A 53,605-nucleotide genomic window follows, 5' to 3' on the forward strand; every position below is an offset into this window, starting at 1 on the left:
CGGAGGAGTTATTTGCCGGTGAAAAAGCGAACGTGCGCGTGACTAAAAAACGTCAACCGCGCCCGGCGAAATATCGCTTTACCGATGTAAATGGCGAAAGTAAAACCTGGACCGGCCAGGGGCGTACGCCGAAACCGATCGCCAAAGCGCTGGCGGAAGGAAAATCCCTCGACGATTTCCTGATCTAATCACAACGGCGGTGAGACAATGCTCACCGCTTATTTCACTCAGGCGCGTGAGCGCGACGATTCCACGGCATTTTATCAAGCAGGCGCGCCATGCCGCAAAAGCCGGTTAATCCGGCAAAGACTAATCCCGCGCCGACAAAGCCGCTCAGCAGAAAAAAGCCGCTGCTCAGGGTATAGCCCAGCACCACGCCTGCCAGCGTCAGCCCGCCTGCGGCGATCTGCACCTGACGCATCAAAGGCAACGGCTGCGATTTATCTTCCACTGTCGGTAATCCGGCGTTTTTCCAGCCCTCGATTCCCCCCTCAAGCAGCCAGGCTTCTGCCGGCGCGGCGACAGCTTCCAGCCTTGCCGCGTTGTTTTGCGTGCGCTTGCCCGACTGGCAGTGAAAGATAATCTGCTCGCTTCGCAGCTGCGCCGGTAAACCGTGTTGCTCCAGCGTGGGCAACGGGGCGAGCGCCGCCTGCGGTATGTGTTCACGCAGATATTCGTCGGCGTCGCGAACGTCAATCAGTTTTGCGCCTGCGGCGATACGCGCCTGCGCTTCACGCGCGGTAAGTGTCCCGATAGCCATGTTCACTCCTTATGGACAATAAAGGTTTTTTAGTGTGGCAATGAGTGCATTCACCGCCGTGTTCTTAATGGAATAGAGAATACGCTGGGCGTCGCGCTGACTGTCGATAAGCCCTTCATCGCGCATTCGCGCCAGATGCTGAGAGGTGGCTGACGCGCTAAGCCCTGTGATGCGCGCCAGCTCGCCCGCGCTGGTGCCAGGTGAACCGCAGAGCATGCACAGGATCAGCAAACGTTTAGGGTTACTCATTGCTTTAAGCAGGGCCGCCGCCTGTTCAGCGCTGGCCTGAAGCTGTTCAAGATCGTTCATGGTTAATTTAGTTTTTGCTAAGTTAAGTAGATTCTAAAGTAATGGTAAAAAGAGCGCCAGTGTAAAGAGCGTAAAAGAGGGTAAAAGCGAAAGGCGAAACTGGCGGGTTGGCGTAAAATTACTATGCTTAGAGATAAAATCTCTTTTTAAACAAAGATTAATTTGCATGTATGGAGTGTGTATGGGTTTCTGGAGAATTGTATTTACCATTATTTTACCGCCGCTTGGCGTTCTGTTAGGTAAGGGGTTTGGCTGGGCCTTTATTCTGAATATTGTGCTGACCCTGCTGGGCTATATCCCGGGTCTGATCCACGCCTTCTGGGTGCAAACCCGTAGCTAAGGTCTTTCTTAACCTGTTACCCGCCCGGGGCATTCTGCCAGCCGGGCTTCGTTTCTTAATGGCTTTCGGAATTTTAAGCGAAACTTTCTGCTACACTTCGGGTGTGTTTATTGCAAACAATCGAGGTGAATATGGGACTTTTCAACTTTGTAAAAGACGCTGGCGAGAAACTTTGGGATGCCGTAACCGGTAATCACGATAAAGACGATTTAGCGAAAAAAGTACAGGATCACCTGAACAAAACCGGTATTCCGGATGCCGATAAAGTGAATGTGCAAATTGCCGACGGTAAAGCGACGGTAACCGGCGACGGCCTGAGTCAGGAAGCGAAAGAAAAAATCCTGATTGCGGTCGGGAATATTTCCGGTATTGGTAGCGTAGAAGATCAGGTGAAAACCGCCGCGCCCGCTGCGGAAAGTCAGTTCTATACGGTGAAATCCGGCGACACTTTAAGCGCTATTTCTAAACAGGTATATGGTAACGCTAATCTGTATAATAAAATCTTCGAAGCGAATAAGCCGATGCTGAGCAGCCCGGATAAAATTTATCCCGGACAGGTTCTGCGTATTCCGGAAGAATAAAAGCAGTCACGGCTTTTCCATTCGCAGCTTGCCGGACATGGCTTGCTGAATAACGGGAATAGGCGTCAGCATATGCTGGCGCATTAATTCACTGGCGCGCCCGGCATCGCGCGCCAGAATCGCCTCTGTCAACGCCTGATGTTGCTCGTGTTTATCCTCAAGCATCTCTACCGACAGTACCGTGGTGCGCAGCCAGATAAAGCGATACCGTGCTGCCAGATCGAACAGCCGCTCGCGCATTTGCAACAGATAGCGCGAACCGCATCCGGCAACAATGGCGGTATGAAACGCCTGATGACGTAAATCCCACTCGTCAAGCAGTTGTTCGCTGGCGTGGCTGGCTTCCAGTTTGCTCAGCATATGCGCCCGCGCCAGGATCTCTGCTTCCCATTCATCATCGCCACGCGCAATGGCCAGCCCGACCAGCATCGCCTCCATATTGGCGCGGGCGTCGAAGATATCGAGCAGTTCCTGCTCGGACATCGACGCGACCCGATAGCCTTTTTGATTTACCACTGTAACCAGTCGCTCAGCCACCAGTTGAGACAGCGCCTCTCTGAGCGGGCCGACGCCCAGCGCATAACGTGACGTGAGTAAGCTCATGCGCAGCTTTTCATCCGGCTGGTACACACCGCGAATAATGTCATTCTTGAGCCAGCGGTATCCATCAATGGCCGTCGGATGCGAAATGGCGGTCATGGTCTTACTCCTGAACAGAACGCCCGGTCTGCGCAGGGATCAGCGCTACCGGGTAGGGTGCATGGGTGACTTATGCCACAATACCAGCTTTTTCCAGCGCGACATAATCGGTACGGTACAAACGATACCGATACCTAACAGACAGGTGGAAATCACCTCCAGCTGCTGCGTGGGCCGAAACAGCATCACCACCAGCACAAAGCAGATAAAACCGATCACCAGCCAGGTGAGCCACGGATACAGCCACATTTTAAGGGTGAGTTCGCCGCCTTCCGCCAGCAGGATTTTACGCATCCGCAGTTGCGACACGGCGATCACCAGATAAACCAGCAGGGCGATGGCGCCGGAACTGTCGATCAGAAATTTAAACACTTTCGCGGGCGCGTAATAATTCACAACCACCGTCAGAAACGCTGCGCCGGTCGACAGCAGCACCGCCACGTAAGGCGTTTTGCTGCGGTTGGTTTTCCCCATTATCGCCGGTGCATCGCCACGGCGGCTCAGGGAATAGAGCATACGGGAAGCGGTATACAGCGCGGAGTTCAGACAGCTGGTCACCGACAGCAGGATCACTGCGTCCATAATCAGTTTGGCGTGCGGAATATTCAGTAACTCCAGCACCGAGCGATACGATCCCGTCTCCTTCAGCCCTGGCGTATTCCACGGGATCAGCGCCACGACCACAAAGATAGAGCAGAGATAAAAGAGTGAGATCCGCCAGATCACCGAGTTAGTGGCGCGAACGATGTGCTTATCCGGCGTGTCCGATTCGGCGGCGGCAATGGTCACGATTTCCGCCCCCATAAAGGAAAACATGGTGATCAGCATTGCGCTCAGCACCGCGCCAAAACCGTTGGGCATAAAGCCGCCGTGATCCCACAGGCGCGAAATGCCGCCAACCTCGGCCCAGGGATAAAAGCCGCTTATCGCCGCCGCGCCCAGCGCAATAAAGGCCAGAATGGCAATCACTTTGCACAGCGCCAGCCAGAACTCAAACTCACCGTAGTTTTTGACGCTCAGCAAATTACTGCCGGTTAATGCCAGCGTGATGACCAGCGAGAACAGCCAGATGGGGATCCCCGGTATCCACGAATGAAGAATGATCGCCGCAATATTGGCTTCAAGCGGAATGACCAGCACCCAGAACCACCAGTACAGCCAGCCGATGGTGTAGCCTGCCCAACGCCCGATGGCCTTGTCGGCATAGGTGGAAAAGGACCCCGTGTCCGGCGTGGCGACGGCCATTTCCGCCAGCATTCGCATTATCATCACCACCAGCAGTCCGGCAAACAGATAGGCCAGTAGCACCGCAGGACCGGCCTGGGCGATGGCGACGCTGGAGCCGACAAACAGACTGGCGCCAATAACCCCGGCGATAGACAGCATGGTGACGTGGCGTGATTTCAGCCCGCCCCCTAAATCATGTGATTGCGACAGTTGCCCCATACTTTTACCCCGTTATTGTTATGTTGCCCGCTTGCCGGATGGCGTGTTGCTGATACAGACTGGGCATCCGGCTTTCAACGATGCCCGTTCCGGACAAAAAAGATCATGACAGACCGATGCACATATATTTGATTTCTAAGTAATCTTCGATGCCATATTTCGATCCTTCACGGCCAAGACCGGAAGCTTTGATCCCGCCAAACGGCGCGACTTCGTTGGAGATAATGCCGGTGTTAATTCCCACAATGCCGTACTCCAGCGCTTCACCGACGCGAAAAACGCGGCTTAAATCGCGAGCGTAGAAGTAAGCGGCAAGGCCAAATTCGGTGTCATTCGCCTGGCGGATGACGTCGGCTTCGTCGCGAAAGCGGAACAGCGGCGCCAGCGGACCGAACGTCTCTTCTTTAGCGACCTTCGCGCTGGCCGGTACGTCTACCAGAATCGTGGGCTGGAAGAAATTGCCTCCCAGCGCGTGCGCCTCGCCGCCGGTGAGCACCCGCGCCCCTTTCGCCAGCGCGTCGGCAATGTGCTCCTGGACTTTACCGACCGCTTTGTCGTCGATCAGCGGCCCGGTGGTCACCTCCGGATCCAGGCCGTCACCGAGGCGCAAGGTTTGCACCGCCTGATGCAATTTTTCTGCAAAGCGTTCATATACCCCCTCCTGCACGTACAGACGGTTGGCGCAGACACAGGTTTGTCCGGCGTTGCGAAACTTCGACGCCAGCGCGCCTTCGACGGCTTTATCGAGATCGGCATCGTCAAAAACGATAAACGGCGCATTGCCGCCCAACTCCAGCGACACTTTCTTAATGTCTCTGGCGCACTGCTGCATGAGCTGTCGACCAATTTCCGTCGAGCCGGTAAACGACAGTTTGCGCACCAGTGGATTGCCGGTGAGTTCGTTGCCTACCGCGCTTGCCGACCCGGTCACCACGCTGAACACGCCCGCTGGAATCCCCGCCCGGTTCGCCAGTTCGGCCAGCGCCAGCGCGGAAAAGGGAGTCTGGCTGGCGGGCTTCAGCACCATTGTGCAGCCTGCCGCCAGCGCCGGACCGGCTTTTCGGGTGATCATTGCCGAAGGAAAATTCCACGGGGTGATGGCGGCCGTCACGCCAATCGGCTGCTTGATGACAATCAGACGTTTGTCGGCCTGATGTCCCGGAATCGTGTCGCCGTAGATCCGCTTGCCCTCTTCGGCAAACCATTCAATAAACGATGCCGCATAGCTGATTTCCCCTTTGGCCTCCGCCGGCGGTTTTCCCTGTTCCAGGGTCATCAGACGGGCGAGATCGTCCTGGTGCTCCAGCATCAAATTGAACCAGCGACGCAAAAATGTCGCCCGCTCTTTGGCGGTGAGCGCGCGCCAGGCGGGCAGGGCACGGTTTGCGGCGTCAATGGCTTCGCGGGTTTCCGCTGCGCCCATCTTTGGCACGCTACCCAGCGTCTGGCCGTTTGCGGGATTGACAACGCTAATCACTTCGCCGCTGCTGGCGTCGCGCCAGCGACCGTCGATAAACGCCTGCTGGCGGAACAAACCAGAATCATTAAGTTGCATAGGGGCTTCCTGTCGTAAAAAGGGTTAACGGGTAAAGGCGGCGTGTAAGGTGTCCACGCTGCGCGCCGCACGCAGTGTGCGCCCGGGGTTGCTTTGGCTGGCCAGCAGGGTTTGCACTTTGCTGACGATGTGCGCGCCGATAGGCATGGCCGACGTCGCTGCCGGCGAAGGCGCGTTGCAGGTGTGAACAGAACGCGGTGTGGTCACAAACAGAAAATCGTCGATCAGCTTGCCGTCCGGCGATACCGCCTGCGCCCTGACGCCCGCAGGCCACGGGTGCAGATCGGCGAGGGTCAGACTCGGACAATATTTCTGCACCAGCCGCAAATAGCCGCTTTTGCATAGCGAATTTTTCATTTCGCCAAGCCCAGAACGAAGGTTTTTTTGCAGCACGCGGCGAACGCCGGCGGAGCCGAAGATCTCCAGCGTATCGGCCAGCGAAAAGTCGCGCTTGCGATAGCCTTCACGCTTAAAGGCCAGCACCGCGTTTGGCCCAACGGTGACGCTGCCGTCGATCATGCGGGTAAGATGAACGCCCAGAAACGGCATCGCCGGATCGGGGATCGGGTAGATGAGATGATTAACGATCTGATTATGCTCTGGCGCCAGGCGAAAATATTCGCCACGGAACGGGCAAATGATAAAACCCGGATCGACGCCCAGCATTTTCACCAGCCGATCAGCCATCAGCCCCGCGCAGCTTATCAGCGTGGCGGCGTGATACTCTTTACCCTGCCGCGTTCGCACCACCACCCCTGCCGCATGCTCATTCAGGGCGCTGACCTCCGCGTGATAGATCACCTCGCCGCCTCTGGCCTGGAAAATTTTCGCCATTGCCGCCGCGACGTCGCGATAGCTGACGATCCCGCTCGACGGCACGAAAATGCCGCCCAGACCGGTGATGTTGGGTTCACGCTCGCGAAGCGCATCGGCGTTCAGCCATTCGCGTTCCAGACCGTTGGCGGCGGTGCGATCCCACAGCGCGCGCATCCGTTCCATTTCCCGTTCCGAGGTCGCGACCAGCATTTTTCCGCAAGTGTTGTAACGGATGCCATTTTGATCGCAAAAGGCTTTGGTGGCGCGGTTTCCGGCAAAGCAAAACTGCGCCTTCAGACTGCCAGGCGTGTAATAAACGCCAGCATGGATCACGCCGCTGTTATGGCCCGTTTGGTGGCTGGCCGGGCCGGACTCTTTTTCCAGCAGCGCAATGCGGGCGTCGGGGTAGACGTCAATCAACTGCATGGCGGTCGACATGCCGATAATGCCGCCGCCGATAATCACAAAATCATACATCCGCTCTTCCTTCCCACTTAGTGATGCGTCTGGTAACGGTGGGCGGAATACGCGAAATAGCCGCGCTGGCGCATTAACTCACGGCGCAGATCCGGGTGCGGGGTAAAACGGTCGCGCCCGTGTAGCCAGAACAGGTTATTGATCAGCAGGAACTTGCCTACCGGAACCGGGACGGAAAGAATATTTTTGCTGGTTTCCAGCGCATCAGAAAGGTCGCTCAGCCAGACGCCTTCCTCAAAATCTTTCGGCTGGACGAACTGGTCAATGTAGCGCATCACCGGGCGACCCTGCGGGTCCACGTCAAACACCGGATGGAACACGTCCTGGCTGACGTTTTTGCTCGGCGGCGCGGCAAAGCGCATTGGGCGACGCGCCAGCGGATGGCGGAAGTATTCTTCCAGATGCTCCCAGTCGTCGAGATGCAGCAGCAGCGAGTTGCCGCCGGTCATATTCTGCTCGTCGATTTTCATCATCAGCACAAAATCGGTGATCTCCTCAACGTAAGTCCCGTCGTTGTGCAGCTCCATCACCCGGTGCGGCTGGCGCAGATAGCTGTCAGAGTTGTCCACGTTTTTGACCACAAAGCGCGCATAGTACTGGCCGCTCATCGCATCGAAATTCGAGCGCCCGATGAGATGCGCCACTGCCGTCGCCAGCTTGACCATGTCGTCGGCCTGACTAACGTTATCGATCCCTTCAGCATTGATCAGTAACGCCCCTTCGGCGCGATCCAGCAATGTTTTCAGCAGCAGCGGTTGCAACTGATTGCCGCACAGATCGTCGAGGATCTTCGCGACCTTAAAGCGCAGGAAGGATTTATACTCCAGCGCCTGCACCGGCCACTGCGCTACCTGCGTGAGGAACGCGTTTGTGGTTGGGGCGGAAAAAGTCAGCTCCAGCAGTCGCGAAGACTGGGCTGAAGGCGTCAGGGTGAACCCGCTATAGCGTTGATCGGTGTCTTCAGGAGTCGGTTTTACGGCGGTCAGTGCGTTCATCGGAAACATTCCTCTCTGTGAGTCGTCGGGGAGTCAGGGTGATGCTCATTTCGTAGCCATAAATTAAAAATATCTACATTTTTAATAAACGCGCACAAAATAATCTCTAATGTGTATTTTTTGTGATCTAAAGCTACAAATATTTAACATTGCGGGTTTCTGATTGACGCCGACGACAGGACAGAGTGTGGAAGAAAAGATTGAGGAATCCGTGAGTTAGCCTAAACTAACGCCGTTTATCGCGCGTCAGGTACGCAGCACAACGGGATTAACGTCATGATTAAACACGGCTTTCGTCGGCTGAAATGGGTAAGCGCCGGACTGATCGCGCTGATTAAGCACGTCTCCCTGACGTTGCTGGCGGTACTGATTCTCTTTCTCGGCGTGCGGGTTTATCAGACCGAACGCGGTCCCGACCTTCAGCTCTGGCATACCTGGCATGGCGAGGAAATGTCCGCGAAGACGCTGGAGAGCGCCACCTTCGCGCAATATCAGGCTCACGAGGCGCGCTTATTCGACGCGCTGAAAGTCGAGATCAGCGACAAGCTCGGCGCCGAACAGCAAACGCCGATCAACCGCTACTGGGCCGGAAGCCGGGTTTATCCTCAGCAGTTTACGCCGAACGGAAATCGTTCATTCGTCCTGCTGCCGCAGGGGGCGCCGCGCGGCGCGGTGGTCATGTTGCATGGTTTAACCGACTCGCCGTACAGCCTGAAGCACGTGGCGCAGCGCTACCGGCAGTGGGGGTATATCGTCGTCGTACCGCGTTTGCCCGGACACGGCACCGCCCCCGGAGCGCTGACTGACGTGGCATGGCAGGACTGGCTGGCAGCGACGCGGCTGGCGATACGGGAAGCGACGCGGCTTGGGGGTCGTGACCTGCCGTTGCATCTGGTGGGTTACTCCAACGGCGGTGCGCTGGCAATGAAATACACGCTCGACAGCCTGGAGGACGCGTCTTTGCGGCGTCCCAGCCAGATAGTGCTGCTGTCGCCGATGATTGGCGTCACCGCTTTCGCCCGTTTTGCCGGACTGGCCGGTCTTCCGGCATGGTTTCCGGCGTTTGCCAAAGCGGCGTGGCTCAACGTGACGCCTGAATACAATCCTTTCAAATACAATTCGTTTCCGGTTAATGCCGCGCGCCAGTCGTATCTGCTGACCCGCGCGTTGCAAACGCAGCTCGTCGACGACGCGAAGCGCCGCCGTTTAACGGCATTGCCGCCGGTGCTGACCTTTCAGTCAGTGATGGACTCCACCGTCAGCACCCACGCGGTAGTGGACTCGCTGTATCGTTATCTTCCGGTAAACGGCAGCGAACTGGTGCTGTTCGATATCAACCAGGCTGCCAGTCTGCGCCCGCTGTTGCGAACGTCTTCTTACACCGCTGCCGCCACGCTGTTGCCGCCAGCGCCGCGCGCTTACCGCGCCACGGTCATCGCTAACGCCGCGGCAGACACGCTGGCGGTTGTGGCGCGCGACACGGCAGCCGGGAATCAGGAAGAAAAGATTCAGCCTTTGCATGAAGTCTGGCCGCAGGAGATGTATTCCCTTTCGCACGTAGCGGTGCCATTTCCCGTGACCGACTCCCTGTATGGCCTGAAACCGGAGCAGATAAACCGCTATGGGCTGAGTATGGGGACGATTGCGTTGCGTGGTGAGACTGGCACACTGCTGGTGGGAGCAGACACACTGATACGCGTCACCTCGAATCCGTTCTTCGGTTATCTTGAAGAACGGATCGAGACAGTTGCCGCGCCGCAGGATTAGCCAACTTCAATCTGCGGCTTTGCCTGACGTTTACGGATGATGCGTAACACGGGAGGGACGATAATCACTGCCACCGCCATCACCAGCAGGGTTTTGGTCACGCCGCTTTCCCACAGAATAGCCATATTGCCGTTGCTGATGGACAGCGCGCGGCGCAGGTTCTGTTCAAGCATTTCGCCGAGGACGAAGCCTAAGATCAGCGGTGACATCGGGAAATGCATCTTGCGCAAAATATAGCCCAGCACCCCAAGCGCCACCATCAGCACCAGATCGAAGGTGGTGCTGTGGACCGCGTACACGCCAACCGCTGAAACAGCGGCGATCGCCGGGACCAGAAACCACAGCGGAATGGTCAGCATGCGAGTAAACAGGCCGATCAGCGGGATATTCATGACCAGCAGCATCACGTTGGCGATCAGTAGCGCGGCGATCAGCCCCCAGACGATGTCCGGTTGTTCGGTAAACATCGCCGGGCCGGGTGTGATGTTGTACAACGTTAGCGCGCCCATCATCACCGCGGTAGTGCCGGAACCGGGAACCCCCAGCGTTAACATCGGAATAAACGAGCCACAGGCCGACGCGTTGTTTGCCGCTTCCGGCGCCGCCACCCCGCGAATATCGCCTTTGCCGAAGCTGTCGCTGTTGCCGCTGATTTTCTTCTCGGTCATGTAGGTGATGGCGCTGGCAATCGTCGCGCCCGCGCCGGGCAGCACGCCGACAAAGAAACCTATCACCGACGAGCGCAGCGTCGTGCCGGCACACTGAACGCCTTCTTTCAGATTAAACATCATCCGTCCGGTTTTACGGACCAGCGTTTGCCCGCTGCTGGTGTGCTCCAGCATCAACAGGATTTCAGACACTGAGAACAGGCCGATCACCACGACAATAAACTGAACGCCGTCGGAAAGGTGAACGCTGTCAAAGGTAAAGCGATACACCCCGGTATTAGCGTCCACGCCGACGGTAGCAAGACCCAGTCCGATCAACGCGGCGAGAAACGATTTCAGCGGGTTTTGCGCCATCATGCTGCCGAGGCAGGCGATGGCAAACACCATCAGCGCGAAATATTCCGCCGGACCAAACGCCAGCGACCATTGCGCTAACAGCGGCGCGAACAGGATGATCCCGCCGATGGCGATCAACGAGCCAAAGAATGAGCTGACCGCGGAAATCGACAGCGCGACGCCGCCGCGCCCCTGTTGCGCCATCGGGTAACCATCAAGGGCGGTCATGATCGCCGCCGCATCGCCGGGTACGTTGAGTAAAATCGACGAGATGCGCCCGCCATATTCACAGCCGATGTACACGGTCGCCAGCAGGATCAGCGCCGACTCGGCGGGCAGGTGCAGGGCAAAAGCCAGCGGCAGCAAAATCGCCACGCCGTTGATTGGCCCAAGTCCGGGCAGCAATCCGACAATGGTGCCGACAAAGCAGCCAATCAGCGCGATCAGCAGATTTTCCGGGGTCATCGCCACCGCGAAACCCTGAGAAAGATATATCCAGGTATCCATCGTTTCTCCGTTAACTCAGCCAGGCGCCGAGCGGTAAGGTGACGTCGAGCAGGCGGTCGAAGGCGTACCAGAGGGCCACACCGAGGATCACGCCGGAGATCCCCGCCGCAGGTAGCGTGGCGCCGAACAGCAGGCCAATGACCAGCGTCAGGATCGCAGTAGCGACGGGAAAGCCCAGCCATTCAAAGCCCCAGGCGTACATCAACAGGATGATGACCATCGTTAACAGTTTTTGCAGCACGTGACGGCGCGGCCAGTCCACCACATCCGGATGGCGCAGCAGTAGCGCCAGCGCGCATAGCGCCATCAGGCCAATGATCCCCAGAGGAAACGGGCGTGGACCGACCGGCTCGTAGCTGTATTCACTCTGGATCTGCCAGGCGATAAACAGCCCGGCGATACAGAGCAGCAGCCAGATCCCGGCGAAAATACGATCGCTCATGGAGGCCTCCGCGTTTATTTAGCCAGGCCGAAGGCTTTGGCCTGATCCCGGTAACCGGTAACTTGTTTTTTGACATACTCGTCAAGGGCTTTGCCGGTCATGTTGAATTCAAACAGGCCGCGCAGATCGCGCTGCTTTTTAAATTCTTCGGTCTGCTGCAGCTTTTCGAACGTCTGCACCCACCACTGGTATTCGGCGTCGCTCACTTTCGGACCAACATAGAAACCGCGAATGATCGGCCAGACCAGATCGTAGCCCTGCTCTTTGGCGGTCGGGACGTTAGCCAACTGCCCCGGCAGGCGATTTTCTGAGAACACCGCGAGCACGCGAATTTTGTCGCCGTTCAGGTATGGCACCATTTCGCTGAGATCGCCGGAGACAACCTGCACGTGGTTGCCCATCAGCGCGGTCACCGGCTCGCCGCCGCCCTCAAAGGCGACATAGCGCATCTTGTGCGGATCGACCTTCGCCTGTTGCGCCAGCAGCGCCGACTTCATCCAGTCCTGGCTGCCGATAGACGCGCCTGCGCCAATTACCACGCTGTTGGGATCTTTTTCCATGGCGGTGAGCAGATCCTTCAGCGACTTCCACGGCGAGTCGGCGCGTACGGCGATCATGCCGTAGTCGGTGCCCACACTCGCCAGCCAGCGCACATCATCAACGCCGTAGCGGCCAAATTTCCCCTGCGACAGGTTTAACAGCGAGCCGCCGGAGAAGGCGACCACTGTCCCGGGCTCGGCCGGACGCTGCGCCACGATGGCGTTATAGGCCACCGCGCCGACGCCGCCGGGCATATAAGTGACGCGCATCGGTTTTTCGATAGCGCCGGTTTCCATCATGCTTACCTGGATCAGTTTGCAGGTAAGATCAAAGCCGCCGCCGGGCTTCGCCGGGGCGATACATTCGGTACGTGACGGCGCGTCCTGCGCCAGTACAGAGGTGCTCATCAGTAAAACGCTTGCAGTAAGAGTACGAAGTAATTGTTTTTTCATTGTTTATCCTCACGCCGGATGCCCGGATAGTAGGGTTCGGAACAACATTTTTTTGATTATGTGAACCTGCATGTAGCAGTTCGGTTGCGTGATTGTTAAAACATTAACCTTTCATTTCCCTTTCAATGCGGCAGAAACTTTACAGGATGTGATATGCGTCTCTTATTGGCGGAAGATAACCGTGAGCTGGCTCACTGGCTGGAAAAAGCGCTGGTGCAGAACGGATTCGCCGTGGACTGCGTGTTCGACGGACTGGCTGCCGACCATCTGTTGCACCGCGAAAGCTATGCGCTGGCGGTGCTGGACATCAATATGCCCGGTATTGACGGGCTGGAAGTGGTGCAGCGTCTGCGCAAACGTGGGCAGACGCTGCCCGTCCTGTTGTTAACAGCACGCAGCGCGGTGGCGGATCGGGTAAAGGGGCTGAACGTCGGCGCAGATGACTACCTGCCCAAGCCGTTTGAGCTGGAGGAGCTTGACGCGCGGCTGCGCGCCCTGCTGCGGCGCAGTGCGGGCCAGGTGCAGGAGCTCCAGCAACTGGGCGATCTGGCGTTTCACGACGAGGGATATTTTTTGCTTAAGCAGCAGCCGCTGGCGCTCACCCCGCGAGAGCTGGCGCTACTGACGGTGCTGATGTACCGGCGAACGCGCCCGGTGTCGCGTCAGCAGTTGTTTGAACAGGTATTCAGTCTGAACGATGAAGTCAGCCCGGAAAGCATCGAACTGTATATTCATCGCCTGCGCAAAAAACTCCACGGCAGCAACGTGCGAATCACAACCCTGCGCGGGTTGGGCTACGTGCTGGAGTGCGGCGATGAGGTGGGTTAAACCGCAGTCGCTGTACCTGCAACTGCTGCTGTTTCTGGGGCTACCGTTGCTCCTGCTGTGGGGATTGTCGGCATTTAACAGCTATGTCAGCGCGCTACAGGCCGCGACCCAGGCCTATGATCGCACGCTGCTTTCTTCTGCACGCACGGTGGCGGAACGGCTGGAAGTGCGTAACGGCAGGCTGGAGGTCAACGTTCCGTGGGTGGTGCTGGACAGCTTTGAGCTCAACATGAACGATCGGCTGTATTACAAAGTGGTGGATCCGGCGGGGCGGGTGATCTCCGGCTATGACGATATGCACGTGATGCCGCCTGCGACCTCGCGAACCCGGCTTTATCCGGCGCTGGCGTGGTTTTATCACACCCAATATCGCGGGCAGGCGATACGCGTCGCGCGTTTGCTGCAGCCGGTGAACGAAGGCGGGATCGTCGGAATGGCGGAAATCTACGTGGCCGAAACGCTACAGTCCCGGCGCTATCTGGCGGGACAACTGCTGTTTTCGTCCTGGGTCACGCAGGGGCTGTTGGTGTTGCTGACGCTGGTGCTGGTCGGCTGGTTGCTGCGTCGGGTGCTCAAACCCATGCGCCAGCTCTCTTCGCTGATGGTCCGCCGTGAGCCGGGGTTGCTCACGCCGTTACCGGAACTGCTGCCGTGGTCGGAAACTCGCCTGCTGATCGTGGCCTTCAACCGTTACCTTGACCGGCTGTGCGTGCTGATCTCGCGTCAGGAACGTTTTAGCGCCGACGCGTCTCATCAGTTAAAAACGCCACTGGCGGTGTTGAAAACCCAGGCGGCGGTGGCGCTGGCGAGCCGGGAGCCGCAGCAATGGTACGAGAGCTTACGGGCGATGAGCACAACGCTGGACAATACCATTCTGCTTACCGAAAGGCTGTTGCAGCTTTCGGCGGTAAAGCGCAAAGAGCAGGGCGAGCGCCAGTTTGCGCCGGTAGATCTGTTCGCCGTAGTGCAGCAAAGCTGTTTTACCCGACTGGCGCAGGCGCGCAGTAAACAGATCGATCTCGGCTACGAGGGCGTACAGGCGTCGGTCTGGATGGAGGGGGATGAGGTCTTACTGGGCGAACTGTGCGGTAATCTCCTGGACAATGCCTTGAAATACACGCCGCCGCAGGGAACGGTGACGGCAAGGCTTGACCGCGAGGGCGAGGCCGTGGTGCTGGTGGTAGAGGACAGCGGGCCGGGAATAGACGACGACCAGATCCCCCAGGCGCTGTTGCCGTTTCACCGGCTGGAAAACGCAGGCTCCCAGCCCGGCGCGGGGATCGGCCTGGCGCTGGTCAATGATATTGCCCGACTACACCGCACCCATCCGCAACTGACACGCAGCGAAACACTGGGCGGGTTACGCGTAAGAGTGCGGTTTCTGGTCATGACGCATTAGGGTTTAACCTGGCGGGAACGCACGAAAATATGTTCTGCGGCCTGAAATAAAAAAAGCCGCTTTCGCGGCTTCAATCAGGGGAGAAGAATTATTCGCTGACCTTTTTCTCAACCGAGGCGGCGCCTTCTTTGGTCTTATTCCAGCCTTTTTCTGCGCCTTCTTTAGTGGCATTCCAGCCTTTCTCGGTGCCTTCTTTGGTTTTATTCCAGGCTTCCTGAGAACCTTCGCTGACTTTACTGCTCAGGTCGTTGCGGGTGCCTTCGGCTGCATGTTTTGCTTTTAGCTGTTGTTCTTCACCCTGGTTTTGCGCCTGATGCAGTTTCTCTTTGGCGGTATTGGCATTTTCGTGCGCGGCGGCTACGTCATTATCGGTGGCGTGTGTGGTCGCGGCAAAAACTGGGGAAGCCAGCAGAAGAGCAGATAAGGCGATCGTTGTTTTTTTCATAATATCCTCGCTTAACGTTATCAGTTAAATGCGTGATTAAGCATGGCAGGTCAACGAAGCGCTGGCTTTAAGAAAAAACTGTAAATGAAAATAATGATTTCTGAACGCTAAATGCATCCATACACAAAATAAAATAATCGCGTTGATGCTAAGAGGATATTTATTGATATCACGATTATTACAATTCGCTTTATTTCTGCGTTGCTGAACGATCGCTCTGTTTCACATCCACTAACCCTTTTTCCGGGTCAAGAAAGAAGCATTGGGTGGGGGACGATTTTGTCTCGGATGCCGCCTCGCATTGCGCGAGGGTACTGTATGCGCCAATCGCTTCACTCTTTGACTCTCCGCCTGCAAGCGCGAAGATCAATGCAAGAACATACATGTTTTTTCCTTAAAATCATTAACGGCGCTGGCTACATGACGGGCGAACGTGCCGCTGTAATGGACTCCAGCAGGATCATTCTTTGTACGGATAATGTTAGCGAATCGTAATATACGTATAAAATTCTTAAAAGCAAGCTGATTATTCTGAAAGTATGTATTCGGACTTTACTAATATTTTTTTAATGATTGCGAAACGAAATTATTAAGCAGTATGGCGGGTGAATTAACCCAGCGCGCACGCAACGGCACGCGCTGGCCGCGCCGCGTTGTACTGATCGCATGACGTAACCAGGGCTTTTCAGCATAACCTTAAGGCAGCCGCTGCGAATGCCGACCAGACTTATCCTTTATGTTTATGAGGAGGTTACGTAATGAAACGCCTGTTTATGTCCATTTTTTCCAGCCCGGAGTCGCTGTTACAGGTGATGAGCCATCAGGAAATAATCGAAGCGGTGGAGGATGGCGACCGCATTATTATCGACCAGGACGGTAATGCCTCGGTTAATTTTAAAAGCAGAGAAGTGCAACACGATTTCCAGCGTCATGTTAACGCGCTGAAGAGGGCATGACATGGGAACGGCGATATTCATGGTGCTGATGGTGTGCGGATACTGGTACACCAGTCGCGATCTGTCCACACGTTTTAAGATCAAACGATCGTTTGGCTGGGATGTCTATTTTCTGGTGGCGCTGTATGGCTGCATTTTTGTGTTGCAGGGCGTCCTTGCTACCGGGCTGCTCTGGCTGCTGTTATTGGCGCTCTCCGCCGCTGACAATACCTTTCAGATCACCTCGCAGAAATATGCCGACTGGCAAATTGAATTTATGAACTGGAGCTTTCTCGGCATCCAGGCGCCGGTGGTGGTGATGCTGGCCTTTGCCATCCTGTTTTGCCTTTATCGTTCTAACTGGGCGGGCAGCGCCAGGCTGGATGGTGAAGACCGGAAAACGCTGTATAAGCGTCTGGCGCGCTCGAGCGGTATCGAACAGCTGCTGTATCAGTGTATGGAACAAGGGGAACTGGCGCTGGTGACGCTCAAATCGCGGCGAATTTATATCGGCATGATCCATACCGCCACGCTGGAATATGAAAAAACAGCCAACATCGTGCTGATTCCAATGCTGAGCGGCTATCGTGACGGGGAAAAAATGAACCTGTGCATTGAGCACAACTACAGCAAATGGTACGCCGAGCATGACATTACGCTGGATTCAGAGCCCAGAAGCGCAATGGACTTCCGCAAGGTGATTATGCTGGATCAGATAGAAAGCCTTTCCCTTTTCGACCCTGCCAGCGCCAGCGCCTTGTCGATGGAACCACGCTAACGTGCGAGCGAAGAACGCGTTTTTTACCGGTTTACGGTCAGGCGCTTCCCTTGTCGCCCAACCGGTAAGCCAGCGCCACGACCAGCGACTGCACCAGGCACAGCGTCGCCGACTGAGAGCGAAACGCATCTACCTGCGCCTCTTTCACCACGAAACAGAGGTCGCTGAACGTCGCCAGTGGACTTATCTGGCTGTCGGTGATGACAATCTGACGCGCGCCGGCCTTCGCCGCGGTTTCGCTCACCATCACCGTCTCTTCCGCATAGGGCGAGAAACTGACGGAAACCACGATATCGCGTGAGCTAATACGGTTGATCTGTTCGCGCAGCATCCCGCCCATCCCGTCGAGCAGTATGGGACGGCAGGCCAGATGGCTCAGGGCGTAGGTGAGATAAGCGGCAACGCTGAACGAGCGACGTAAACCGGCGACATAGATAGTGTCGGCTTCCGCCAGCAGTTGCACCGCTTGTTCCAGCATTGCCGGTTCGGCACGGGCGGCAAGCTGCTGTAGCGCCTGCGCATTTGAGCGGGCGAATTCCTGCAAAATATCCAGCGGCGTTTCCGGCACCGCTTCGCTTTCCATTTCGCGAAACAGGCGGGCGCGGTCACTGTAGCTGGCGGTCTCTTCAACCAGATTCATGCGAAACAGTTGTTTCATTTCATTGAAACCGGTGAAGTCAAAGGCGTTGGCGAAGCGGATGAGCGTGGAGGGCGGCACCCCGGCGCGCTCGGCAATGACAGCGACCGTATCAAAGGCCACGCTATTAGTGTTATCCAGCACATAGCGGGACACCTGCTGCAACCTTTTGCTCAGGCTGTCGTAGCGATCGCGGATTTGCTGTTGCAGTTCGTTCAGGTTGGTTGCGGTACTCATTGATCCCCCTGGGTTAGTTTTCTGATTCTAAACGTAAAGCCGCTTCTTTTAAATGTCGGACGTCCGATTCGCGGCAAAAATGAAACAGAAGATTCACGCTTTTCCCTCTCTGAAATCCCCGAAAGATCGGCTTATCCTGCGTATTGCGGCTGTTAACATAAAAATCCATCCTTGATCACAATAATCACTATTTGTTTTATTTCAACTTAAAATGGAATATTTATTTCATATATAGTGATTTCATAGAGAGCGTTCAGGTAACAATCACGAACCCACAGCGAGAGGTTAAGGATGGAGACGGTAGCGAATTTTATTCACGGCGAATGTGTCACCGGTTCAGGCCAGCGCGTTCAGGCGATCTTCAACCCGGCCACCGGCGAGCAGATCCGCCAGGTGGTGATGAGTACGGCGCAGGAGGCTGAGCAGGCGGTTGCCGCCGCGCAGCAGGCCTTTCCCGCGTGGGCACGTCAGGCTCCGCTTAAGCGTGCGCGGGTGATGTTCCGTTTCAAGGCGCTGCTCGAAGAGCACATGGAAACGCTGGCCCGCATCATCAGCGAAGAGCACGGCAAGGTTTTCTCCGACGCGGTGGGCGAGCTGACCCGCGGCCTGGAAGTGGTGGAATTCGCCTGCGGCATCCCGCACCTGCAAAAGGGTGAGCATTCCGCCAACGTGGGGACCGGCGTCGACAGCCATTCGCTGATGCAACCGCTCGGGGTCTGCGTCGGCATCACCCCGTTTAACTTCCCGGCGATGGTGCCGATGTGGATGTTCCCGATTGCGCTGGCGACCGGCAACACCTTTGTGCTGAAACCGTCGGAAAAAGATCCCTCCCTGGCGCTCGCGCTGGCGCAACTGCTGAAAGAGGCCGGCCTGCCGGACGGCGTGTTTAACGTGGTACAGGGCGACAAAGAGGCGGTTGACGTACTGTTGACCGACCCGCGCGTGCAGGCAGTGAGCTTTGTCGGCTCCACGCCGATTGCGGAATACATTTACCAGACCGCCTCCGCCCACGGCAAACGTTGTCAGGCGCTGGGCGGTGCGAAAAACCACTGCATTTTAATGCCGGATGCCGACATGGAGATGGCGGCCAACGCCATTATGGGGGCGGCCTACGGCGCGGCGGGCGAGCGCTGCATGGCGCTCTCGGTGGTGCTGGCGGTGGGCGATAAAACCGCTGATGACCTTTGCGCCCGGCTGGAAAAACAGATTGCCGCACTGCGCGTTGGGCCGGGTCTGGACCAGACGCCGGAAAACGAAATGGGGCCGCTCATCTCCGCCGCCCACCGCAGCAAGGTGCTGGGCTACATCGACAGCGGGGAAGCGCAGGGGGCGAAACTGTGCGTGGACGGTCGCGGCTTCCACGTGCAGGGCCACGAGCAGGGCTACTTCGTCGGGCCGACGCTGTTCGATAACGTCACCCCGGAGATGTCTATCTATAAAGAAGAAATTTTCGGTCCGGTGCTTTCTGTGGTGCGCGTAGCAGATTACGCCAGCGCGGTGGACCTGATTAACCGCCATGAATATGGTAATGGCTCCGCCATTTTCACCCGCGACGGCGGCTGCGCGCGCCGCTTCTGCGAAGAGGTGCAGGCGGGCATGGTGGGCGTCAACGTGCCGATCCCGGTGCCGATGGCGTTCCACAGCTTCGGCGGCTGGAAGCGCTCGATTTTTGGCGCGCTCAACGTCCACGGCAACGACGGCGTGCGTTTCTACACCCGCATGAAAACCATTACCGCGCGCTGGCCGGAAATGCAGCAGGACAGCGGCGCGGCATTCTCTATGCCGACGCTGGGCTGACAGGAGGTGTTATGCAAACCGAACGTATGACCATGGCCCAGGCGCTGGTCCGGTTCCTTAATCAACAGTACGTCAGCGTTGACGGCAACGAAACGCCCTTCGTGGAGGGCGTGGCGACCATTTTTGGACATGGCAACGTGCTGGGTATCGGCCAGGCACTGGAGCAGGATCCGGGCCATCTGCAGGTAATGCAGGGCTGCAACGAGCAGGGCATCGCCCATATGGCGACGGGGTTCGCCAAACAGCATCGCCGTCAGCGTATTTTCGCCATCACCTCCTCCGTCGGGCCGGGCGCCGCCAATATGGTAACCGCTGCAGCTACGGCCACCGCGAACCGCATCCCGCTGCTGCTACTGCCGGGAGATATCTACGCCAGCCGCCAGCCGGACCCGGTGCTGCAGCAGATCGAGCAGTATCACGATCTCAGCATCAGCACCAACGACTGCTTCCGTCCTGTCTCCCGCTACTGGGACCGCATCAACCGCCCCGAGCAGCTGATGAGCGCCATGCTCAATGCGATGCGAGCACTCACTGACCCCGCGGATACGGGCGCGGTGACCATTTGTTTGCCACAGGACGTACAGGGCGAGGTCTGGGATTATCCGATGAGCTTTTTTGCCCGTCGCGTGCATCACATTGAACGTCGACCGCCCGATTCCCAGCGGCTTGAACACGCGCGGGCGCTGATTGCCCGTAAGCGTCGCCCGCTGGTGGTGTGCGGCGGTGGGGTACGTTATTCCGGCGCGCATGAGGCGTTGCGCGAATTTGTCGAGACGCTGCATCTGCCGTTCGCTGAAACCCAGGCCGGAAAGGGGGCGCTGGTCAGTGACCACTCGCTTAATCTGGGCGGGGTCGGCGTCACCGGCGGGCTGGCGGCCAACAAGCTTGCGCCGCAGGCGGACCTGGTAATTGGCGTCGGCACGCGCCTGACCGACTTTACCACCGGCTCCAAGGCACTGTTTGCCCATCCGGACGTCGAGTTTCTGCTGCTGAACGTGGCCGAATTTGACGCCCTGAAGCTCGACGCCACCGCGTTGATTGCCGATGCCCGGACAGGGCTGCAGGCCCTGACTCATGCGCTGAAGGATTACCGCAGCGGCTGGGGAGAGGAGATTGCTCAGGCGAAAACCGCCTGGCGCAACGAGTGCCGCCGCCTGTGGGATCGCCAGTGGCACCCGGATGAGGCGCCGGAAGTGGCGGGACACCTGGACGCGCAGCTGGCGGAATACGGCGAGGCGCTCAACACCCGCCTGACCCAGACGCGGGTGCTGGGGCTGATTAATCAGCATGTTGAAGACAACGCCATCGTGGTGGGGGCAGCCGGATCGCTGCCGGGGGATTTGCAGCGCCTCTGGCAGGTCAAAACGCCCGATACCTATCATCTGGAGTATGGCTACTCCTGCATGGGCTACGAGATTGCGGCCGCGATTGGCGCGAAGATTGCGAGACCCGAACAGCCGGTATACGCCATGGTGGGGGATGGCTCCTACATGATGCTGCACTCCGAGCTGCAAACCGCGGTGCAGGAGGGGATTAAGGTCACCGTTCTGCTGTTTGATAACGCCAGCTTCGGCTGCATTAACAACCTGCAAATGGGGCACGGTATGGGAAGCTTTGGCACCGAAAATCGCCGACGCAACCCGGAAACCGGGCAACTTGACGGACCGCTGGTGAAGGTCGATTTCGCGCAAAACGCGGAAAGTTACGGCTGTCGCGCGTGGCGGATACACGATGAACCAGGCCTGCTGGCGGCGCTGGCGGCGTCCCGCGCCCATCCTGGCCCGACGCTGCTGGACATTAAGGTGCTGCCGAAGACCATGACCCACGATTACGCCTCGTGGTGGCGAACCGGCGATGCGCAGGTGGCAGACTCGCCCGCGGTGCGCGAAGCCGCCGCGTTGACGCAAGCGCAGGTAAAAAAAGCGCGTCAGTATTAGTTTTCCCGCCGTAACGAAATTTTCATTTCATTTTATCTTCCTGTGTTTTCCGCGCCCTCCCCATCCGGGAGAGGGCGATGTTCTTTCCGTATATCGCCGCTCATGTTGTGAGATTGATAACAAAAATTATCTCGTTCATCTCAAAACTGTTAACCTGCACTCAAAAACATAATTTTCACTATTTATAAAAATGAAATAAATGTTTTATTTAAAGGGTCGTTAGTTCATTGCATTCACCAACACCGGGAGCCGTTATGTTTAACATTGCTTTACTGGGCGCTGGCCGAATCGGCCAGGTACATGCAGCTAACATCGCCAGCCACAGTGCGACCACGCTGTGGTCGGTGGTCGACCCGAATCAGGCATTTGCCACCCGTCTCGCCACGCAGTATCAGGCCCGCCAGCAGAGCCTGGAGGAGGCGATGACCGACCCTGACGTTCATGCCGTACTGATTGCTTCGGCAACGGATACCCACGCGGATCTGATTGAAATGGCCGCCCGCCACGGCAAGGCCATCTTCTGCGAAAAGCCGGTACACCTCGACCTCGCCCGCGTGCGCGACTGCCTGAAAGTGGTCAAAGAGTACGACGTGCCGCTGTTCATCGGCTTTAATCGCCGCTTCGACCCGCAGTTCCGCCGCGTGAAAACCGAGGCGCAGGCCGGGCGCATCGGCAAACCGGAATCGCTGCTGATCATTTCCCGCGATCCGTCTCCGCCGCCTGCGGAGTACGTGCGCGTCTCCGGCGGCATGTTCCGCGACATGACCATTCACGACTTTGACATGGCGCGCTTCATCATGGGCGAAGAGCCGGTGTCGGTGTATGCCCAGGGCAGCAACCTGGTGGATCCGGCGATTGGCGAGGCGGGGGATATCGATACCGCGTTTATCGTTCTGAAATACGCCTCCGGCGCGATGGCGACCATCGTCAACAGCCGCCGCTCCTCGTACGGCTACGACCAGCGCCTGGAGCTGCACGGTTCCGAAGGGCTGCTCTGCGCGGGCAATATCCTTGAAAACCAGGTGCAGCACTACGGAAAACAGGGCTGCACCAGCGCGCTGCCGGAACACTTCTTCCTCCAGCGCTACAAATCCGCTTACGCCGCGGAATGGGAACACTTTGTTGCGGTCCTGCGCGGCGAAGCGGTGCCGGATTGTAGCGGCGATGACGGCGAACGAGCGCTGTACCTCGCGGATAAAGCGCTGGAATCACTGCGCAGCCAGCGCGAGATCGTCCTCTAAACACACCCACCCTACACAGAGAGACATAATAATGAAAAAACTGATCGTAGCCGCCCTCATCGCCGTAACGTCCGGGGCCGCCCTCGCCGAAAACGAGCAAATTGTTTTCAGTACGCCAAATCTGGCGATGCCGTTTGAAGTGCACATGCAGCGCACGGCGGTGAAGGCCGCAAAAGAGATGGGCGTGCAGCTTCAGGTGCTGGACGGGCAGGGCAGCTCGCCGAAACAGGTGGCTGACCTGGAAAACGCCATCACCCGCGGGGCGCAGGGCTTTATCGTCTCCCCGAACGACGTGAACGCGGTCTCCAGCGCGGTGGATGAAATTCAGGAGGCGAAGCTGCCGGTCGTCACCCTTGACCGCTCCGTCGACAGTCAGAAGAAAGTGCCGCACTTTGGCGCCAACAATTACAAAGGCGGCCAGGCGATTGGCGACTTCGTGAAAAGCAAATTCCCCAACGGGGCGGAGATCATACTGCTCACCGGTCAGCCCGGCTCCTCCTCCAATATTGAACGCACCAAAGGGATCCGCGACAGCCTGAAGGCGGGTGGCGATAAATACAAGATCGTCGCCGATCAGACCGGCAACTGGATGCGTTCAGAAGGGATGCGCATCGTTGAAAGCGTCCTGCCTTCTCTGCCGAAACGCCCGCAGGTGATCCTCTCCGCCAACGACGATATGGCGCTGGGGGCGATTGAAGCCCTGCAGAGCCAGGGCGTGAAGCCGGGCGAAATCCTGGTGACCGGCTTTGATGCGGTACCGGAAGCGCTGGCCCGCGTGCGCGAGGGCTGGCTGGCGGTGACGGCGGATCAGCGTCCGGGCTTTGCGGTCAAAACGGCGATGAGCCAGCTGGTGGCCAACGTGCGCGACAAAACCGCCATCACCGGGGCTGACTACCCGCCGACGCTGATCACCAAAGAGAACCTGCAGCAGGCTGAGCGCATCGGCGAGGCCGGTAACTGATCTATCCGCAGCCGCCGCGCGAGCGGCGGCGCACTCTGAAGGAGGAGCAGACCGATGTCGCAACCCTTACTGAAAGTGACCGACCTGGCGAAAAGCTTTTCCGGCGTCTGGGCGCTGAGCAGCGCTCAGCTGACCGTCGGCAGCGGAGAAATTCACGCCCTGCTGGGGGAAAACGGGGCGGGAAAATCCACGCTGCTGAAGGCGCTCGCGGGGGCGCAGCCGCAAACGCGCGGGGAGATCTGGTTCAACGGCGAAACGCTGCCGGTGGATGACTCCCCGGTGGAGCGGCAGAACAAGGGCATTATCACCATCTATCAGGAGTTCAACCTGCTGCCCAACATGACCGTCGCGGAGAACATGTTTCTCGGGCGCGAGCCGCGCAGGCGTAACCTGATCGTCGACGAAAAGGGGGTAAACCAGGAGGCGCAGGTCATCCTCGATTACCTGCAGCTGAACGTCGCCCCGACCACGCCGGTCGCCCGCCTGAGCGTGGCGCAGCAGCAGATGGTGGAGATCGCCCGCGCGTTAACCCTGAACGCGAAGCTGATCGTTATGGACGAACCGTCCGCCGCGCTGAGCGACAGCGAAGTGGAAAGTTTGCACCGCGTGGTGCGGGAACTAAAGGGGCGTGGGGTCAGCATTATTTACGTTACCCACCGTCTGCACGAAGTGTTTCAACTTTGCGATCGCTTCACCGTGTTTCAGGACGGTCGTTTCACCGGTACCGGCGCGGTGGCGGAGACCACCGTCGAACAACTGATTCGCCTGATGGTCGGGCGCGACGTGGCGTTTAACCGTCGTCCCGCCAGCGAAACCCACCATGAAGATAAACCTGTCCGCCTGGCGGTGAAGGGGCTGAGCCGCGAAAAGCCGCCGCTGGATCCGCACGGCATCGCCCTGCACGACATCAGCTTCCACGTCCACGCCGGGGAAGTGTTAGGCATTGCCGGGCTGGTGGGTGCGGGACGCACCGAGGTGGCGCGCTGCCTGTTTGGCGCGGACGCGTTTACCTCGGGCAGCTTTGAGCTGGACGGCGTGCCGTACCAGCCGCGCGATCCGCTGTATGCCCTCGATCAGGGCGTGGCGCTGGTGCCGGAAGATCGCAAAAAAGAGGGGGCGGTACTGGGGCTGTCGATTCGCGACAACCTGTCGCTCTCGTGCCTTTCGTCTCTGCTGCAGTGGCGCTGGTTCGTGAACACCCGCAAAGAGGACGACCTGATTGAGTCCTACCGCCAGGCGCTGCAGATCAAAATGGTCAACAGCGAGCAGGAGGTGCGCAAGCTCTCCGGCGGTAACCAGCAAAAAGTGATCCTCGCGCGCTGCATGGCGCTCAACCCTCGGGTGCTGATCGTCGACGAGCCGACGCGCGGCATCGACGTGGGGACCAAATCGGAAGTGCACCAGGTGCTGTTTGACATGGCGAAAAAGGGCGTGGCGGTGATCGTGATCTCCTCCGATCTGCCTGAAGTGATGGCGGTGTCTGACCGGATCATCACCCTCAGCGAAGGCCGGGTGACCGGCGAGATCCACGGCGACGACGCTAACGAAGAGCGGCTGATGACGATGATGGCCATCAACCACAACGCCCTGAACGCGGCATAACGGAGTTTCTCATGACGCAGATGATTTCTAAAACGCAGGCCCCGGTGAAACGCGCCGGACGCATCGATCCCATCGCCTTCTTCGAGCGCTTCGGGGTGCTGATTTTCATGATCCTGCTGCTGATCTTCTTCCAGTCGCAGAACAGCAACTTTTTCTCTGAACGCAATATTTTCAACATCCTGACCGAGGTCTCCATCTACGGGATCATGGCCGTGGGGATGACCTTCGTCATCCTGACCGCCGGGATCGACCTCTCCGTCGGCTCCATTCTGGCGGTGTGCGCCATGACCGCGGCGTACGTGATCAAGGGCGACAACTTTACCACCGTTGACCCGAACGCCTGGGGCGGCATGAGCTGGCTGATTGGGCTGGGGATTTGCCTGGCGATGGGCACGGCGATTGGCTTTCTGCACGGTCTGGGCGTCACCCGCCTGCGCCTGCCGCCGTTCATCGTCACCCTCGGGGGGATGACCATCTGGCGCGGCCTGACGCTGGTGATTAACGACGGCGCGCCGATCGCCGGTTTCGATCAGGGCTACCGCTGGTGGGGGCGCGGGGAGCTGCTCGGCATCTCCATTCCGATCTGGATCTTCGCCATCGTCGCCGTCGGCGGCTATCTGGCGCTGCACAAAACCCGCTGGGGGCGCTTCGTTTACGCCATCGGCGGCAACCCGGAGGCGGCGCGCCTGGCGGGGGTCAACGTGAAGCGCGTGCTGGTCAGCGTCTACGTGCTGATTGGCTGCCTGGCAGGGCTGGCGGGCTTTATTCTCAGCGCGCGTCTGGGGAGCGCCGAGGCGGTGGCCGGGATCTCCTTTGAGCTGCGCGTCATCGCCTCGGTAGTGATTGGCGGCACCTCGCTGATGGGCGGCTACGGGCGCATCGGCGGCACCATCATCGGCTCCATCATCATGGGTATTCTGATTAACGGCCTGGTGCTGATGAACGTCTCGGCCTACTACCAGCAGATTATCACCGGATTAATTATCGTTCTGGCGGTGGCGTTCGACACCTACGCCAAGAGCCGTCGCGGCGCACTGTGAGGATCGTGATGAAAGAGGTACGTATTGGATTAATCGGCACCGGGTATATCGGCAAGGCGCACGCCATCGCCTACGCCCAGGCCCCGACGGTGTTCAACCTGCGCGGCAGGCTGGTGCGCGAGATGGTGGCCGAGGTGAACCCGGCGCTGGCGGCAGAGCGCGCCCGGGCGTTTGGCTTCAACCGTTCAACGGGAGACTGGCGGGCGCTGGTGGCCGACCCGGCCATTGATGTGGTGGATATTTGCTCGCCCAACCATCTCCATAAAGAGATGGCGCTGGAGGCAATCCGCCACGGCAAGCACGTCTACTCGGAGAAGCCGCTGGCGCTGAACGCCCACGACGCGCGCGAGATGGTCGACGCCGCAAGGCGGGCAGGGGTGAAAACCCTGGTGGGCTTCAACTACATGAAAAACCCGACGGCGCAGCTGGCGAAGGAGATCATCGCCCGCGGCGAGATTGGCGAGGTGATCCACTTCTACGGTACCCACAACGAAGACTACATGGCCGACCCGCTTTCGCCGATTCACTGGCACTGTTTCAAAGAGACTGCCGGGCTGGGGGCGCTGGGCGACCTCGCGGCGCACATCGTCAATATGGCCCAGTACCTGGTGGGGGAGATTGAGCAGGTTTGCGGCGACCTGAAGATTGTGGTCCCGGCACGTCCGGCGAAGGCCGGGTCGTCGGAGATGGTTGCCGTCGAAAACGAGGATCAGGCCCACGCGATGGTGCGCTTCGCGGGCGGGGCGCAGGGCGTCATTGAAACCTCACGCGTCGCCTGCGGCCGCAAGATGGGGCTGTCGTACGTCATCACCGGGACGAAAGGCGCCATCAGCTTCACCCAGGAGCGCATGGCGGAGCTGAAGCTCTATCTGCATGACGATCCGGTCAACCGTCAGGGGTTCCGCACGCTGCTGGTCGGCCCGGCACACCCGGACTACGCAGCGTTCTGCATGGGCGCGGGCCACGGGATCGGCTTTAACGATCAAAAAACGGTGGAGGTGCGCGACCTGGTGGACGGGATTGCCGCCGACGCCCCGATGTGGCCGGACTTCGAAGAGGGCTGGAAGGTGTCGCGCGTGCTGGACGCCATCGCACTCTCGCACCAGCAGGGCCGCTGGCTGAACGTGAACGACATTGTCTGATGAGGTATCAACGTGGAAAAGCAGTTTGATGTGATATGCATGGGCCGCGTGGCGGTAGACCTCTACAGCCAGCAGATTGGCGCCCGTCTGGAGGATGCGTCGAGCTTCGCCAAATATCTCGGCGGATCGTCCGGCAACGTGGCGTACGGTACCGCGCGTCAGGGCCTGCGCTCGTCGATGCTGGCGCGCGTGGGCGATGAACATATGGGTCGGTTCCTGCGGGAAGAGTTAAGCCAGGTGGGCTGCGACACCAGCCATCTGATTACCGATAAAGAACGCCTCACGGCGCTGGTGCTGCTCGGCATTAAAGACCGGGACACCTTTCCTCTGATTTTTTACCGCGATAACTGCGCGGATATGGCGATTACCGCCAGCGATGTGGACGAAAGCTACATCGCTTCCGCACGGTGTCTTGCCATCACCGGGACTCACCTTTCTCACCCTCAGACCCGCGAGGCGGTGCTGACGGCGCTGGGCTATGCCCGCCGTCACGGCGTGCGCACGGTGCTGGACATCGATTACCGCCCGGTGCTGTGGGGACTGACCGCCCTGGGCGACGGCGAAACGCGCTTTATCGCTGCCGATAAGGTCACCCGCGAACTGCAGGAGGTGCTGCACCTCTTCGACGTCATTGTCGGCACCGAAGAGGAGTTCCATATTGCGGGCGGTAGCACGGATACCTTACAGGCGCTGGAACGGGTGCGCGACGTGAGTCAGGCCACGCTGGTCTGCAAGCGCGGCGCGCTCGGCTGCTCGGTCTATACCGGTGCCATTCCGCCACGGCTGGACGACGGCCTGACGGTGACCGGCGTGCGCGTGGAGGTGCTGAACGTCCTCGGCGCGGGGGACGCGTTTATGTCCGGCCTGCTGCGCGGCTACCTGAACGACGAGGGCTGGGAGCAGGCGTGCCGCTACGCCAACGCCTGCGGCGCGCTGGTGGTCTCGCGCCACGGCTGCGCCCCGGCGATGCCGAGCAAAATCGAGCTGGACGATTATCTCTCTCGCGCCGCGCTCGTTCCGCGTCCGGATCTTGATCCGCGCCTGAACCATCTGCACCGGGTCACCACTCGCCGCCGCGAGTGGCCGGAGCTGTGCGTGATGGCCTTCGATCACCGCAGCCAGCTTGAGGATATGGCTATACAGTGCGGCGCGTCGCTCGGGCGCATTCCGGCCCTGAAGCAGCTGATCCTGCAGGCCAGCCGCGAGGCGGCGAGCCGCGCCGGGCTGGAGGGCAAAGCCGGTCTGCTGTGCGACGGCACCTTTGGTCAGGACGCGCTCAACGCCATAACCGGTGAAGGGTGGTGGATCGGGCGGCCCATTGAGCTGCCGGGCTCGCGGCCGCTGGAAATGGAGCACGGCAATATCGGCACCCAGCTCATCAGCTGGCCGCAGGAGCACGTGGTGAAGTGCCTGGTCTTTTTCCATCCGGAAGATGCCCACGGCCTGCGCCTGGAGCAGGAGCAGAAAATTGCCGAAGTCTACCGCGCCTGCTGCCGGTCCGGGCATGAGCTGCTGCTGGAGGTGATCCTGCCCGCGACCATGCCGCGCAGCGATGAACTTTACCTGCGCGCCATCTCCCGCTTCTACAACCTGGGCATTTACCCGGACTGGTGGAAGCTGCCGCCGCTCTCAGCCGACGGCTGGGCGTCGCTCGGCGAAATTATCGAACGCAGGGATCCGCACTGCCGCGGAGTGGTGATCCTCGGGCTGGACGCGCCGGCCGAACAGCTACGCGCCGGGTTTAACGCCGCGGCGGGGCACGATCTGGTGAAGGGGTTTGCCGTGGGGCGCACGCTGTTCGGCGACGCTTCCCGCGCATGGCTGAAGCACGATATCGACGATGCGCAGCTGGTGGCGCGCATTCGGGACAATTACCTGCAGCTTATCGCCTGGTGGCGCGAGCGCGGGCACGCATAATGGAGACGACAATGAGTGTACAACTGGGCATCAACCCGCTGACGTGGACGAACGACGATCTGCCTTCGCTCGGCGCGGAGACGCCGCTGGAGACCTGCCTGAGCGAAGGCAAAGAGGCCGGTTTTGCCGGCTTCGAGCTGGGCAACAAATTCCCGCGCGAAGCGCGCCTGCTTGGCCCCATTCTGCAGCGCCACGACCTGCAGCTGGTCTCCGGCTGGTACTCCGGCCGCCTGCTGGAGCGCAGCGTGGAGGAGGAGATCGCCGCCGTGCAGCCGCACCTGACGCTGCTGCGCGAGCTGGGGGCGAAGGTGCTGGTCTTTGCGGAAGTGAGCGGCTGCATTCACGGCGAGCAGCAGACGCCGGTGCACCTGCGCCCGCGCTTCCCGCAGGATCGCTGGAAGGAGTACGGCGAGAAGCTCACCGAGTTTGCGCGTTATACGCAGCGGCAGGGGGTGCAGATTGCCTACCATCACCATATGGGCACGGTGATTGAGTCCGCCGACGACGTGGACAACCTGATGACCCATACCGGCGAAGAGGTCGGGCTGCTGCTGGACACCGGGCATCTGACCTTTGCCGGGGCCGATCCGCTGGCGGTGGCGCAGCGCTGGGCGTCGCGCATCAACCACGTCCACTGCAAAGACGTGCGCGCCGACGTGCTGGCGGACGTCAAAAACCGCAAAACCAGCTTCCTCGACGCGGTGCTGAGCGGCGTGTTTACCGTGCCGGGGGACGGCTGCGTGGATTACCCGCCAATCATGCAACTGCTGAAAGCGCAGGACTATCACGGCTGGCTGGTGGTGGAAGCTGAGCAGGATCCGGCGATTGCTCACCCGCTGACCTACGCCCGTCTGGGCTATAACAACCTGAGCCGCCTGGCGCGCGACGCCGGGCTTATCTGAGGAGGTGACATGTCACGTCTGCTATCACGCTGGCAACAGCCGAACGCTGAGGGGCGCACCCAGTCCGTCACGCCGGAACGCGCCGGGTGGGGATATGTTGGCTTTGAGGCCTATGAGTTGCAGGAGGGGCAGCAGTTGACGCTGCCCGCGGTCAGCGAAGAGCGCTGTCTGGTGCTGGTCGCCGGGCGCGCCTCCGTCAGCACGCCTTCCGCGCGGTTTAACGATATTGGCGAGCGGATGAGCCCGTTCGAGCGCATCAAGCCGTGGGCGGTTTACGTCACCCCGCAGGAGGCGGTGCAGGTGAAGGCGCTGACGAAGCTCGAACTGGCGGTCTGCGCCGCTCCCGGCAAAGGCACGTATCCGACGCGGCTGATTGCCCCGCAGGATATCGACGGCGAAGCGCGCGGCAAGGGGCATAATCAGCGCTACGTGCACAACATTCTGCCGCAAGACAAGCCCGCCGACAGCCTGCTGGTGGTGGAGGTGTGGACCAGTGAGGGCTGCACCAGCTCGTACCCGAGCCACAAGCACGATACGGATAACCCGCCGCAGGAGACCTACCTGGAGGAGACCTACTACCATCGCCTCAATCCGGAGCAGGGGTTCTGCATGCAGCGGGTTTACACCGACGACAGAACGCTGGATGAGTGTATGGCGGTTTACAACCGCGATGTGGTGATGGTGCCGAAGGGCTACCATCCGGTGGCGACGATGGCCGGGTATGACAGCTATTACCTCAACGTGATGGCCGGGCCGGTGCGCAAATGGATGTTCACCTGGGAAGACGATCACGCGTGGATTAATCGCGATTATCCCGCCAGGTGAACAGGAGAATTACGTCACGATGGTTGTCACCTGTCCCGGAAACACAATCTGAATCACGCCGCCCCAGTTGCACATCAGCTTCGACTGCGCGGTCAGGGCGGGCATGCCGCCCACCAGTATTGTCGGAGAACCGGGCATCCAGGGAGCTATGGTCACGGGAATGCAGGGCATCGGCGTCAGCACCCCGAGCGCCGCGGCGGTCGCGGCAGCCACGGCCGGGTTAGCCATACTGCTGCACATCCCGAACGGCAAAATGTTCACGAACGATTTGTTGTCCATGATATTCGCCATCGGCACGCTGTTTACCAGAGTACGGCTGATGGGCACTACGCACAGCGGGGAAGGCGCGAGGCCAAACGAGCATTGCAGCGTCGCGCCATTACATACTCCTGGACAACTCATGGTAAGACTCCCAGTTGCCGCCACAGTCGGCGGGCGGCCTCATCGCCGCTGATCAGTTCATTAAGCAACTCCGGCAGCGGCGTATTTCCCCACACACAGGCGCGCTGCAACAGGTAGGGCACCGGGCTGTGCGGCTCGGTGCTCTGCAAATAATCCGCGATCTGCCTGAGCATCTGATAGGCTTCTTCGCGGCTGCCGAAAGCCGCTCCATGGACAGGCATCGGTGCGGCTGGTTGCGCGGCTGGCAGTATCTGTTCAGGCAGTGCGCTGCCCAGTGCCTGTTGACAGGTTTTAATCTTTTGCTCCAGGTTAGTAAACGAGGGGGCAGAAGCCTCTGGCCAGTGCTGGCAGACGGCGTTCAGGCGTTGCAGCCATTCCAGGCTTGTCTCCAGCGCCTGCACAATCGGCGCTTGCTTCTCGGGGGAGAGAAATCTGGCAACGTTGCCCTGCTGCCACCCCGTCAACGACACGCTCTCATCCTCGGATAAAAACAGCGGCGCGTCAGCCACCAGCAGCGCGTAGCGCTGCGCCAGCCAGCTAAGCGGCGCGGCGCGATAGTCGTAATCACCCGCTTTAATTTGTGGATGCAACTCTGTCGGATAACGCTCCAGCGCCAGTACGGGCAGCGCCAGCGCATCGGGCAGGGCGAGCAGCCCGCGCAGGCGCAGCCACGCCTCGCCGAGCCAGCCCATGATCACCAGATCTTTACTGCCCGTGACGGTCAGTTCGCTGGCAATGCGGGCGACCGCTTCCCAGTCAGCGCGCCGGGGCGTGCTTTGCCAGACGCCGGTAGGCAGCGTCTCGTCATCCTGCTGGCGTGCGGCGACCAGTTGGTCAAACTCTGGCGAGTAGCGTATCGACTCGCCGCAGGGGCAGTCGGCGCGGACAGGGGCCAGCAGTGCTTCAATATGTTCCATTAATCCTCTCCTGATAATCCTTGTTCGGTGAGCCTTACCCAGGGCAACGGCGCTTTACCTTCCGCATCCAGTAGCGCCACCTGTAAATACACGGTGGTCGTTGCGCGCAGTTGACCGTCGCCCACGGGAAGGGTGAAGCGCAGCGGCAGCGGCTGGGCCAGTGCGCCGCCGACGCGCTGTTGTGCAATCATTCGCAACAGCGACCACGCGCCTTGCCAGCGCCAGCGCCCCGTATCGCCGACAACGGTTATGCCTGGCTGTGATGCGCCCGGCAATGGCCGCCATGCGGAGTTTTTCGCCCAGCGCAGGCTTACGCTCAGAGCGTCGCCGCTGCGCCAGTGCAGATCCACCTCTGCGCCGCCGGGGTAGCTGAGAGTCTGTTGATTTCCGCTCAGCCGCCAGTCGACTATTTGATCTGCGCCGGTCTCGTTATTGCGCGAGGTGCGCCAGAGGACGCGTACCGCAACGCCCTTCGGTGAGACGAGAGCCGCCAGCAGCGGTTTTGCCGCTGCCAGTTGTTGGATCAGCGGCGGCTGTCCGGTCAGAGATTCCGGCGGCAGCGTATCAAGCAGTACGGTAAGTTCGCGGACCCGATCAACATCTGCGTCCGGCGCGTGCGGCACGGCGGTAAACGGGAAATGCCCCGCCAGCCAGACGTTGTACAGGTTGAAGATCTTCTGCGTCGTGCTGACGCTGGCCTGCTGGCGCAACTGACGGCAGTTTTGCTGCGCGGCGCCGACCAGCGCTGTCAGCGACTGGCTGTAAAAATCATTGCCGCCGGAGGCGGTGAACTGCGCCAGTTCGCTCTGGCAGTTTTGCGCGGTCAGGGTCGGCAGCGCGGTTGCGAGGGTGGTCATTTGCGCCGGGGGAGTGGTCGGGTCCTGCTGTAGCAGACGCTGCATGGCGTTCAGGGAATTAACCCAGCGGACGATTTGCTGATTCTCCGCCGCCGACAGCCATGGGCGTTGTCCGTCAAGCCAGGTGACGTCCTGTTGATAGCGGGTGAGCGTGGCGGAGATCTGTTCCGCCTGGGCCGTCGACCAGGCGGCGATCCGTTCGCCACTGGCCTGCGCCTGCTCCGGCGTGGCGTAGGCGATCGCGGGAGGCGCCATGTTTGGCAGCAGCGCGCCGCCCTGCTGGCTCACCCTCGCCATGACCTGCGCTGCGATTTGCTGGCGCAGCCGGGCGGCGAGCTGTGGTCGGGCGAGTTGACTAAAGGCGTCGATTACCCGGTCCGCATCGGCAATGCTGACAGCGCTTCCTTGCGCCGAATCTGGCGCGTCCGCATACAGCGCCAGGTTCATGGCGTTCTCCACCGCGTTCTGCGCCAGCGCGACCAGCTTTGGCCGCCACAGACTGTCAGGCAATTGCTGGACATAGCGCTGGTATCCCTGTAACTAGATATCTATTTGATTGAATTTTCTAGATAACTGCTGTTTCTGACTTTACCTTTGGTTCTATAAAGGAACCATAAATCGTAACGGCATAAACCCCTGAAAATAGTCCGTTAGCGAACTGTATCAAAAAATATCAAACCTTTTGGTTCAACTTCCTGATGGCATCTGAACTCATTTCATTGGTCTTCCTTTAACATGTCGATTACGTTTGCTACATACATTAAGTCTAATGCCTGTTGGAGATCGTTATGAAAAACTGGTCAGTTGAACATACGAGAGAGGTGAAGAAGTGGCTGGATATAGATACATATCGCGGATTCGAAGAGCTTCCGCTTATACACCTCTACCATGAATTGCTGGCAAGGACATTGAATCGCCACGGGTTTAACAGACACCTCAGAGTCATTTAAGATGGCTTAAAGAGAGGTGCCCATGAGCGGTAAGCGTTATCCCGAAGAGTTTAAAATTGAAGCAGTCAAACAGGTTGTTGATCGCGGTTATTCTGTTGCCAGCGTTGCAACACGTCTCGATATCACCACCCACAGCCTTTACGCCTGGATAAAGAAGTACGGTCCAGATTCTTCCACTAATAAAGAAGAGTCAGATGCTCAGGCCGAGATCCGCCGTCTCCAGAAAGAGCTGAAGCGGGTTACCGACGAACGGGACATATTAAAAAAAGCCGCGGCGTACTTCGCAAAGCTGTCCGACTGAGGTACGCCTTTATCCGTGACAACACCTGTTGCTGGCCTGTTCGCCTGCTCTGTCGGGTGCTGGATGTTCATCCCAGTGGTTTTTACGCCTGGCTTCAGCAGCCGCATTCACAACGCCATCAGGCAGACCTGAGGCTGACAGGGCAGATTAAACAGTTCTGGCTGGAATCGGGATGCGTCTATGGTTATCGCAAAATCCATTTGGATCTGCGGGACAGCGGGCAACAGTGCGGAGTGAACAGAGTCTGGCGACTGATGAAACGTGTCGGGATAAAGGCTCAGGTCGGATACCGGAGCCCGCGGGCACGTAAAGGCGAGGCCAGTATCGTGTCGCCCAACAGGCTCCAGCGACAGTTCAATCCGGATGCTCCGGATGAGAGTTGGGTAACGGACATAACCTACATCAGGACCCACGAAGGCTGGCTGTATCTTGCCGTGGTTGTTGATCTGTTCTCACGCAAAATTATCGGCTGGTCCATACAATCCCGGATGACAAAGGACATTGTCCTGAACGCACTGCTGATGGCTGTATGGCGGCGTAATCCCCAAAAACAGGTGCTGGTTCATTCGGATCAGGGCAGTCAGTACACAAGCCATGAGTGGCAGTCGTTCCTGAAATCACACGGCCTGGAGGGCAGCATGAGCCGTCGCGGTAACTGCCATGATAATGCGGTTGCAGAAAGCTTTTTCCAGTTGTTGAAACGTGAACGGATAAAGAAAAAAATCTACGGAACGCGGGAAGAAGCCCGCAGCGATATTTTTGATTACATCGAAATGTTTTATAACAGTAAGCGTCGGCATGGTTCTAGCGAACAGATGTCACCGACAGAATATGAAAACCAGTATTATCAACGGCTCGGAAGTGTCTAGATTATCCGTGGCGATTCATATGTCAATAACATTGGTATTATGTTTGGTAATGTTAAATATGTCTCATGATTGCTAACTGACCATGGTAAAATGTAATCTATATCTTTATATCTATTTGAGTGGTTGAACCAAGCAGTTTTACCATTGCCTAGTAAATGTATAAATTCTGAATTACTATCCTTTGAATATTGGAATGCGTAATTGTTAGAGTGAATATAGCCTAGGTAATCTTTTGAACTAATGTTTGTTTCACTGCTAATGTTTTTTATATCGCTATTCTTGAAATGTTTGAAGTAATCAAAATCCCAAGAGTATTCAAATTTTAGAGCGGGACCTAACCCAATATTAATGAGTGATGGCTTCATGGTAAATTCAACATGATCATTGGTTAAGTCAATTGCTTTTGTTATTTTTCTTCTTGTAAGGTTTGCTTTGGCTCCTTTTAATGTGATTTGAACTTTATTTGATATTCTCCTTTGGATAATACTTTGTCGTACCGCTAAATAAGCCGCAAAGGCGGATAGTGTACTAGCAACAAGGCCACCTACTCCTACCCAAGCTGGATCAGCCATTTTGATATCCCTACTTTAACCATAAAAGAAGGGATTATTTGTCAAGATCAGCCTTTTTTCAATTGAATATTTGTTGTGTTATTGTCGTATTCCTTTAGATAACGTCCGTAGTGACGGAACAACATTTCCGGGCCTTTGTGTCCCATCTGTGTCGCAAGCCAAAACAAGTTTGCACCGCGGCTAATATGACAAGTGGCGAATGTGTGCCTAGTCTGATATGGGTTTCTGTATCGAATACCAGCCTTTCTCAATGTCGGGACCCATGCTTTTTTTCTAATTGCATCAGCACTTGCCCACGGCTTATTGGTCTTTGGGTCTTCAAAGATAGTAGCGTCCTTCATGTACGTGAACGATTTCTGATTTTTCAGAGCCGACATTGCTTCATCTGTCAGTTCAACTTTACGGGTACCTGCTTTTGTCTTAGTCCCTTTGATCACACCAACAACACTGGCGCTCTGGACGTGGGCTGTCTTCCCTACAAAGTCAATATCAGCCCAACGAAGAGCACACAGTTCAGAACTACGCAGCCCGGTTTGGATAGCGAACCGGAAAAGGTTCTCCCACTGCTGATTGCCAGCCGCTGAGAGTAAAGCGTCTACTTCTGCTGGTGACAACGGATCTACCACATAACTACGTGCTGCCTCTGACTTATCACTTTGGTACCGTGAAGCTGTTACCAGAGATACAGGGTTAATTTGAAGCACACCATCTGTCACTGCTTCATCCAACGCAGAACGCAGGAATGACAACTGGTTTCGGATGGTCTTCAATGTCGTTTTCTGGTTCTGGATCCATGTCTTCAATGCAGCCGGCGTCAACTCACTTGCAGGAAAAATATGTAGTGATGACAATGCGCTTCGGCATTTCTTGTACCCGCCTATTGTCGAAGGGGAAAGCTTCCTCGTTTCGCAGATCACCAGATACTCATCCAGATACATCTTCACCGTTTTTCCTGCGGCAGCGTTTCCGAAAATTTTTAATCGGGTAGAACGGGGAAAGTATTCCGCGTAAACAAACGTTCCCCTTTCGATCTTGTTATGGATCTCGCCGAGTGTGCGCTCGGCGTATTTGATATTTTTAGGGGTTACGTCCAGATTAGAAAGAGGCTCACGGCATTTCACCCCTTTATATGTAAAAGTAATATTGATGGTTTGACCGTTGCGATGTTTCCTGATGGTTACACCGCGCGGGAGTTTAGGCGATTCTGTCTGGCCCATTTTGCAACCTCACTAAGATCTATCCATCTCTCCTTAACGCCTTCGACTTTCAGCACTTGAACCCCTTCACGCCACACACCACGCTGTACGCGCTTGTTGATCGCATCAGGAGTTTCACCAGTCTCTTTGCAATAAGTTGAAATAGGTACACAATCGAGGCTCAGCATAAATTTCTCCATTGCCCGGCTGCACCCGGGCAGTAATATTAAATATCAGCGTTGCTGGTCGGAATCAACTTCTGCCAGATTGCGTCCACGTATTTTGCTTGGTGGCGCGCATGTATTGACACCCCACCACCTGCGCGAACCGAAGCTTCACATAATGTGCGTTTGTCGATGTTGCTCATTGGGCTGCTCCCGAGCGAACGGTCCGTAAAAGTTGGTTGAACATCAGCGTTAGGGTGTTACTGCAACCAAAAGGCAGGTCGTTAACGCGGTATGTTGGTACACCTTCACGGACGCCAGACTTCACTATTCGCCCGGTGGTATAGAGTTGAGACAGTGCGCCGGCAACAGCCGGTGTCCTTCTATTCATGCCTCTAGCAATTTCACCGCTGGTGGTATTGGGATGGGCCTGAATGTATTCGAGTATGGTCATTGAGCCTTACCTTTCAGTTGTTCTAACTGAGCTAACGACTCAGTTAATGCGGCATATGTGGCTTCGAGTCTTGTTGCGACTTCTTTCATGATTCGCGCATGCTTTGCTGGTAATTCCGGTACGGTGGCATGAGCTTCCGCAACGAGTTCCTTTATTTTCAGGCGGCACATTGGCGAAGCTCCATCAACTCATTGAACCGGTTAATGAACATCCCGAAAGCCTGGCCGGGTCGTAGAGGGTGGATTTCAAACAAATCTGTCGGCGGTATGCCTTCCAGCATCACCCATGGAATACTGTCGTCGATGTCCAGATCACGGCGTTCGGTTGCCAGCATGGTCAGGTCGGCGTATTTCACAACAGACGACTCTTCAAGAGGCAGATCGAACTTCAGGCGAATGAGCTGTTCAGTACGCTTCTCGATCTGCCGGTATTCGGGCAGCAGAGCTTTTAGCGGGGCGGGGATGTCCTGGCAATATGCTTCTGCGGCGTCATGCATCAGCGCTTCAAAGGCAAACTCTGGCGACACGATCTGGCTGCACAAAACGGAATGCTGGGCCACGCTGTAGAACTCCGGCAGGTGTCCTGCGAAACGGCAGATATTTGAAAGCGCCCCGGCAATATCTTCGACATCAATATCGTCAATGGTGGAGTTAATGTAATCGAACTGCTTACCGGAAAGTGTCTGGATAAAACTCAAGTTATTTCTCCTTAATTGGTGCGCTGCACCGCACAATTTTTGGTTGCACGAATCCCTCGCCGAAAGGCGATAAATAAAGGAATTACGCTTCAATAAATCCCCGCGGCGCCGGGGATTTAATGCAGAGCAATTACGCTTTGAAGTTGCCGATAAATGTTTCTACTGATTCACCGTCGAATTTACTGATTAGCAGATCGCGGAATTCGGTGGCGATGGCTTCTTCCTGGGCCTCCAACTGGACGATACGCAGAACAAAGCAAGGTTCATCGCTGGCCAGCAGGCTGTTACGCAAACTAAAGCGGCGCTCGCCAAGCCCTTCGTACGGTACGCACTTAAACTCAAAGGCCACTGGCATCACGTCTTTGCTGCTGGCTTCAACGCTTTGCATGAGTGAACGTTTACCCGCGAAGTCACCAGTTTCATGATCCTGCTGGGTTGCCTGCTGAATGGTGATACGACGAACGGCCTGCGCAGCCTGGGAAATCTGCATCGCATTGCCATCAGCATCGAACGCCAGCAGATAATCACTCCAGTCTTCCAGCCATTCGGCGATTTGCTTTTGCTTCAGGCGTTGACCATCGATCTGCAATAGCGCGCGGAACGGGGCTGTTTTCTTCAGGGTGATTGCTGCAACGTTATCGGCATGTCCTGGATTGTCCAGGGACCCAATATTGAAAACCGATCGGGCGGTCATGTTGTCAGCATCAATAAAGCAACGGGCGGGTTCTGCGTCGCTGGCGTAGCCCTTCGAGTAACGAGCGAAGTCGTCAATGCTGGTCGTGGTCATTGCGCCGCGGAAGCGGAAACGCTCCAGAGAAAAACGCTCGAGGCTTTCAACGCTGGTTCCTTCGGGCAGCAAAGCGGTAGGGCATGCCAGACCGTGAATATCATTCAGGTGATAGCCAGAAAGGACCAGGTCTTTTACCTGCTTAAATGTACCGCTGTCTAACTGAGACATAAAAATTCCTTATTAACATATGATCGAAGTGGTATCAGTGAATTTGTTGCTGCGGATCACTGAGCCGCTTTAAGCTTTCCGTCCACCGTGCCGGTGATCCCGAATAGCTGCCCCTGATCTTCCTGCAGGATGGTAAGTTTCCCGCCTTTATTAACCCACATTGGGGTTTCGGTGGTGTCCTCTTCGGAGGCTTTACCGCGCGGCGTCGGGGTTATGTAGTTCAGCTTGTGCTTAATCTTGACGCGCTTCTCTTCAACGGAATTACCCATACGCTCAAAATCAAAAGTCAGGACAACCTTGCCTTTATTGCCGTTGTTCAGAACCCCCAGCGCGGTGGTATTAAGCGCGGCGGCGATTTTGTTCATGAACACGCCGGCATCCAGCTCGCCCAGAAAGTCGGGCACGACGGTCATGCGATCATTGCTCATAGCATTTCCTCTCGGTTAAGCGGCTGCCGCCGCTGTAAGTTTCTCCATACACAACAGAGAAGGGCACCTGCATTGGTCGGCAACTGCAATTGCCATCCTCTCGTCCGGGTGGATTGGGTTATGAGCCCGTCGCCCGTTGATGCCCTTGTCTATTGTGTAAAAAGGGCGGTACCGAGGTAGAACATTATCTTCGTCCCTCTTGAATAAGGTTGAAGACCCTGATACCGCCAAGACTACACACAGCAATCTATTGCCTGTCTTTCACCACATCAGGCTCGGTGGATCCCGCTATTCCCCAACAACAAGGATTCGGTTAATCTGGATATCCCCAACAAGAAGAAGAGTATTCAATGTGATCGCTGAACTATCAGCGGCAATGGCCGCTATAAAGGAGACTGCAGGTCTCGCTAAAATTATCAATGACGCGAAAACGGATGCTGAAGTTAAAGCGGCAACAATTGAACTCCAGAGCAAACTGATTACACTGCAGGCAGAGTGTTTTTCTCTCGGAGACGCTATTAGAGCAAAGGAAGATGAAGCTGCTCTTTTACGTTCGAGGCTTGCTGTTTTAGAGGATTTTGAGAAAGCTACGCAGGAATATTCGATATTGAAAACCCCCGGAGGAACGCTTGTATACTCAGCATTAATAGGGGGAAGTAATGATCAATTTACTATTAATGCTTGTCCCCGTTGTTTCCAGCAAAGCCAGTTGTCAATACTTCAGCCAAGTCCAACCACTCATTCTATGGGCGGGTATTTCATTCATTACTGTCCATTGTGTAAAAGTGAATTCAAAATGGATAAAGTTCCGCCCATGCCGCCAGTTCAGGTGCCACGTCGACTTAGACGACCTTTCTAGAAATTTGTTGGTAATATCCAGATTGTTAAAGAGCGAAGCGTCCTATGGGCGCTTTTTTATTGTTTGCGAATCATCCGGTCATTCATGCGCCACCGGCGGCTACTTCATGGGCGTCCTGCCTGTTCGCTATCGATAAATATAATGTAGGATAACTTACATTGACAGGTCAAGAGAAAAAGTTGGATAACTTACATTGAGGGGCGAAAAAAAACCGGGAGGCCCCGGTTTTGTTATAAATCCATTATTACTTGTCTTACTAATCCTACCAATCGGCAGTTACCGTTAACCTCGAGCATCCTGTAATTGGGATTCAGAGGTACAAGGTATTTCAATGGACCATCGATGACGAACTTTTTAATGGTGGCCTCATCACTACCCAAAAGCTGTGCGATTACAATTTTGCCATTAGCTTGGCTGGCATCGCCAAAATCAGGCTCAACAACGACGATCGAACCCTCAGGAATACTCGGGGCACCCGTAGGGTTGGTCATTGAGTCTCCACGTACAATGAGAGCAAATGCGTTCTCGGAGACTGCGGCTGAGGTATATACCCATTCCTTAATATCACGCTCTGTAATAGCACCGCTACAAGCCGTCCATTCCCCAGCTTGAACCCATGTGAGGATAGGAACTGACCTTATTCCGAATCTGTGCTCAGGCTTCACGGCGCGCGGTTGTTGGTTTCCGTCATCCTTTCCGTCCAGTAACCATTGCGGTGACTTATCTAATGCAGCTGCAAGCGCCTGGAGGTTCTCGCCACCAGGTTTGTAGTCACCGGATTCCCAGCCAGTGATAGTGACGCGGTTTACCCCCACGAGCTTTGCCAGGACGGATTGCGTCATCTTTAGTTCTTTGCGTCTGCTTCGGATTCGATCATTCATTTTCATGTAGGCAATCCTACCATTTTATGATGTAGGAATGCTTGACCAATTAATGTAAGTTATCCTACTATTTACGCACTGCATTACCTAACTCCAGAGGAAAAAAATGAAGAAAAATGAAGTTATTTCTTACTTCGGTGGCGTAGGGAAAACCGCTAAGGCGTTAAATATCTCGCACGCTTCCGTATCCGGATGGGATGAGATTATCCCAAAAGGACGGGCCTTTGAGATTCAGGCGCTGACGAAAGGTGATTTGAAAGTGGACCAATCGCTTTATGAAAAGCGTAGCCATTCGACAACATAAATTGAACCACAGAAACGAAGGGGGAGCCGTGGGTAACGAACCTGAATGGAAAGTTGATAAGCAGCCAGCTTGGCTGGTCGCCGCTATCAAAAAGACAATCACTGACCTGCCGGGCGGGTATGCCGAAGCCGCTGAATGGTTGGGGGTGACAGAAAACGCGCTATTTAATCGTCTGCGTACCGATGGAGATCAAATTTTCCCGCTTGGTTGGGTAATGGTTCTGCAAAGTGCTGGTGGAAAAAATCACATCGCCCACGCCGTCAGCAGAGCGTCAGGCGGTACGTTCGTTCCAATGCCAGAGATTGAAGATCTGGACTACGGGGATATAAACCAGCGCCTGCTTGAGGCAATTGAACAGATTAGTGCTTATTCGCAGCAGGTCAGAGAAGCGATCGAGGATGGGGTGATTGAACCTCATGAGCGATCGGCGATTGATGGCGAACTGTACAGCGCAATATCAAAGCTTCAGGAACATACATCGCTCGTTTATCGCGTGTTTTGCGCGCCAGAAAAGAGTGACGCCCGCGAGTGTGCAGCTCCGGGCGCCGTGGCAGATAAATCATTGTGTATGGAGAAATCCGCGTGAGCAATTTAACCGCAAATATTCGTTTGCCGCAACTCAGGTTGATCCCGGTACCGGGCGCTCCTTCGTTTCGGTATGAACGCATGGTATCGGGTCGCTGGTTTTCATGTAACCACAGTCGTACGGCTCGAATTGTGGGGGTATTCAACCGGAGGGCCGCGGCATGGTTCAACAAATAAACGGCGTTAATGTTTCAGCAGCTCCGTTCTTTGCTGGGGTACGCGTAACGATGAGTAGTCGCGATATTGCGGCGCTTACTCAGAAGCAGCACAAACACGTCGTACGCGATATTGAAACCATGCTGCAGCAACTCGGCGAGAAGCCGGAGGGGTATGCCCATTTCTGGACCCACCCCCAGAACAACCAGCAGTATCGGGAATATCGCCTCGATCGCGAGCATACCGAGTGTCTGGTTGCCGGTTACAGCGCGCCTCTGCGGATGGCAATCATCCGCCGTCTGCGTGAACTGGAAGAGCGCGCTGGCGCCATCCCGCAAACTTTGCCGGAAGCATTGCGCCTGGCTGCCGATATGGCCGAGCAGAATGCACGGTTAAACCATAAGGTTCAGCAGGACGCCCCAAAAGTGGCTTTTGTTGAGCAATATGTTGAAGCTGGCGGCGCCAAAAGCCTGCGTGAGACGGCGAAGATCCTGAATATGCCTGAAAAAGCGATGATCGACGTGCTGCTGCGCGACAAAGTTTTGTTCCGCCAGTCTGGCAATTTGCTGCCGCATGCCCTGCGCCAGCGTGAGGGCCTGTTTACCGTCAAAACCGGTACATCTGATTTCGGTCATGCCTATACGCAAACCCGCGTAACACCTCGAGGCGTCCAGTGGATCGCCGAACGGTACGCCTCAGAATTAATGGGGGGTTAACGTGGCAGAGCATATTCAACCTTTGAACCGTTACTATCGCGATCATCACGGCATTGTCGTAAATGTGATCGGTTATGACGCAACTGGTCAACGTGTTATCTACCGCCGCCCCGGCTATGACTGGGAGTGCGTGGCACCGTTGGTCGTGTTTCGTTCCAGATTCGTGAGGGTAGATAAGTGAGCGTTAAATTATCTGCATACGTCTGGGATGGCTGTGCGGCGGCTGGCATGAAGATTTCCAGTGTCGCAATAATGGCACGCTTGGCAGACTTCAGTAACGACGAAGGCGTTTCCTGGCCTTCCATTGAGACTATCGCTCGTCAGATTGGGGCGGGGCCCAGCACTGTCAGAACGGCTATTGCAAAGCTGGAAGCTGAAGGTTGGTTGACCCGTACCGCTCGCCGCCAGGGCAACCGTAATGCATCCAATGTTTACCGACTAAATGTGGCAAAGCTTCAGGCGGCGGCATTCGCCCACCTGTCAGATTCTGACCCGTCAAAATCTGACGCATCAAAATCTGACCCGTCAAAATTTGAGGCGTCAAAATCCGGTAAAAATGGGGGTTTTCACCCGTCAGAATCTGGCGGGGATCCGTCAGTAAAATCAACTACCGATCCATCAGATAAAAAACCTTCTTGTCCGGTTGCGCCGCAACCCGACCCTGCAGTGATGATCACCGATCAGGCTAAACAGGTTTTGACTTTTCTGAACCAAAAAACAGGATCCCGTTATCAGGTGGGGAAAACGTCGCTGGAGAATATTCGCGCCCGGCTGGGGGAAGGGTTTACCACCGAGGAACTCACTCTGGTTGTGGAGTACATGACCGAGAAATGGGGGCAGGATTTTAAAATGTCCGAGTACCTTCGACCTACGACGCTGTTTCTACCAACGAAATTCCCTGGTTACCTGCAGGCCGCGAACAAATGGCACAAAGCCGGTCGCCCTGAGCGCAAAAATGGCGAGTGGGCTAACAACCTCAGTCCTGCTTCGCGGGCAATCTTCAAAGATGTTGATTATTCACTACCAGAAAACTCGGGATTTCGCTCATGAATAGATACTGCCAGGCGCTGGCTGAACTGCGTAGCAAGCCAGCCCATGAGTTAAGAGAAGTTGGCGATCAGTGGCGCACTCCGGATCTGCTGTTCTGGGGCATCAATGCGATGTTTGGCCCGCTGGTTCTCGACCTGTTTGCTGATGATGACAATGCGAAGTGCCCGGTATGGTACACCGCAGAAGATAACGCGCTGACACAGGACTGGTCTGAACGTTTGGCAGAACTGGGTGGTGCTGGTTATGGCAACCCACCGTATAGCCGTTCGCAGTACCACGAGAAGCAGGCGATCACAGGCATGACGCACATCATGAAATACGCAGCAGCCCAGCGCGAGAAGGGCGGTCGCTATGTATTCCTGATAAAAGCCGCGCCGAGTGAAACGTGGTGGCCGGAGGATGCCGATCACATTGTATTCATTCGCGGGCGCATTGGGTTCGATCTGCCAGTGTGGTTTGTCCCTGCCGACGATAAGCAGAAGCCCACTAGTGCTTTCTTCGCTGGTGCTATCGCCGTCTTCGATAAGTCATGGCGTGGCGAGCGGTTCAGCTATATCAGTCGTATGGAACTGGAAGCGAAAGGGCGGGCGTTTATGTCCCTGGCTCAATTTGCCGCGACAAAAGTGGCGCCGCCAGCTCCGGCGGAAGAGGTTACTTCTGCTGCTGTATATCTGCCAGAAGTGGAATCGCGAATCTGGCCTCTTGAGGTTGGCCTGGTGTTTAACCAGGTTGAAGGCGCTGACGCGCTGAGTGAGATCCAGCAGAACAAGCTAAAAGCAAATATCAATCAGCTCTGGCTTGAGCGCATGTCCACCAGCGAAATAATCACTGTTGCCAGTGAACAGATTGGCAGTATGAAACGGGAGGTTGCGTGAGAGCGCTGCTTACCCCTGAAGTTGTGCCACGTCTCGGCGTGGTGCTCCTCAAGCCTGGCAGCGAACTATTTTCCCTATTTACAGGTGGCCGTGTGCTGGTGGAACGTCAGCCTGAGCATATGGCAGGCATGCCTACTGGGCGAGTCCCGGACGCGCGCCAACCGCTAGCCGAAAACAAAAGCCTCCAGTCTTTTTTCTCTGATGCGCGAGTTATTCAGGCCGCTGGGGGAATCAATGCCCTGGAAGAGTGGTTGCTGAGGCGCTTCAAAAAGTGTCAGTACCCCCACGGTGATTATCACCATAACGAGGTGGTCACAATGCGCTACGCATCGTCGGCGATAGCTGTTTGTTGGCACTGTGACCACACACTGAAAGACCAAGCGACGGAAACTCTTGGGGCACTGGCGCTGAATAACGCCACGGAATGGGTGATCGATAGAGTATTACTGGGGCTCGGATACAACAAAGAGCGCGAGCTGTCCCTTGGGGAATTGTGCTGGTGGGCTATTTACTCCGGGATTGGGGATTCAATAACGGAGGGAATGGCGCATCAGGCGCTGCGTCTCCCTGTTGAACCATTTCTGTCGGTTTACAAAGAGGCCGATATCATCCCGGGCGACCCTGTCCCATCGGCGGTTCAACTTCAGCAGAGAGCAAGACGGTTTAAACGGACAGAAGCCCCGGAGCCGGTAGAGCAAAAGCCTGTTATGGCGCTACAAGCGGATCCGGATAGCCCTGAGTCGTTCATGTTACGGCCTAAGCGCCGCCGCTGGGAGAATGAAAAGTATACGCGCTGGGTAAAAAGCCAGCCCTGCGAGTGTTGTCGCCGTCCGGCAGATGATCCACATCATATTATCGGTAATGGGATGGGGGGCACTGCTACCAAAGCCCACGACCTGTTCGTGATCCCTCTGTGCAGAGAGTGCCACGACAAATTGCATGCTGATGTGGCGGCGTTTGAGCAGAAAAATGGCACCCAACTGGAGCTGCTGTTTCGATTCCTGGACCGGGCGCTGGCGATCGGCGTAATTGTTAAAGCGTAAGTGTATGGAGCGCTAATCTGAATGAATTTACAGGCCATTGAATATACCCGTATAGAAGTAAGGCGCGCCCTGGCTAATTTATCTGAAGGGACAAAGGGGCAGTTGCAGGCGTTTAGTGAACATCCACCAGCAGACAAAAATAAAACTCCCCGCTGCGGACAGCCCCTTATCGAACTGGAGGGCGGGGGAGGTTGCGGACGCTCGCTTGTAAGGGCACTAACTACGCCTTTTTATGTGCTGGAAACGAGAAGCCGGCGGCGACCTTTACCGCCAATGCAGGATCTGGAATTTAGTTACGCACCGTGGCGCCGGGTAATCAATTCACTTGATGACTACCAGCAGGCATGGATCCGTTACTGCTATGGTTTCGATCTGAACTTCAGGTATCAGACCCTGATGTGCCAGCACGTCTGGAATGGTTTTCAGAATTGCCGGATAGAGAAGAAGCTGCAGTCACGGGTAGTAAAAAAACTGGTCTCACTTGTCTGGCTGGCAGCGCAGGAGGTAGCAGCGGCCAGAAGCAATGATACCTATAAAGAGTACGCCGGCGCGGCGTTAGCACGCATGATCTCTGTTAATCGTTCAACCTGGTTACGGGTGTATGCCTCGCATTGGGCGAGATTTAAAGCAGCATTCGTTGAACTTGACGCTCAGGCGTTGCAAACGATCCTCATCAGGCGCGAAGCGATGGATGTGGCTAATGCGTTGGAAATGTGACCTAAGTTTCACTATCTACGTCTAACGCGCTTGCAAAATGCAACGAAATAAGACATATTTGAAGCATATTTGATACGTTGCCAAAATTTTAAAACCCGCCAATGAGCGGGTTTTTTATGTCTCAAATTTTGTATGATTTAAGCTTCATTCATTATTTGAGGATTTAAACGTGGCAAAAGGTAGTCATATACCCTACGAAGTCAGGGATGAGGTTGAGAAAGAAATCATTAATCGTTATGGGCATGAAGCCCAAATTGCGTCTGTCAGTGTTGAGTTCAGCACTGATTATTTTCCGCATAAAGGTAGGGCGTTTATTTGGTTTGGTACTAACCCCGATCCGTTTGTATGTAGTTTTGAGTATAAATATGGGGAGATGTCAGAAAAGGTATTTAGCGTCACGAGAGACTGGCGTGATTGATACTAAATTTAATTGTCGAGTCATAAAAATATGACTTATCTGCTGTGAAGAATGGGCGGCTGGTGGGTGTTGGAGCACTCCACCAGCCATTCGCTCATGTTTGAGGTCACAAGCGAACCGAAGCCCACCGCTTTAGCGCTAAAGCATAGTGAGCCTATCAGAGTCCTGCTTACTGATCTATGAAAAATACTGTAAAAATAAACAGTGTTGAGTTGTTCAACGCTGATTGTCTGCACGTTCTTTCCCAAATCCCCGATAATTCGATAGACCTAATCTGTACCGATCCGCCGTATTTCAGAGTTAAACCTGAAAATTGGGATAACCAGTGGCGTCGGGATGCCGATTACTTGGCGTGGCTTGATAAGTGTCTGTCGGAGTTCTGGCGGGTTTTGAAACCGAACGGCAGCATCTACCTGTTTTGCGGTCATCGGCTGGCGGCAGACATTGAACTGTTGATGCGTAACCGTTTCAATATTCTCAACCACATCATCTGGGCGAAGCCGTCCGGTCGCTGGAATGGCTGCCATAAGGAAAGCCTGCGGGCGTATTTCCCTGCAACAGAGCGCATTCTGTTCGCTGAACACTATCAGGGTCCATATCGTCCAAAAGACGTCGGCTATGAGGTGAAGGGCAGGGAACTGAAACAGCATGTGCTGACGCCGCTGATTTCATATTTCCGCGATGCGCGTGCAGCCCTGGGGATAACGGCAAAACAGATTGCCGATGCCACGGGAAAGAAAAACATGGCGTCTCACTGGTTCAGTGCCAGTCAGTGGCAACTGCCGAACGAAGAGGATTACCAGAAGTTACAGGCATTGTTTTTACGTGTCGCAAAGGAAAAAAAGTGCACCGGAAAACGGGAGTATCCACACCACCAGCTGGTGGAGGAATATTCTGTGCTGAGCAGGAAATACGCAGAACTGCTTGGCGAGTATAAAAGCCTTCGGCGATATTTCAGTGTAACAGCGCTGGTCCCCTATACCGATGTCTGGACGCATAAACCCGCTCAGTTTTACCCTGGAAAGCATCCCTGTGAAAAACCGGCAGACATGTTGCGGCAGATTATCAATGCCAGCAGTAGGCCAGGCGATCTGGTGGCAGATTTTTTCATGGGTTCAGGCTCAACCATAAAAGCTGCTATGACGCTTAGACGTCGTGCTATTGGCGTTGAACTGGAGCCGGAGCGTTTTGCGCAGACCGTGAAGGATATTCGGGGGATATCTGAACTGATTCGTTGATATTGCAGGATTTATCCGTTCTGGATAATATTTTGCTTCCGGCCCTTGAGCTCAGTGGTCAGAGCGAGCAGCTCATAACCGCCAGGTCGCCGGTTCAAGCCCGGCAGGGGCCACCATGCCGACTTAGCTCAGCAGGTAGAGCAACTGACTTGTAATCATCAGGTCACCAGTTCGATTCCGGTAGTCGGCACCATGCGCTGTTAGCTCAGTTGGATAGAGCAATTGCCTTCTAAGCAATCGGTCACTGGTTTGAATCCAGTATGGCGCACTATGCGGTCATTGTATAATGGCTATTACCTCAGCCTTCCAAGCTGATGATGCGGGTTCGATTACCGCTGACCGCTCAAGTTTTGAATGGGCGCTGCTTTTTGCAAAATTGCTGTGTAAAAATACTGACCTTTGGGTTCAGCGCTCATCCAAAAGCACTCCGTTAATATCCGTACAACCGTGGGTGGTTTGTTGGATGGAGTGCCTCATATTAATGCCTGTTTGTTTAAACACATCTATTATTCAGTCTGCTATGGTGTTGCCGTACCGCTATACTGTCTACTCTATCAGTGATGAGGTGACCTATGCAGGAAGGGTTCTACTGGATTAAGCACGTTGACTCTGTCCAGGTGGCTTATTTCAAGAGTGAAGAGTTCGAAGATATATCAACCGGCGAAATTGTACCTGGCGTATGGCACTTAACCCGGGATGATGCAATTTGTCACAACAGTGAAGTCAGTATCCTGGCTGGTCCGTTAGAACCACCAGGTTAAAAAACTTATTTTTGATCAGGCTGCCTCCGGGTGGCCTTTTTTATTTCCCCTCAATTCTGAGAGGACTCACAGCAATAAGAGGGGGCTAAATGTCCGATCCGATTTCCGGCACTGGGCTGGCTGGTGGTGCACTGACGGGGGCCAGTATCTATGGACTGCTGACCGGAACCGATTACGGTGTTGTATTTGGCGCATTTGCAGGGGCGGTGTTCTACATTGCAACTGCTGCGGACCTGAGCGCAGCGCGCCGGTTGGCATATTTTCTGGTGTCATACATCGCGGGGATCCTTTGTTCCGGTCTGGTGGGATCAAAGCTGGCGGCCTGGACTGGTTACACCGATAAACCGCTGGATGCCATTGGTGCCGTAATCGTTTCTGCATTGGCCGTCAAATTCCTGACGTTCCTGAGTAACCAGGATGTTGGATCGCTGGTGGCGCTGATAACGCGCCGGGGAGGTTCCGGTGGTACTAAATGACCCGACTGCAACCCTTAACGCTCTGTTATGCGCGGGGGTGGTAATAACGTTAATGTTTTACCGTCGCGGCAATTCCCGGCACCGCCCGTGGATTTCACGTCTGGCATGGCTGATTACCGTCTTGTACAGCGCTGTACCGCTTGCCTACTTGTGCGGTATTTATCCACATTCATCATGGCCTACGATCGGGGCCAACATCATTTTTCTTTCCGTGCTGGTGGCCGTCAGAGGCAACGTTGCACGTCTGGTTGATCACCTGAGGCAATAATGACCAAAGACGAAATATTTAATGCCATCCTCGGCAAAGAGGGCGGGTACGTTAATCACCCCGACGACAAAGGCGGCCCAACAAACTGGGGAATCACTCAAGCGGTAGCTCGCGCCCACGGTTATAACGGTGATATGCGTAACCTTACCCGCCAGCAGGCGCTGGATATCCTGACGGCTGACTACTGGACAGGGCCACGCTTCGACCTTGTTTCTGAGGTATCACCAGCCATCGCCGCCGAATTGTGCGACACCGGCGTTAACATGGGCCCATCGGTTCAGACCAAATGGTTTCAGCGATGGCTGAACGTATTCAACATTCAGGGGACGCTCTATCCCGAGCTGATTGCTGATGGTTTTATCGGTCCACGAACTATCAGCGCGTTAAAAAGCTATCTTGCCCGGCGAGGAAAAGAGGGAGAGCTGGTTATGCTCCGTGCTCTGAATTGCAGCCAGGGTCAGCGTTATCTCGAACTGGCAGAACAGCGCAGCGCGAACGAGACATTTGTTTATGGCTGGGTAAAGGAACGGGTGGTTATATGACGCTTGAGATGATCACCGGACTCGTTGTGGCAGTATTTGCTGCTATTGCTGGAGCTTTTGGCCTGGGCCACCTACGCGGCGCCAGCAAAGCTGAAGCGAAAGCAGATAAGCAGCGCACCGAAGAAAACGCGGCGGCCACCGTTGCGGCGGCAGAACGTAAAGCGGAAGTCACTAAAGAGGCCAGCAATGTACAGCAGACTGTTAACCATATGCCTGATGACGATGTTGATTGCGAGCTGCGCGCAAACTGGACCCGCAAGGGTTGAAGTGGTTGATACGGCTTGCGACTGGGTTAAACCCATCTACGGAACGGATCACGACTGGGATGTACTGGACCGCCAGACGAAGAAAGATATCCTGGCGCATAACAAAGCGTGGCAGGCGAACTGCCAGAACCCCCAAGTCGGATCATTATGACGAAAACTTAGTAAGTATTCCCGGTGGCAGAATGTATCGCTGATATTTCAGTGAAACAGCGATTTATTCTTGTCACTAACAGGATAAATGCTAATAACACCTTTTTATTCGTGTTATTAAAATAAAACAAACTACTCTCATTGTACCTTTGCCAACCAGCACCAGTCTGGCAGAGGTTGCAAGTTATCCGGTCAGGTATAGCTCTTCCGGGTGGCTCCTGAGAGTTGTGTTTCATCTGTTAACTGACAGTAATCAAAGGCCGCATATTCTTGCGGCCTTTATTTTATACATATCTCGCACGCCTTGAAGATAACACTCATAAGACAATAGGCCTTTGTTATAAGACAGAGGAACTATAGTGTGGGGATGTCTAAAGGAGCGTGTTTACCAATTTAACAGAAAGAAAATACTGTACATGCAACTCTTTCATGAACTGAAATCTTTGAAAACTAAGGGCGGGAAGTAAAGGTTTTGGCCAGCGTGACATAAATTTATATTATGGTTGTTTGAAATTTTGCAATTAAAAACAGCAAGATGCGAGCTTACAAACTAAATGTTGCTATGTCGGGTCAATCATGCGTTAATGGGGGTGTGGTTTGTTATGAATTTATCTGAAGCAGTTACTGTAATATTTTTTATTATTTGTTCCTATTGAGATTTCCTTGTTGGTTTTTCTCTCTGATAATTTTTTCAGACCATTCTGCCCAAGGGCTTACTCAAAAAGGTAATAGTTATGTCTAATAAAATGACTGGTTTAGTTAAATGGTTTAATCCTGAAAAAGGTTTTGGGTTTATCACCCCAAAAGATGGCAGTAAGGATGTATTCGTACATTTTTCGGCTATCCAGAGTAATGATTTTAAAACGCTGAATGAGAATCAGGCAGTTGAGTTCGGTGTTGAGCAGGGTCCAAAAGGACCGTCGGCAGTTAATGTCGTAGCGCTTTAAGGTCACTGTTATTATTAATAATATTCACTTTAGATGTCCTTGCTGCCATGGGTCTCAGTACCGTACATCATCTTTTGATGTTACCGTCAGCAATCCTTTTGGTGCGAAATGTATTTTCTGTAAATCTACAATGATTACATTTGATAATATTGCACGTTATATTTGTTCTGGTCAGGCTCCACTTGCTTTCAGAAAGTAAAAAACTAGGCCCCTTTTTGGGGCCTTTTTACATTGTGATATGGCTTCATAATAGGATATTTACGAGACCACTATGAAAAAAGTGTTAGTGTTTTTTAATTCCGAACCGGCAGTTGTGCTATCAGTAATGAAGGGTATTACAACTATAACACGTGAATATCCTAGCGGTGAAAAGGCACATCTATCCGTTATGTCTGCCGGCTTCCCATCACTGACAGGTGATCACAAAATAGTTTATGTTGCTTCTGATCGTAATGTAAGTTCAGAAGAAATCCTTGAGGTCGCATCCAAATTACTGAAATGAAAGTTTCAAGTATCTGTGCTAACTGTATTGAGTGTGGTTTTCCGGCTGTATTTTCAAGGTAAATAATAACCAAGCTATTGATCATTTGATGTGTTCAACCTATCTTTATAGGTAGACAAGGCAAGTATAAAGCTGTGAACACATTGTTATAATGGTTTGTTGATGTCGTAACAGAGTATGAGAGGAGCAAAATGAACGTCGCAGAGTTACAACAAAAAACGGAGACAGAAATTTCTGAGTTTATTACTAAGAAAATTGTCGAGCTCAAAAAAAAGACAGGGAAGGAAGTTTCGGACATCAAGTTTACTGCTCGTGAAAAAATGACCGGGCTGGAGAGCTATGATATTAAGATTACTTTGATCTAGGTCTGCTGAGAAGTTGCTGACTGCGCACTTCATTTAAACAGCCATACGTAGAGACCAGCTCACGCATAGCTGGTCTTTTTATCTTGTTTTATTCTTTTTTGAAGCCTCAATTTTATATACAGTAAGGCATTTTAAGCGCTATTGTCAGGGTATGAGCGGAGGAAAAGTCATTCACAGTTTTTCCTTTGAGTGTCGATTGTATTAAGGGCTTTTCTATAAGCACCATATGCCCCCTGAAAGGATTGCTCAGCCTGCTTAATCGCTGCCTTCTGCAAGTCCGGGTTATCACCCGCTCTGTCCGCCAGGTAAAAAGCCTTGAGTGTGTTAGTTGCAACTGTCGCCAGTTCAGGTGGCGCATAAGTCATCACTTCTGTGGCGCTTTTAATAACTGGCAATATATCTTTTCTC

The 53,605-nt window shown here is 55.5% G+C and carries 66 protein-coding genes, 4 tRNA genes and 1 pseudogene (2 of these 71 running past the window's edge); 45 read left to right on the forward strand and 26 right to left on the reverse strand.

Going from position 1 to position 53,605, the window contains the following annotated elements; genetic code table 11:
- On the forward strand, nucleotides 1-188 hold the 3' end of the coding sequence (stpA, locus tag HVX72_RS04910) for a DNA-binding protein StpA (RefSeq protein ID WP_042288495.1). Its footprint begins 214 nt before the window's first position; 188 of the gene's 402 nt are visible here — the last part of the coding sequence; its start codon lies off the left edge, out of view; it ends in the stop codon at nucleotides 186-188.
- Between the two features lie 35 nt (nucleotides 189-223).
- Here stpA and HVX72_RS04915 read toward each other — a convergent pair whose 3' ends face one another.
- Both HVX72_RS04915 and HVX72_RS04920 read right to left on the reverse strand, forming a co-directional pair.
- Entirely contained in the window at nucleotides 224-760 is a 537-nt protein-coding gene (locus HVX72_RS04915; protein ID WP_181822647.1) for a rhodanese family protein, read from the reverse strand.
- 9 nt (nucleotides 761-769) lie between these two features.
- A complete protein-coding gene (locus HVX72_RS04920) occupies nucleotides 770-1,069 on the reverse strand; it encodes a metalloregulator ArsR/SmtB family transcription factor (RefSeq protein ID WP_060569143.1) in 300 nt (99 codons plus the stop codon).
- A gap of 181 nt (nucleotides 1,070-1,250) precedes the next feature.
- Here HVX72_RS04920 and HVX72_RS04925 point away from each other — a divergent pair, with 181 nt between their 5' ends.
- Together HVX72_RS04925 and lysM are read left to right on the forward strand one after the other, a co-directional pair.
- Nucleotides 1,251-1,409, forward strand: a complete 159-nt coding sequence (locus tag HVX72_RS04925; protein ID WP_042288486.1) for a YqaE/Pmp3 family membrane protein — start codon at nucleotides 1,251-1,253, stop codon at nucleotides 1,407-1,409.
- Nucleotides 1,410-1,540: 131 nt separating this feature from the next.
- Nucleotides 1,541-1,990 carry a peptidoglycan-binding protein LysM gene (gene lysM / locus HVX72_RS04930; protein ID WP_042288484.1) on the forward strand — a complete coding sequence of 150 codons (450 nt, stop codon included), beginning with the start codon at nucleotides 1,541-1,543 and terminating at the stop codon, nucleotides 1,988-1,990.
- A 6-nt stretch (nucleotides 1,991-1,996) separates the two neighbouring features.
- Here lysM and csiR read toward each other — a convergent pair whose 3' ends face one another.
- From csiR to glaH, 5 genes are all read right to left on the reverse strand, one after another.
- Nucleotides 1,997-2,689 (reverse strand): DNA-binding transcriptional regulator CsiR, encoded by a 693-nt coding sequence (gene csiR / locus HVX72_RS04935; protein ID WP_042288480.1) that lies wholly within the window; start codon nucleotides 2,687-2,689, stop codon nucleotides 1,997-1,999.
- A gap of 45 nt (nucleotides 2,690-2,734) precedes the next feature.
- Complete coding sequence (gene gabP / locus HVX72_RS04940) at nucleotides 2,735-4,135, reverse strand: GABA permease (RefSeq protein ID WP_181822648.1); 1,401 nt, start codon at nucleotides 4,133-4,135, stop codon at nucleotides 2,735-2,737.
- Nucleotides 4,136-4,238: 103 nt separating this feature from the next.
- Nucleotides 4,239-5,690 (reverse strand): NADP-dependent succinate-semialdehyde dehydrogenase, encoded by a 1,452-nt coding sequence (gene gabD, locus HVX72_RS04945; protein WP_181822649.1) that lies wholly within the window; start codon nucleotides 5,688-5,690, stop codon nucleotides 4,239-4,241.
- 24 nt (nucleotides 5,691-5,714) lie between these two features.
- On the reverse strand, nucleotides 5,715-6,983 hold the full coding sequence (gene lhgO / locus HVX72_RS04950; protein ID WP_181822650.1) for an L-2-hydroxyglutarate oxidase: 1,269 nt from the start codon (nucleotides 6,981-6,983) through the stop codon (nucleotides 5,715-5,717).
- Nucleotides 6,984-7,000: 17 nt separating this feature from the next.
- Nucleotides 7,001-7,978, reverse strand: a complete 978-nt coding sequence (gene glaH / locus HVX72_RS04955) for a glutarate dioxygenase GlaH (protein WP_042288468.1) — start codon at nucleotides 7,976-7,978, stop codon at nucleotides 7,001-7,003.
- A 279-nt stretch (nucleotides 7,979-8,257) separates the two neighbouring features.
- On the opposite strand from glaH, the gene HVX72_RS04960 reads away from it, so the two are divergent.
- The gene (locus HVX72_RS04960) at nucleotides 8,258-9,745 is read left to right on the forward strand and encodes an alpha/beta hydrolase (protein WP_249418876.1); all 1,488 of its coding nucleotides are present in this window, start codon (nucleotides 8,258-8,260) and stop codon (nucleotides 9,743-9,745) included.
- On the opposite strand, the gene HVX72_RS04965 is transcribed toward HVX72_RS04960, so the two are convergent.
- The 3 genes from HVX72_RS04965 to HVX72_RS04975 are packed head-to-tail and all read right to left on the reverse strand — an operon-like array spanning nucleotide 9,742 to nucleotide 12,690.
- Nucleotides 9,742-11,256: a tripartite tricarboxylate transporter permease gene (locus HVX72_RS04965; RefSeq protein ID WP_042288462.1), complete on the reverse strand. Its 1,515-nt coding sequence runs from the start codon at nucleotides 11,254-11,256 to the stop codon at nucleotides 9,742-9,744. The two genes, HVX72_RS04960 and HVX72_RS04965, sit on opposite strands and share 4 nt — an antisense overlap.
- A 10-nt stretch (nucleotides 11,257-11,266) precedes the next feature.
- On the reverse strand, nucleotides 11,267-11,698 hold the full coding sequence (locus HVX72_RS04970) for a tripartite tricarboxylate transporter TctB family protein (protein ID WP_042288459.1): 432 nt from the start codon (nucleotides 11,696-11,698) through the stop codon (nucleotides 11,267-11,269).
- 14 nt (nucleotides 11,699-11,712) lie between these two features.
- Complete coding sequence (locus tag HVX72_RS04975; protein WP_181822652.1) at nucleotides 11,713-12,690, reverse strand: tripartite tricarboxylate transporter substrate binding protein; 978 nt, start codon at nucleotides 12,688-12,690, stop codon at nucleotides 11,713-11,715.
- A gap of 153 nt (nucleotides 12,691-12,843) precedes the next feature.
- Between HVX72_RS04975 and tctD the strand changes: the two genes are divergently transcribed.
- Nucleotides 12,844-13,518 carry a transcriptional regulator TctD gene (tctD, locus tag HVX72_RS04980; RefSeq protein WP_181822653.1) on the forward strand — a complete coding sequence of 225 codons (675 nt, stop codon included), beginning with the start codon at nucleotides 12,844-12,846 and terminating at the stop codon, nucleotides 13,516-13,518.
- Nucleotides 13,505-14,917 carry a sensor histidine kinase gene (locus HVX72_RS04985; RefSeq protein WP_181822654.1) on the forward strand — a complete coding sequence of 471 codons (1,413 nt, stop codon included), beginning with the start codon at nucleotides 13,505-13,507 and terminating at the stop codon, nucleotides 14,915-14,917. The genes tctD and HVX72_RS04985 overlap by 14 nt, the downstream gene beginning before the upstream one ends.
- 88 nt (nucleotides 14,918-15,005) lie before the next feature.
- Here the strand turns inward: HVX72_RS04985 and HVX72_RS04990 are convergent, their stop codons facing one another.
- Together HVX72_RS04990 and HVX72_RS04995 are read right to left on the reverse strand one after the other, a co-directional pair.
- A complete protein-coding gene (locus tag HVX72_RS04990; protein ID WP_060569150.1) occupies nucleotides 15,006-15,362 on the reverse strand; it encodes a hypothetical protein in 357 nt (118 codons plus the stop codon).
- Between the two features lie 190 nt (nucleotides 15,363-15,552).
- Entirely contained in the window at nucleotides 15,553-15,747 is a 195-nt protein-coding gene (locus tag HVX72_RS04995) for a hypothetical protein (protein WP_181822655.1), read from the reverse strand.
- Nucleotides 15,748-16,120: 373 nt separating this feature from the next.
- On the opposite strand from HVX72_RS04995, the gene HVX72_RS05000 reads away from it, so the two are divergent.
- Together HVX72_RS05000 and HVX72_RS05005 are read left to right on the forward strand one after the other, a co-directional pair.
- A complete protein-coding gene (locus HVX72_RS05000) occupies nucleotides 16,121-16,318 on the forward strand; it encodes a hypothetical protein (RefSeq protein ID WP_060569152.1) in 198 nt (65 codons plus the stop codon).
- A gap of 1 nt (nucleotide 16,319) precedes the next feature.
- Nucleotides 16,320-17,075, forward strand: a complete 756-nt coding sequence (locus HVX72_RS05005; RefSeq protein ID WP_060569153.1) for a hypothetical protein — start codon at nucleotides 16,320-16,322, stop codon at nucleotides 17,073-17,075.
- 37 nt (nucleotides 17,076-17,112) lie between these two features.
- On the opposite strand, the gene HVX72_RS05010 is transcribed toward HVX72_RS05005, so the two are convergent.
- Nucleotides 17,113-17,949 carry a MurR/RpiR family transcriptional regulator gene (locus tag HVX72_RS05010; RefSeq protein ID WP_181822656.1) on the reverse strand — a complete coding sequence of 279 codons (837 nt, stop codon included), beginning with the start codon at nucleotides 17,947-17,949 and terminating at the stop codon, nucleotides 17,113-17,115.
- 291 nt (nucleotides 17,950-18,240) lie between these two features.
- On the opposite strand from HVX72_RS05010, the gene HVX72_RS05015 reads away from it, so the two are divergent.
- The 10 genes from HVX72_RS05015 (at nucleotide 18,241) to iolB (ending at nucleotide 31,313) form a co-directional block, all read left to right on the forward strand.
- Nucleotides 18,241-19,746: a CoA-acylating methylmalonate-semialdehyde dehydrogenase gene (locus HVX72_RS05015; RefSeq protein ID WP_181822657.1), complete on the forward strand. Its 1,506-nt coding sequence runs from the start codon at nucleotides 18,241-18,243 to the stop codon at nucleotides 19,744-19,746.
- An 11-nt stretch (nucleotides 19,747-19,757) separates the two neighbouring features.
- Nucleotides 19,758-21,683, forward strand: coding sequence for a 3D-(3,5/4)-trihydroxycyclohexane-1,2-dione acylhydrolase (decyclizing) (gene iolD, locus HVX72_RS05020; RefSeq protein ID WP_181822658.1), 1,926 nt, complete (start codon nucleotides 19,758-19,760; stop codon nucleotides 21,681-21,683).
- A gap of 254 nt (nucleotides 21,684-21,937) precedes the next feature.
- Complete coding sequence (iolG, locus tag HVX72_RS05025) at nucleotides 21,938-22,924, forward strand: inositol 2-dehydrogenase (protein WP_181822659.1); 987 nt, start codon at nucleotides 21,938-21,940, stop codon at nucleotides 22,922-22,924.
- A gap of 31 nt (nucleotides 22,925-22,955) precedes the next feature.
- Complete coding sequence (locus HVX72_RS05030; RefSeq protein ID WP_042288441.1) at nucleotides 22,956-23,885, forward strand: sugar ABC transporter substrate-binding protein; 930 nt, start codon at nucleotides 22,956-22,958, stop codon at nucleotides 23,883-23,885.
- A gap of 54 nt (nucleotides 23,886-23,939) precedes the next feature.
- Entirely contained in the window at nucleotides 23,940-25,487 is a 1,548-nt protein-coding gene (locus tag HVX72_RS05035; RefSeq protein WP_181822660.1) for a sugar ABC transporter ATP-binding protein, read from the forward strand.
- Between the two features lie 11 nt (nucleotides 25,488-25,498).
- On the forward strand, nucleotides 25,499-26,527 hold the full coding sequence (locus HVX72_RS05040) for an ABC transporter permease (protein WP_013098254.1): 1,029 nt from the start codon (nucleotides 25,499-25,501) through the stop codon (nucleotides 26,525-26,527).
- A gap of 8 nt (nucleotides 26,528-26,535) precedes the next feature.
- Nucleotides 26,536-27,669, forward strand: coding sequence for a Gfo/Idh/MocA family oxidoreductase (locus HVX72_RS05045; RefSeq protein WP_181822661.1), 1,134 nt, complete (start codon nucleotides 26,536-26,538; stop codon nucleotides 27,667-27,669).
- Between the two features lie 12 nt (nucleotides 27,670-27,681).
- Nucleotides 27,682-29,586 carry a 5-dehydro-2-deoxygluconokinase gene (gene iolC, locus HVX72_RS05050; RefSeq protein WP_181822662.1) on the forward strand — a complete coding sequence of 635 codons (1,905 nt, stop codon included), beginning with the start codon at nucleotides 27,682-27,684 and terminating at the stop codon, nucleotides 29,584-29,586.
- 11 nt (nucleotides 29,587-29,597) lie between these two features.
- Nucleotides 29,598-30,488 (forward strand): myo-inosose-2 dehydratase, encoded by an 891-nt coding sequence (gene iolE, locus HVX72_RS05055; protein ID WP_181822663.1) that lies wholly within the window; start codon nucleotides 29,598-29,600, stop codon nucleotides 30,486-30,488.
- A 9-nt stretch (nucleotides 30,489-30,497) separates the two neighbouring features.
- Nucleotides 30,498-31,313: a 5-deoxy-glucuronate isomerase gene (gene iolB, locus HVX72_RS05060; protein ID WP_181822664.1), complete on the forward strand. Its 816-nt coding sequence runs from the start codon at nucleotides 30,498-30,500 to the stop codon at nucleotides 31,311-31,313.
- Nucleotides 31,314-31,322: 9 nt separating this feature from the next.
- Here iolB and HVX72_RS05065 read toward each other — a convergent pair whose 3' ends face one another.
- From HVX72_RS05065 to HVX72_RS05075, 3 genes are read right to left on the reverse strand one after another with little or no spacing between them, the layout of a single operon-like run.
- Nucleotides 31,323-31,715: a DUF4280 domain-containing protein gene (locus tag HVX72_RS05065; protein WP_181822665.1), complete on the reverse strand. Its 393-nt coding sequence runs from the start codon at nucleotides 31,713-31,715 to the stop codon at nucleotides 31,323-31,325.
- Entirely contained in the window at nucleotides 31,712-32,632 is a 921-nt protein-coding gene (locus HVX72_RS05070) for a type VI secretion system ImpA family N-terminal domain-containing protein (protein WP_181822666.1), read from the reverse strand. Before HVX72_RS05070 ends, HVX72_RS05065 begins: the two co-directional genes overlap by 4 nt.
- On the reverse strand, nucleotides 32,632-33,999 hold the full coding sequence (locus HVX72_RS05075) for a hypothetical protein (RefSeq protein WP_181822667.1): 1,368 nt from the start codon (nucleotides 33,997-33,999) through the stop codon (nucleotides 32,632-32,634). The genes HVX72_RS05070 and HVX72_RS05075 overlap by 1 nt, the downstream gene beginning before the upstream one ends.
- Nucleotides 34,000-34,277: 278 nt before the next feature.
- Between HVX72_RS05075 and HVX72_RS22145 the strand changes: the two are divergent.
- A pseudogene (locus HVX72_RS22145) lies at nucleotides 34,278-34,400 on the forward strand (DUF6387 family protein); the annotation flags it as partial.
- Between the two features lie 61 nt (nucleotides 34,401-34,461).
- Nucleotides 34,462-35,609 (forward strand): IS3 family transposase gene (locus HVX72_RS05080; protein WP_096755719.1). Its coding sequence is split into 2 segments (ribosomal slippage): nucleotides 34,462-34,699 and nucleotides 34,699-35,609, totalling 1,149 coding nucleotides; the frame shifts between segments, so codons are not numbered across the junction.
- Here HVX72_RS05080 and HVX72_RS05085 read toward each other — a convergent pair.
- From HVX72_RS05085 to HVX72_RS05120, 8 genes are all read right to left on the reverse strand, one after another.
- Entirely contained in the window at nucleotides 35,606-36,181 is a 576-nt protein-coding gene (locus HVX72_RS05085; protein ID WP_181822668.1) for a hypothetical protein, read from the reverse strand. The two genes, HVX72_RS05080 and HVX72_RS05085, sit on opposite strands and share 4 nt — an antisense overlap.
- 47 nt (nucleotides 36,182-36,228) lie before the next feature.
- Nucleotides 36,229-37,398 (reverse strand): site-specific integrase, encoded by a 1,170-nt coding sequence (locus HVX72_RS05090; protein WP_181822669.1) that lies wholly within the window; start codon nucleotides 37,396-37,398, stop codon nucleotides 36,229-36,231.
- Complete coding sequence (locus HVX72_RS05095) at nucleotides 37,359-37,565, reverse strand: excisionase (RefSeq protein ID WP_181822670.1); 207 nt, start codon at nucleotides 37,563-37,565, stop codon at nucleotides 37,359-37,361. Before HVX72_RS05095 ends, HVX72_RS05090 begins: the two co-directional genes overlap by 40 nt.
- 38 nt (nucleotides 37,566-37,603) lie before the next feature.
- Entirely contained in the window at nucleotides 37,604-37,744 is a 141-nt protein-coding gene (locus HVX72_RS05100) for a hypothetical protein (RefSeq protein WP_181822671.1), read from the reverse strand.
- A gap of 247 nt (nucleotides 37,745-37,991) precedes the next feature.
- Nucleotides 37,992-38,165, reverse strand: coding sequence for a hypothetical protein (locus HVX72_RS05105; RefSeq protein ID WP_181822672.1), 174 nt, complete (start codon nucleotides 38,163-38,165; stop codon nucleotides 37,992-37,994).
- On the reverse strand, nucleotides 38,153-38,692 hold the full coding sequence (locus tag HVX72_RS05110; RefSeq protein WP_181822673.1) for an HD family hydrolase: 540 nt from the start codon (nucleotides 38,690-38,692) through the stop codon (nucleotides 38,153-38,155). Before HVX72_RS05110 ends, HVX72_RS05105 begins: the two co-directional genes overlap by 13 nt.
- A 130-nt stretch (nucleotides 38,693-38,822) precedes the next feature.
- Complete coding sequence (locus HVX72_RS05115; RefSeq protein ID WP_181822674.1) at nucleotides 38,823-39,650, reverse strand: DUF2303 family protein; 828 nt, start codon at nucleotides 39,648-39,650, stop codon at nucleotides 38,823-38,825.
- A 56-nt stretch (nucleotides 39,651-39,706) separates the two neighbouring features.
- Nucleotides 39,707-40,078, reverse strand: a complete 372-nt coding sequence (locus HVX72_RS05120) for a hypothetical protein (protein WP_156594908.1) — start codon at nucleotides 40,076-40,078, stop codon at nucleotides 39,707-39,709.
- 352 nt (nucleotides 40,079-40,430) lie between these two features.
- Here HVX72_RS05120 and HVX72_RS05125 point away from each other — a divergent pair, with 352 nt between their 5' ends.
- Nucleotides 40,431-40,937 carry a hypothetical protein gene (locus HVX72_RS05125; protein ID WP_249418870.1) on the forward strand — a complete coding sequence of 169 codons (507 nt, stop codon included), beginning with the start codon at nucleotides 40,431-40,433 and terminating at the stop codon, nucleotides 40,935-40,937.
- A 230-nt stretch (nucleotides 40,938-41,167) separates the two neighbouring features.
- On the opposite strand, the gene HVX72_RS05130 is transcribed toward HVX72_RS05125, so the two are convergent.
- Nucleotides 41,168-41,824 (reverse strand): S24 family peptidase, encoded by a 657-nt coding sequence (locus HVX72_RS05130; RefSeq protein WP_181822675.1) that lies wholly within the window; start codon nucleotides 41,822-41,824, stop codon nucleotides 41,168-41,170.
- 100 nt (nucleotides 41,825-41,924) lie between these two features.
- On the opposite strand from HVX72_RS05130, the gene HVX72_RS05135 reads away from it, so the two are divergent.
- From HVX72_RS05135 to HVX72_RS05240, 24 genes are all read left to right on the forward strand, one after another.
- Nucleotides 41,925-42,122 (forward strand): Cro/CI family transcriptional regulator, encoded by a 198-nt coding sequence (locus HVX72_RS05135; RefSeq protein ID WP_181822676.1) that lies wholly within the window; start codon nucleotides 41,925-41,927, stop codon nucleotides 42,120-42,122.
- Nucleotides 42,123-42,150: 28 nt separating this feature from the next.
- The gene (locus HVX72_RS05140; RefSeq protein ID WP_181822677.1) at nucleotides 42,151-42,708 is read left to right on the forward strand and encodes a YmfL family putative regulatory protein; all 558 of its coding nucleotides are present in this window, start codon (nucleotides 42,151-42,153) and stop codon (nucleotides 42,706-42,708) included.
- Between the two features lie 226 nt (nucleotides 42,709-42,934).
- Nucleotides 42,935-43,579, forward strand: a complete 645-nt coding sequence (locus tag HVX72_RS05145) for a phage regulatory protein/antirepressor Ant (RefSeq protein WP_181822678.1) — start codon at nucleotides 42,935-42,937, stop codon at nucleotides 43,577-43,579.
- A 64-nt stretch (nucleotides 43,580-43,643) separates the two neighbouring features.
- Entirely contained in the window at nucleotides 43,644-43,760 is a 117-nt protein-coding gene (locus HVX72_RS05150) for a DUF4222 domain-containing protein (RefSeq protein WP_346010440.1), read from the forward strand.
- Entirely contained in the window at nucleotides 43,757-44,629 is an 873-nt protein-coding gene (locus HVX72_RS05155; RefSeq protein WP_181822680.1) for a conserved phage C-terminal domain-containing protein, read from the forward strand. The genes HVX72_RS05150 and HVX72_RS05155 overlap by 4 nt, the downstream gene beginning before the upstream one ends.
- Nucleotides 44,626-45,504, forward strand: a complete 879-nt coding sequence (locus HVX72_RS05160) for a phage N-6-adenine-methyltransferase (protein ID WP_181822681.1) — start codon at nucleotides 44,626-44,628, stop codon at nucleotides 45,502-45,504. Before HVX72_RS05155 ends, HVX72_RS05160 begins: the two co-directional genes overlap by 4 nt.
- The gene (locus HVX72_RS05165) at nucleotides 45,501-46,547 is read left to right on the forward strand and encodes a DUF968 domain-containing protein (protein ID WP_181822682.1); all 1,047 of its coding nucleotides are present in this window, start codon (nucleotides 45,501-45,503) and stop codon (nucleotides 46,545-46,547) included. The genes HVX72_RS05160 and HVX72_RS05165 overlap by 4 nt, the downstream gene beginning before the upstream one ends.
- A 21-nt stretch (nucleotides 46,548-46,568) precedes the next feature.
- Nucleotides 46,569-47,264, forward strand: a complete 696-nt coding sequence (locus HVX72_RS05170; RefSeq protein WP_181822683.1) for a bacteriophage antitermination protein Q — start codon at nucleotides 46,569-46,571, stop codon at nucleotides 47,262-47,264.
- Nucleotides 47,265-47,433: 169 nt separating this feature from the next.
- Complete coding sequence (locus HVX72_RS05175) at nucleotides 47,434-47,682, forward strand: hypothetical protein (RefSeq protein ID WP_181822684.1); 249 nt, start codon at nucleotides 47,434-47,436, stop codon at nucleotides 47,680-47,682.
- 179 nt (nucleotides 47,683-47,861) lie between these two features.
- Nucleotides 47,862-48,920, forward strand: a complete 1,059-nt coding sequence (locus HVX72_RS05180) for a site-specific DNA-methyltransferase (protein WP_181822685.1) — start codon at nucleotides 47,862-47,864, stop codon at nucleotides 48,918-48,920.
- Between the two features lie 40 nt (nucleotides 48,921-48,960).
- Nucleotides 48,961-49,036, forward strand: a tRNA-Ile gene (locus tag HVX72_RS05185).
- 1 nt (nucleotide 49,037) lies between these two features.
- A tRNA-Thr gene (locus HVX72_RS05190) sits at nucleotides 49,038-49,113 on the forward strand.
- Between the two features lies 1 nt (nucleotide 49,114).
- Nucleotides 49,115-49,188 (forward strand) — tRNA-Arg (locus HVX72_RS05195).
- Nucleotides 49,189-49,192: 4 nt separating this feature from the next.
- Nucleotides 49,193-49,264, forward strand: a tRNA-Gly gene (locus HVX72_RS05200).
- 228 nt (nucleotides 49,265-49,492) lie between these two features.
- Nucleotides 49,493-49,681, forward strand: a complete 189-nt coding sequence (locus tag HVX72_RS22150) for a hypothetical protein (protein WP_233459341.1) — start codon at nucleotides 49,493-49,495, stop codon at nucleotides 49,679-49,681.
- A gap of 89 nt (nucleotides 49,682-49,770) precedes the next feature.
- Complete coding sequence (locus HVX72_RS05205; protein WP_079780883.1) at nucleotides 49,771-50,157, forward strand: phage holin family protein; 387 nt, start codon at nucleotides 49,771-49,773, stop codon at nucleotides 50,155-50,157.
- The gene (locus HVX72_RS05210) at nucleotides 50,144-50,425 is read left to right on the forward strand and encodes a phage holin family protein (protein ID WP_079780884.1); all 282 of its coding nucleotides are present in this window, start codon (nucleotides 50,144-50,146) and stop codon (nucleotides 50,423-50,425) included. The genes HVX72_RS05205 and HVX72_RS05210 overlap by 14 nt, the downstream gene beginning before the upstream one ends.
- Nucleotides 50,425-50,967: a glycoside hydrolase family 108 protein gene (locus HVX72_RS05215; RefSeq protein ID WP_181822686.1), complete on the forward strand. Its 543-nt coding sequence runs from the start codon at nucleotides 50,425-50,427 to the stop codon at nucleotides 50,965-50,967. The genes HVX72_RS05210 and HVX72_RS05215 overlap by 1 nt, the downstream gene beginning before the upstream one ends.
- Entirely contained in the window at nucleotides 50,964-51,233 is a 270-nt protein-coding gene (locus HVX72_RS05220) for a hypothetical protein (RefSeq protein ID WP_181822687.1), read from the forward strand. Before HVX72_RS05215 ends, HVX72_RS05220 begins: the two co-directional genes overlap by 4 nt.
- Nucleotides 51,190-51,384: a hypothetical protein gene (locus tag HVX72_RS22155; RefSeq protein ID WP_249418877.1), complete on the forward strand. Its 195-nt coding sequence runs from the start codon at nucleotides 51,190-51,192 to the stop codon at nucleotides 51,382-51,384. Before HVX72_RS05220 ends, HVX72_RS22155 begins: the two co-directional genes overlap by 44 nt.
- Nucleotides 51,385-52,117: 733 nt before the next feature.
- Entirely contained in the window at nucleotides 52,118-52,330 is a 213-nt protein-coding gene (locus HVX72_RS05225; RefSeq protein WP_181822688.1) for a cold shock domain-containing protein, read from the forward strand.
- 10 nt (nucleotides 52,331-52,340) lie between these two features.
- On the forward strand, nucleotides 52,341-52,529 hold the full coding sequence (locus HVX72_RS05230; RefSeq protein WP_181823240.1) for a cold-shock protein: 189 nt from the start codon (nucleotides 52,341-52,343) through the stop codon (nucleotides 52,527-52,529).
- Nucleotides 52,530-52,601: 72 nt separating this feature from the next.
- Nucleotides 52,602-52,832 carry a hypothetical protein gene (locus HVX72_RS05235; protein ID WP_181822689.1) on the forward strand — a complete coding sequence of 77 codons (231 nt, stop codon included), beginning with the start codon at nucleotides 52,602-52,604 and terminating at the stop codon, nucleotides 52,830-52,832.
- 191 nt (nucleotides 52,833-53,023) lie between these two features.
- Nucleotides 53,024-53,197 (forward strand): addiction module toxin, GnsA/GnsB family, encoded by a 174-nt coding sequence (locus HVX72_RS05240; protein WP_181822690.1) that lies wholly within the window; start codon nucleotides 53,024-53,026, stop codon nucleotides 53,195-53,197.
- Between the two features lie 167 nt (nucleotides 53,198-53,364).
- Here the strand turns inward: HVX72_RS05240 and HVX72_RS05245 are convergent, their stop codons facing one another.
- Nucleotides 53,365-53,605, reverse strand: partial view of a hypothetical protein gene (locus tag HVX72_RS05245; protein ID WP_181822691.1) — the end only. The gene runs 257 nt beyond the window's last position; 241 of the gene's 498 nt are visible here — the last part of the coding sequence; the start codon falls outside the window, past its right edge; it ends in the stop codon at nucleotides 53,365-53,367.

The organism is Citrobacter sp. RHB21-C05 (assembly GCF_013889015.1).
Taxonomy (GTDB): Bacteria; Pseudomonadota; Gammaproteobacteria; order Enterobacterales; family Enterobacteriaceae; genus Citrobacter_A; species Citrobacter_A sedlakii.

What these genes read in the sequence shown, in the direction of transcription:
- HVX72_RS05180 (WP_181822685.1), top strand. Translation starts at nt 47,862, where the DNA reads ATGAAAAATACTGTAAAAATAAACAGTGTTGAGTTGTTCAACGCTGAT.
- HVX72_RS04915 (WP_181822647.1), bottom strand. Translation starts at nt 760, where the DNA reads ATGGCTATCGGGACACTTACCGCGCGTGAAGCGCAGGCGCGTATCGCC.
- HVX72_RS05135 (WP_181822676.1), top strand. Translation starts at nt 41,925, where the DNA reads ATGAAGAAAAATGAAGTTATTTCTTACTTCGGTGGCGTAGGGAAAACC.
- HVX72_RS05145 (WP_181822678.1), top strand. Translation starts at nt 42,935, where the DNA reads ATGAGTAGTCGCGATATTGCGGCGCTTACTCAGAAGCAGCACAAACAC.
- HVX72_RS05010 (WP_181822656.1), bottom strand. Translation starts at nt 17,949, where the DNA reads ATGAGTACCGCAACCAACCTGAACGAACTGCAACAGCAAATCCGCGAT.
- HVX72_RS05030 (WP_042288441.1), top strand. Translation starts at nt 22,956, where the DNA reads ATGAAAAAACTGATCGTAGCCGCCCTCATCGCCGTAACGTCCGGGGCC.
- HVX72_RS04985 (WP_181822654.1), top strand. Translation starts at nt 13,505, where the DNA reads ATGAGGTGGGTTAAACCGCAGTCGCTGTACCTGCAACTGCTGCTGTTT.
- HVX72_RS05040 (WP_013098254.1), top strand. Translation starts at nt 25,499, where the DNA reads ATGACGCAGATGATTTCTAAAACGCAGGCCCCGGTGAAACGCGCCGGA.
- iolD (WP_181822658.1), top strand. Translation starts at nt 19,758, where the DNA reads ATGCAAACCGAACGTATGACCATGGCCCAGGCGCTGGTCCGGTTCCTT.
- lhgO (WP_181822650.1), bottom strand. Translation starts at nt 6,983, where the DNA reads ATGTATGATTTTGTGATTATCGGCGGCGGCATTATCGGCATGTCGACC.
- HVX72_RS05065 (WP_181822665.1), bottom strand. Translation starts at nt 31,715, where the DNA reads ATGAGTTGTCCAGGAGTATGTAATGGCGCGACGCTGCAATGCTCGTTT.
- HVX72_RS05215 (WP_181822686.1), top strand. Translation starts at nt 50,425, where the DNA reads ATGACCAAAGACGAAATATTTAATGCCATCCTCGGCAAAGAGGGCGGG.
- csiR (WP_042288480.1), bottom strand. Translation starts at nt 2,689, where the DNA reads ATGACCGCCATTTCGCATCCGACGGCCATTGATGGATACCGCTGGCTC.
- HVX72_RS05070 (WP_181822666.1), bottom strand. Translation starts at nt 32,632, where the DNA reads ATGGAACATATTGAAGCACTGCTGGCCCCTGTCCGCGCCGACTGCCCC.
- iolG (WP_181822659.1), top strand. Translation starts at nt 21,938, where the DNA reads ATGTTTAACATTGCTTTACTGGGCGCTGGCCGAATCGGCCAGGTACAT.
- iolB (WP_181822664.1), top strand. Translation starts at nt 30,498, where the DNA reads ATGTCACGTCTGCTATCACGCTGGCAACAGCCGAACGCTGAGGGGCGC.
- HVX72_RS04970 (WP_042288459.1), bottom strand. Translation starts at nt 11,698, where the DNA reads ATGAGCGATCGTATTTTCGCCGGGATCTGGCTGCTGCTCTGTATCGCC.
- HVX72_RS22150 (WP_233459341.1), top strand. Translation starts at nt 49,493, where the DNA reads ATGCAGGAAGGGTTCTACTGGATTAAGCACGTTGACTCTGTCCAGGTG.
- HVX72_RS05120 (WP_156594908.1), bottom strand. Translation starts at nt 40,078, where the DNA reads ATGAGCAATGATCGCATGACCGTCGTGCCCGACTTTCTGGGCGAGCTG.
- HVX72_RS05205 (WP_079780883.1), top strand. Translation starts at nt 49,771, where the DNA reads ATGTCCGATCCGATTTCCGGCACTGGGCTGGCTGGTGGTGCACTGACG.
- gabD (WP_181822649.1), bottom strand. Translation starts at nt 5,690, where the DNA reads ATGCAACTTAATGATTCTGGTTTGTTCCGCCAGCAGGCGTTTATCGAC.
- HVX72_RS05085 (WP_181822668.1), bottom strand. Translation starts at nt 36,181, where the DNA reads ATGGCTGATCCAGCTTGGGTAGGAGTAGGTGGCCTTGTTGCTAGTACA.
- HVX72_RS05170 (WP_181822683.1), top strand. Translation starts at nt 46,569, where the DNA reads ATGAATTTACAGGCCATTGAATATACCCGTATAGAAGTAAGGCGCGCC.
- HVX72_RS05240 (WP_181822690.1), top strand. Translation starts at nt 53,024, where the DNA reads ATGAACGTCGCAGAGTTACAACAAAAAACGGAGACAGAAATTTCTGAG.
- HVX72_RS05005 (WP_060569153.1), top strand. Translation starts at nt 16,320, where the DNA reads ATGGGAACGGCGATATTCATGGTGCTGATGGTGTGCGGATACTGGTAC.
- HVX72_RS04995 (WP_181822655.1), bottom strand. Translation starts at nt 15,747, where the DNA reads ATGTATGTTCTTGCATTGATCTTCGCGCTTGCAGGCGGAGAGTCAAAG.
- glaH (WP_042288468.1), bottom strand. Translation starts at nt 7,978, where the DNA reads ATGAACGCACTGACCGCCGTAAAACCGACTCCTGAAGACACCGATCAA.
- HVX72_RS05130 (WP_181822675.1), bottom strand. Translation starts at nt 41,824, where the DNA reads ATGAAAATGAATGATCGAATCCGAAGCAGACGCAAAGAACTAAAGATG.
- HVX72_RS04965 (WP_042288462.1), bottom strand. Translation starts at nt 11,256, where the DNA reads ATGGATACCTGGATATATCTTTCTCAGGGTTTCGCGGTGGCGATGACC.
- HVX72_RS05000 (WP_060569152.1), top strand. Translation starts at nt 16,121, where the DNA reads ATGAAACGCCTGTTTATGTCCATTTTTTCCAGCCCGGAGTCGCTGTTA.
- HVX72_RS05235 (WP_181822689.1), top strand. Translation starts at nt 52,602, where the DNA reads ATGAAAAAAGTGTTAGTGTTTTTTAATTCCGAACCGGCAGTTGTGCTA.
- tctD (WP_181822653.1), top strand. Translation starts at nt 12,844, where the DNA reads ATGCGTCTCTTATTGGCGGAAGATAACCGTGAGCTGGCTCACTGGCTG.
- HVX72_RS22155 (WP_249418877.1), top strand. Translation starts at nt 51,190, where the DNA reads ATGTTGATTGCGAGCTGCGCGCAAACTGGACCCGCAAGGGTTGAAGTG.
- HVX72_RS05090 (WP_181822669.1), bottom strand. Translation starts at nt 37,398, where the DNA reads ATGGGCCAGACAGAATCGCCTAAACTCCCGCGCGGTGTAACCATCAGG.
- HVX72_RS05225 (WP_181822688.1), top strand. Translation starts at nt 52,118, where the DNA reads ATGTCTAATAAAATGACTGGTTTAGTTAAATGGTTTAATCCTGAAAAA.
- HVX72_RS05035 (WP_181822660.1), top strand. Translation starts at nt 23,940, where the DNA reads ATGTCGCAACCCTTACTGAAAGTGACCGACCTGGCGAAAAGCTTTTCC.
- HVX72_RS04990 (WP_060569150.1), bottom strand. Translation starts at nt 15,362, where the DNA reads ATGAAAAAAACAACGATCGCCTTATCTGCTCTTCTGCTGGCTTCCCCA.
- HVX72_RS04920 (WP_060569143.1), bottom strand. Translation starts at nt 1,069, where the DNA reads ATGAACGATCTTGAACAGCTTCAGGCCAGCGCTGAACAGGCGGCGGCC.
- HVX72_RS04925 (WP_042288486.1), top strand. Translation starts at nt 1,251, where the DNA reads ATGGGTTTCTGGAGAATTGTATTTACCATTATTTTACCGCCGCTTGGC.
- lysM (WP_042288484.1), top strand. Translation starts at nt 1,541, where the DNA reads ATGGGACTTTTCAACTTTGTAAAAGACGCTGGCGAGAAACTTTGGGAT.
- HVX72_RS05220 (WP_181822687.1), top strand. Translation starts at nt 50,964, where the DNA reads ATGACGCTTGAGATGATCACCGGACTCGTTGTGGCAGTATTTGCTGCT.
- HVX72_RS05160 (WP_181822681.1), top strand. Translation starts at nt 44,626, where the DNA reads ATGAATAGATACTGCCAGGCGCTGGCTGAACTGCGTAGCAAGCCAGCC.
- HVX72_RS05105 (WP_181822672.1), bottom strand. Translation starts at nt 38,165, where the DNA reads ATGTGCCGCCTGAAAATAAAGGAACTCGTTGCGGAAGCTCATGCCACC.
- HVX72_RS04975 (WP_181822652.1), bottom strand. Translation starts at nt 12,690, where the DNA reads ATGAAAAAACAATTACTTCGTACTCTTACTGCAAGCGTTTTACTGATG.
- HVX72_RS05015 (WP_181822657.1), top strand. Translation starts at nt 18,241, where the DNA reads ATGGAGACGGTAGCGAATTTTATTCACGGCGAATGTGTCACCGGTTCA.
- gabP (WP_181822648.1), bottom strand. Translation starts at nt 4,135, where the DNA reads ATGGGGCAACTGTCGCAATCACATGATTTAGGGGGCGGGCTGAAATCA.
- iolE (WP_181822663.1), top strand. Translation starts at nt 29,598, where the DNA reads ATGAGTGTACAACTGGGCATCAACCCGCTGACGTGGACGAACGACGAT.
- HVX72_RS05115 (WP_181822674.1), bottom strand. Translation starts at nt 39,650, where the DNA reads ATGTCTCAGTTAGACAGCGGTACATTTAAGCAGGTAAAAGACCTGGTC.
- HVX72_RS05095 (WP_181822670.1), bottom strand. Translation starts at nt 37,565, where the DNA reads ATGCTGAGCCTCGATTGTGTACCTATTTCAACTTATTGCAAAGAGACT.
- HVX72_RS05045 (WP_181822661.1), top strand. Translation starts at nt 26,536, where the DNA reads ATGAAAGAGGTACGTATTGGATTAATCGGCACCGGGTATATCGGCAAG.
- HVX72_RS05100 (WP_181822671.1), bottom strand. Translation starts at nt 37,744, where the DNA reads ATGAGCAACATCGACAAACGCACATTATGTGAAGCTTCGGTTCGCGCA.